Origin of the sequence: Chitinophaga agrisoli, assembly GCF_008386695.1 — a bacterium.
Classification (GTDB): domain Bacteria; phylum Bacteroidota; class Bacteroidia; order Chitinophagales; family Chitinophagaceae; genus Chitinophaga; species Chitinophaga agrisoli.
Window position 1 is genome coordinate 1,748,593 of record NZ_VUOC01000002.1, and the last position, 57,671, is coordinate 1,806,263.

Consider the following 57,671-nt stretch of genomic DNA (forward strand, 5'->3'; position numbering starts at 1 on the left):
CCTTCAACTGTAATATCCAGGCTGCCTTCATGCAGCTCTACAATATAAGAGATCAGGTAGTAGATACGCTGGTTCAGCAGTTCTGTATCGAAATGCAGTTTACCGTTATCATAAGATTTTGCGTAAGAGGAGAAGAAATAACTGGCGGCATTGGCAGAGAAAAAGCCTTTGATCTCCAGGTGGTCCTGTTCAAAAGTGAACCGCAGGCTGGGCAGTTGATTCGTGGGAGAATTCTTCATCATCCAGAAGAAGATGTTCAGCACCAGTTGGCGGACAAGGAACTCATCCACATAGGCGTCTGCATGCTCCTTATGCATCACCATTTCCACGGTATCGCCAAACAATGCGTCATAAGGCTCTTCGTGAATAAAGTTGCGGAGGAAAAAGGGCAGTATGGTAAGGTTCTTTCTGGGCTCGAAAGATTTGTTCATGATATGCTGGATGATCCTTACGTTCTGTAACTGGAACTCCAGCTCTATTACCTGGGATTTTATGGCCCCGGCCTGCCGCGTGATCTTACCGCTGTTAACCGGCTTTTCACCGCTAACGCCACTCATGCTGTTACCGCCGTACAGCTCTATCAGCTCTACACTGGAGAGGATGCTGGAGAGAATTGATTTCAATTCATGAAATATATCTTCTATCAGCCCCCTGCTTTCCAGCAGGTCAAAACGATTTACGGATGAAGCTTTCATTGTGAAACCCAGGTTTGGTGTTACCCAATTAGTTTAAATCTTAATGAATGAAGGGTGTAAATGGATCCCGTTACTTATCAGAATATGCCGACAATAATTTCCCGTTAATTCCTATGCAAGTTGTGCATCTTTTTAAAAAATGTCGTTACTGAAACCAGTACAATATACTGTTTTTTCATTTACCTGCTCCCCTTTTTACTACTCATTACAAGGCGTTTCCCCTGCTAGAAGGCATTCTTGTCGCCCTTCACGGTGTTCATTACCGTCATGAACATGATGCGCAGATCCAGGTAAACAGACCAGTTTTCCATGTACCAGATATCGTGCTCAATACGTTTTCTGAGCTGATGATCTTCGGTGATCTCTCCCCGGAAACCATTCACCTGTGCCCAGCCGGTAATACCGGGTTTCATGAAGTGGCGCACCATGTATTGCTGTATAATGCGGGAGTACTCTTCCGTATGGCGCAACATATGCGGGCGCGGCCCTACGATAGACATATCGCCCAGCAGTACGTTCAGGAACTGTGGCATCTCGTCCAGGTTGGTCTTGCGCAGGATACGGCCTATGCGGGTAAAACGATCATCGTTACGGGAAGCCTGTTTTTCGTTGGCGCTTTTATTCACTTTCATGCTGCGCATTTTAAGACAGCGGAAAGTTTGATTGTTGCGGCCAGTGCGGTGCTGGATAAAGAATACAGGGCCTTTGGACTCCAGCCGTATCAGAAGCGCCAGCAGCGGTATAAGCCAGCTTAAGAGGAAAATGGTGACCAGCGAGCTAACAATAATATCAAAAATACGTTTGCGGATGCGGTTGGCAATATCATCCAGCGGCTCTGAACGCAGGGAAATAATTGGTATATTGTTAAAATAGTCAATGTATATCTGCCGGTTTACAAACATCCGGAAATCCGGCACAAAACGGAAACGGATAAAATGCTGCTCGGCCTCATGCGCCAGGGTATACAGGTAGGGGAATTGCTCCGGCGACAGGGTAGAATAGATCTCCCGGATATTATTGCTTTTGGCATATGGTACACAATCCTCCAGGTTGCCGATCACCGGGTAGTAAGAAAGCTCATGCACTTTGCTGTACTCCTCAAAAAAGCCTTCGAACTGCAGGTTGCTTTTTACATCCAGGAAACTATCCACCAGCCTTTTAGACACATCATTATATCCCAGTATCACTACTTTCTTCTGTATCGCCTTACTGTGGATGATATAGTTGGTGATGAAATAGAACAGTAAACGGCCTATCACCACCACCACGATAAACAGCAGGAAATACAACGTAACAAACAACCGGGAGTACAGCAGCTTATACATAAACAGGTAGGTGAGCAGCAGCAGTATATACAAGAGTATACCCTGCACGCTTTTACGCGCCATACGCTCATAAGAAAGCTGCTGGCTCACAAAATAAATACCGGTGGTATACAAAGCGATCATCCAGGAAACATTGGCGCCCAGGAGAAAAGTATCTACATCCACATGTATGGGCTGCCCGGTGTCCCGCATAAGGGCCCTTACCAGGTAAAAAACGGCGTTTAACCCTATAAAGTCCAGCACAACGATCTGAATACTGCAGATCTTAAGATATCGGTCTAACATAATAAAGAAGGTTAGGTCAATTTTTTCATTAATTCTGTCCTACTGCTTCTTCGAAGCGGGACATGATCTTTCCTATCGCGAGATAGGTTTCTGCGTACGTACGCGCATTGCGGGTAATACAGGCGGTCTCCTCATGATCTACCGCCCGGCCAATGGCATTGTTAAGGGCATCCTGGTCTTCTGCATCCGCCAACACGCCCATGTTATAGCGGTCTACCAGCTCGTACAGGCTGGTGCCAGGGTTGGCGGTAATAAGCGCCATACCGCCCACAGCCAGGATGGTGGTCAGCTTGGATGGCATCACTAGGTCGCTGGCATTGGCTTTCTGTATCACCAGGTGTACATCCGCCATGTTCAGGAAACGGTTAAACTTTTCAAAAGGCTGTAAGGGAAAAAAGATCACTTGTTGTAAGCCCATAGCGGCCGCCATCTCCTCCAGCTTTGCTTTGTAAGGGCCTGATCCGCAAATGAGGAACTTCAATTCCGGGCGGTGGCTGTACGTCTTAGCCGCATGAAGGATGGCCTCCAGCCCCTGCTTTTCACCAATGGCGCCGGAGTACAGGATGATCTTATCTGATGGCGCAAAACCAAATTCCTGCTTCAGCGCTCCACGGTCCGGCAGCGGATGAAAAAGCGTCACATCTACCCAGTTAGGGAAGAAGAAAATATCTTTCCCTGCTTTTTCATGAATTTTCCTCATCATACCATCTGAAATACTGCTTACAATATCCGCCTGCCGGAAAATGTACCTTTCCAGGCGGAATAATAAACGGATAAGCTTTTGTGATTTTATCATCTGCAGATCGCGGGCGGCTTCTATCTGCATATCCTGTATATGATACAGGAATTTGGCCCCGCGGATCTTTTTATATATTACGGCCAGTATACCCAGGTGAAAAGGCGGCACTACAGTGATCACCACATCAAACTTTTTGCCCGGCAGCAATTGCAGCAGCTTAAAGAAAGCGGAAGCCGCAAAAGAGAAATCGAGCAGGATACGTTTTGCGCCGGAAGGCTGTGCCGGCACGTACTGCGGACAGCGGTATATTTTCAACTGACCGTTGCCGTTATGCTGCGCAGGCGACACCTCTTTCCTGTACCAGGATTTGCCCTTATGATAAGGTTCCTGCACTTTCCACTGGGGGTAATAAGGATAAGAGGTAATTACCGTACAGTCATACCCATTGGCGGCCAGCCACTTCATCATTTCCCCGTTATATTTGCCGATACCTGTAGGCTCCGGGGCAAAATTGCCTCCGATCAGCAATACTCTTTTTCGCATAGTTGAAACGTTAGTCATTAGTTGGCGGTTGTTTGCTCTTATTCGCTGATCACTCTTTGTCTTACGGCAACCGCCGGGTTGCCGGTATATATGCTCCATGCTTCCATTTCTTTGGTAGCAACGGAGTTTACGGTAAGTATAGCATGGGAGCGGCATGTTACGCCGGGGCATACCACGGTTTGCGCGCCTATCCACACCCCGTCTTCTACCGTTATCTTACCCAGGCGGTAAGGAAAATCACTTCGTTTATAATCGTGGTTACCGGTAAGCAGCATGGCCCCCTGCGACAGGCATACGTTATTGCCCAGGCTTACATCCTCCAGGTTGTCTATCCATACGGATTCTCCTATCCAGCAATCATCTCCTATCGTCAAGCGCCAGGGATTCTTAACCCTTACCTTGGTCTTTATGACCAGCCCCTTCCCTATTTTAGCCCCAAACACACGCAGCAGTTTGGTCTTAAGGCTGTAAGGCCAGGGGAATGCGCTGTTCAGCACATAATAGTTTGCCAGGTGCCACAGCAGTACCTTCAGCTTTGGCGCACCTGCATGGTAATCGCCGGTTGTAAATTTTGCTAGTTGCGTTTGCATGCTATTGGCGTATTAAGTCTGCTAAAAAAAGTTTTGTATAGGTATGCGCCCAATGCCGTACCCAGGGTATTCAGCAGCACATCGTCCACATCCGCCACGCCCAGGTGGTATATATACTGTATTGTTTCCAGCAGTATGCTGGTAAGGCAACCTATCCATACAACGCGGCGTATGCTGGTAATACGGCATACCCACATGAGTATAAAAGCATAGGGCACAAACAGCAGGATATTGCCCAGGAAATTACCCAGGAACAGCACCCAATGGGCCAGCATATTATGCCCTTTGGGATGCAGCAGATCATTGAGCGTACCTTTTAATGGGATTAACCGCAGGCGGTATTCTCCTTCTATGGGCCACCTGCGCCTTACGGGCGCCCATAATACGATGTAGGTTAACAACAACCCGTAAATAACTACAGCTACCGCTTTCAATCCTCTCATTCCAATACGATGTTATAATCACGCTTTAGCAGGTCTACCATTTGTTTGCGGCTATGATCCCCGTTCAGCTTTTTTTCAAATTCTTCTACGTTAATATCCACCAGCAGGCGGTACCAGAATCCCTGCATAAAATGGAACAGGAAACCCTTGTAACCGTCCAGGAATCCCATGCGCACGATATACCGGAAAAAGAAATACATAGAGGCCCGCACGCTGGGAGAAAGGGAAGAATAGATCTTCTCCTTCAGGAAACGCTTGCGTTTGGCCTGTGGATCATCACTGTTCAGCAAGCGCGCATCCTTGTCAAGGAAATGGTACTTGATATTGAGCAGATCCACCATTTCGCGGATGGCGTAATTGTTATGTTTATTCACCCACCAGTGGATCGAGTTCAGATTATGGTCCACAATATGCTCTTTGAACAACATGGTCTTACCTTCTGAAAGCACAATATGCTCATCCATCCAGCGTTGTTCAATACTGCCTTTGCCCCTGCGCCAGATGCGCAGCAGGGTATGCGGATAAAAGCCGCCATGCCGTATCCACTTATCTTTGAACAGCACTTTACGGCGGATGTAAATACCGCTAATGTCTTCCGGCACGGTGGTGAGGCGTTTATTGATCTCCTGTATCAGGGGCGGCTCCAGGTACTCATCCGCATCCATACGCATTACCCACGGCGCTTCAATAGGGCAATTATCCAGGCCCCACTGGAACTGCGCCGCGTAATTGACCCAGGCATGCTGGTACACTTTGGCCCCGTATGATTCCGCTATCTCCACCGTATTATCTGTGGAAAAGGCGTCGATGATATAGATCTCATCAGAGATACCGCGCAGGTTCTCCAGGCAGCGGCCTATATGTTTCTTCTCATTATACGTGAGGATAATAATGGCAACATGCATTTTATCCATATGGCGCTGTACCTGCAGCGCCGGTTTCCTGTTCAGTATTTCGCTGTTCATCCTTTTACCTCCTCGTATAGCTCAACGTAGTCCATTGCCAGCTTGGTCTCGTTGAAATCATGGTTAATAACAGTCCTGGCCTGCTGTGAGATCCGTTGCCGCTCTTCGCGGTCATGATAGGTAACTGTTAGCTGTTTAGCTACTTCGTCTATATCTTCTATACCGGTGATCCACCCCAGCTTGTTATCATCCACATAGCGGGACAGGCCCACATTATTGCTGATGAGCACCGGCGTGCCTACGTATAAAGATTCTATCACCACAATGGCAAAGTTTTCATTGAGGGAGGTGAGCACAAACAGGTCAGATTCCGCAAAGAAGGGGAACTTCTCTTCCGGACCTTTCCAGCCGGCCCACTCAATATGCTGTTCTATGCCCAGCTCTTTGGCCAGCAGCTCCAGCTTACGCACATAATCCGCTTCCCCGCTGCCGGCTATGCGCAGGCGATAGGGGAATTGTACACGGGCCAGCGCATACAGCAGGATCTCCAGCCCTTTTTTGGGATCTATGCGGGATAGGAAGCTGATGGTGAACACATGGTTATCCTTACGCGCATAGTCTTTACCGGGCAGGTCTACCAGGTTAAAGACCATACCGCCTTCCTCTTTCCATTTGGGATTGTAGCGGATACTCTCTTGCCACTCCATATGGGAGGATACATGCAGGAAAGTGCCCGGCAGCAGCCGTTTACCAATAAGGTTATGGATCAGCTGTTTCTTTTTGCTGTTATTAGCCGTTAACACATAATCGCAGAACATACCATGCGGCGAGAGCACCGGTTTTACCCCACGCAGCCTGCAGGCCAGTGTAGCGCCCAGCACCAGCAGGTTCCACCAGGAGTGGATGTGCACCACATCATATTGCTTTACCGTTTTCCAGGTAGCGCGGTACAATGCGGGGGATACATGCGTATGGTCTTTGGTGATGCGCTTAAAATATTTTACGGCCACGCCATCCACCATAACGGTTTTACCGGGCGTTACATCCAGCTCTGTTTTGCCGTTGGCCGTGGTGGTATATACCGTCACCTCGTGCCCCAGCTGTACCAGCCGTTCCGCCAGGCGGGCTATCACTACAATAGGCCCTCCGTAGATGTAAGCGGGTTTGTAAGACGGTACTATAAATAATATCTTCATTCGCTAATGGTTTTAGGCCCTATTGCCATTCTTCTTTTTGACTGCCGCCTTAACAGCGGCAGCATCCATCTTTTCTGAAAACGTATCTCCAGCAGCCAGCCCACCAATACAGTGAGCAGCACAAATAATAACCAGGTGAATATATTTGACGGCAGGTATGCCTTCACCGCACGCAGCAAGGGCAGGTGTACAATGTATACCCCGTAGGATACAGCAGACAGCACACTTAATGGCCGCAGAAATTCCAAATGCTGCATACGCAGCCGTTTCATCATCAGCACCCACACCAGCGCCATGGCAATAGCCGTGGCAAAATGCCGGATCTCTACCAGCGGGTGCAACCCGATAGTGGTATGATTGACCGTAATGGCCCGGAACTGGAATACGCCGTATGCCAGCAACGCAATGCTGGCGGAAAGGATACCTTGCAGAAAGCCTTTATTGCTTTTGGTAACCTGCATTTGCGCAATAGCAACACCCAGCCACCATATAGGCAGGTAAAAAAGCGTTAACCAGATCTTATTGGGATACAAGGCGAACAATGCGCAGCTTACGACGGCTATTACTGTTACCAATAACATATTACGCTCAAAGTTCTTAGCGCCGGCTATCGCATAAAAAGCATAGTACCATATTTCATAACCCAGGCTCCAGAGCGGATCGTTACCGCCAAAAGTGGCATAACCAATACCAGGTTTCTGTAGCTGCGAATCCTGCATGCCCAGGAGGTTATATACAAACGTGCGCATGTTGATATCAGGATCATGCGCGCCGGTGGCCACGTCTGCGATCCAGCTAAATAACATAACAACGATCAGGATGGGATAGATCCGGATAAAGCGTTTCCAGAGAAAGTCTGACCGGTCAAACCATTCTTTGTTATAGTAAGTATAGTGTATCACAAAACCACTGAGCAGGAAAAATAAGATCACGGCCTCCTGCCCAAATAGCAGCAGCGGCCGTATGGCGGCAGGCAGCATTTCACGGGAGTGATGCAGCACTACATAAAAGGCTGCTACACCACGGCACACGTCCAACGGCCAGATCTTATTGTCAGTTTGTTTCATTAATTTACTGCTACACTGTTGATGGAACGTACGGCGTTACCCACCATACTCGTCATTGTTAATTGTTCCTGTACAAATGCTTTTGCATTACTGCCCATCTGTTGCACCGCTGCATCGGAGATCGTATCGATCTCCTGCAGACAGCTGTCCATATGCTCAAATATCATCCCGTTATAACCATGCTGCAGATAGCTGTACTCCACACATTGTCTTAACGCTTCTGTACGTTTGAAGGTGAAGACCGGCTTTCCATAAGCCATAGCCTCCACAATAGAGAGGCCCACCCATCCGGGTTGGAAATAGATATCCGCGGCGGCAAACAATTCATCTTTCACCTGCCGGTCATATAGTCCGCCAAAATCATATACATGTTTATAAGGAGAAAAATCCGGTTTCAGTTTGCCATCACCAATGATAATAACGCCAAACCGCACAGGGTCCAGGCTGGCGATCAGCTGTTCCAACAGGTCTATACGCCTGTCTTCCTGGTTAAAACGGGCACAGAAGATAAGCACCCGCGGTTGCATGATACCGTGTTTGGCTTTTATAGCAGCTTTGTTCCCTGCCGGCAATGCCAGTATATCTTCTACGCCGGAGATAGTATTGTTCAATGCAAAACCTTTCATGCCGGGCATTACACGCTGCCAGATCTCCATTTCCTTACGGGTGTAGAACCACACGCCATCCGCCATGCCTATCATCCACCGGAGCAGAAAATTGGGTTTCTTTTCTTCTTCCATATACCTTTTTACGGAAATGCCATGGCCCCAGAGAATGACCTTCCTGCGCAGGAAAGGCTTCAGGAGCAAAATAAGCCAGGTAGAAAGATGGCTGAAGCTTAACATCAACACCAGTACCCGGTAATCTCTTTTAAAGAAGGTGAAGGGATTATAAAGGATAAACGGCCCTATATTAAGGGAGCGTACCGGTTTTACCGGTGTTTGGCCTTGTTTAAAATGCTCAGCGCCCAGCTTATCTGCTTCGTAACAGTACATATCAAACGGCGCCTGCTGGCGCAGCTGGTTAAAGAACTGTTCTCTATAATGCGGTATAAATGGTTGCAGTATCGCTATCATGTTATCAGTCATATCAATTGCCCATAAAATATTTTCTCAGTATACTATTGCCAGACATCAGGGCGGAGGTCAGAAAGCTGAGTATATACACTACCACGATCAGCGTAACTGTTGGCAGCAAACCGTTAACCGGGTGTTTGGCAATACCTAAGCCGGTTTTGATCCCCTCCAGGAAAATGCCATGCACCAGGTAAATGCCCATAGAATTATCAGAAAGGCGCTTTATAAAAGGACTATCTATTTTCACCTGGAACAGTAGCCAGGCAAACAGTACCGCTACAAATAGCAAAGACACGAACAAGTGCGGCACAAAGAATTGCAGTATGAACAAACCAGCCGCCAGCAATGGTACAATGGACTGCGCTGTTTTATCATAGCGCGCCTGTATGCTGCTATAGTGCAGGTAATACAACATGCCTATGCCGGCAGATATAAGCGAGGGCACAAAGTACAGGCGCACATGCCGTGTAAACCAGTCTGCCCGGGTAATAGCCGCATTGTTGGAGAAGATGATCATACCTGCCAGCACGATCACCGTAAGCAGTGCAAAGCTGGCTGTACGTGTATCCCGCCGGGCTGCTTTCAGGAAAGGGAAGAACAGCAGGAACAGGTAAAACAGGTTAGGCAGGTACCACAGCTGGTAAGAGCTGCCCCTGAACAGGAAGGTCTCCACCGGCGACAGCGTAAACGGCACATGCAGGAACATCGCCTTCGCATACCGGACAGCGAGGTAGATCAGCGTCCAGATAAAGAAGGGGATCATGAGCCGTTTAAAACGGGCAGTAGCCATTTCCTTAAAACTATCCAGCCGCCCGCTGAGCACCTGCCCGGCAAACAGGAAAAAGGAGATGGCAATGAACACCGGCACCGCATACTCATTCAGCGGATTAAGCCTTTTGGTCCATACGCTGGTTTCGCAGCCATGGATCCATACCACGCTGAATGCCGCAATGGGCCTTATCAGGTCAAAGCCTTTTACGTAGATCCGTTCTTTAGTGATGGGTGGCAGCGCTTCCATTTTTCAATACTATATTGCTTACATCATATCCATAGATCAGGCGGCTGCCTTCGTGAATGGAGTCGAAGGCCACCATGGTACCGTCTTTTTTCCAGCGTGGGTGCAGATCGCAATGCAGCCCGCTACGGGTAAAGGCCATCTGTTCCAGGGAAAATGCCTTTAACACGCCTTTATCCACCCCGTTCAGCACCAGCTGCGCCTGCGTGAGGTCTGGTTTGGTATCTATCATCTTATATTGGCCCAGGTCTACCCGGCGCTGTGTGCTGTACTGGAACAGGAACAGCGTACGGATACCGTTTTCATCCGGGTAGGTATCACAGATCATCCAGTCGCGGTTAGCAGGACAGAACATGGGATGCCCATCTTCATTAATGATACCTTTGGCCAGGAAACCCGGTTCTGCATTATTCTCATCTTTGAACAGCAGCCAGTTAAAAGCGGAGTTGGGTTTAGCCGCAGCGCCTTTAGGCTGTTTGTACAATAATTTCTTGATGAGCTTTTTACCCTGTGAGATCAACCCGGAGGGCAGCATTTTATACAGCAGGGAATTCCGCAACTTTTCAACGCCGCTGCCGGTCCTGCCCCAGATGGCGATATGGTTATTATCCTTCCAGTCAAAATGGCTCAGGAAACCAGTAGCCAGGCATTGCAGGTTCTTCCCGTCTGTACCGATGGTCATAAGACGGGTGGTTTCGCCGCCATCCTTTAGCTTGTAGCGGTGCAGAAAGGCGATCCTGTTCTGCGATGGGTTCAGCAGCAGATGGGTGAGGTAATGATGGTTACCCAGGTTAGGATTCATCTGGAAATTGGCTACTGCCTTAATGGATACCAGCTGGGAATATTTTTTGGTGTGGATGTTATGTTTAACAATGCCCGTGTTCTCCGGCGTATGGGAATCCGCATGGGCATCCGGCAGGCCGGTATAACCATAACCGCCTACGCGGTTAAGACGCGCATAATCCAGGCCAAAGGCCCAGCCATCATCCGTGATCACATGGGTAGGATAGTCCAGCACGGCGGTACATTCCCGGGTGCTGGCATTGTATACTTTAGAACGCCAGGCGCCATTTACCCGGTCGTTCACCACAAAAAGATCGGAGTTGCCCACCCATTGCTGGCGGGCCCCCTGGGGGTAGTTGTAGGCGTAGGTTTCGCCCAGCTTTACAAAGCTGTTGTCTCCATTCACAAAGCCTATATCACAAGGCACGTTTGGATTGGGGGGCGTCAAAATATTATCTATACGCAGGGCCAGTAGCTTATCGCCTGCGTTGTTCCACGCTACCAGGTCATGAAAGCCGAAAAAGAAATTACCGGTTCCTTTTGTTAATACCTTTTCTTGCTGTTCCATTTGTATTGTTGATAGTAGTTAGATTATAGTTGTGTGCGGGCGGGTATGGACGCCGGCGTAAAACCTATCTCCTGCCGCAGCTGCGCAGCCTTTTCAAACATGCGGCTGTCTATGCTGTTGATCACGCTATCATTGGAGAGATGGAAATGTTTAATGGCCCGCAGTTTAGACAGCAGCTCATCCTTCACTACCCGCTTTACAAAAAACTCTGCGCTGATCATGTTACCGCTCATTTTCTTAAGCTTTGTATGCAGGGATGATTTGCGGTACAGCTGTATGGGGGTACTTTCCGTATTATACAGCTGTATGGAGTGCAGCCAGTCCATCCATTTAAATTCAGATACCTTACCGCCTTCTGTAAATGGCGTTGATAGTACAAAGCGGCTCCAGGGCACGCGCAGGATATCTGCAATGATGGCCCCGTGCATAGCTTCCGCGATCACATAACGGGAAGCGGCAATTTCGCGCAGGGTATGTTCCACCCCTTTTTCCGCGGCCGGCGATATGTAATGGAATCCCAGCTGATCGCAGATAGCCTGCCAATCAAAGAACTCCAGCGATTTGAAGTAAGGGATCACGCTTATCTCGTACTGCTTTTTTACAGAACGGATATTATTGAAGTCGTTGGTGAGCCGCAGCGCATAGGCCGCATCGGCAATATATTCGTAAGTGTTGTTGAAGTTATAGGCGGATAAGGGACCGCGCAGGAAGCGGATATCCCAGGTATTATCACAGGTAAAGTTCTTATATCCCGGCCGTATACCTGTACCAAACACGATCTTGCGTTTATTGCCCAGGTCACGGAACAACGGGGAGTCATTGTATAGGATAGAGCCGATACCGATAAAGGCGTCATTATCCGGTTGCTCCACTCCAAACAGCTGTGGCCATAGCCAGCCATTCAGATCATCTCCAAAATTCCCTTTCGGATCTTTGTAATAGATATAGTTCACTTGAATTACTTTAGTTTTAAAATAGCCCGCAGGCAATAGCCTCCGTGCAACGATATGGTGTTATAATAAAATTCCTTCTCTTATGAATATACTTCCCTGGCGGCAGGTTTAAACTGCACAGCATACACGCGGGATACCCAATTGGTAAGATCTGCCGCGCGGCGATGCCAGCTATGTTCGTCAATATTTATATCCGTATGCTGCAAACGGCCATTGGCCAGGTCTGCGATCAATTTAGCCAGGCCGGCCGGCTGGGTGGTATCAAAATAATGCCCGTCATTACCAAAGATCTCCTTTGGCTCTCCTATCTTACTGGTGAAGATGGGCTTATGGAAAGGGATGTACATATAGATCTTGCTGGGACAGCGCGCCCAATCCTGCACCGTATCATTCAACGGGGAAATGAAAGCATCTGCCCTTTCGAAATAAGAGCTCAGCTCGTTTTCCGGTGTATAACCACCAAATACTACATGGTTCTCCAGCCGGTGCTCCTGTACATAGGCCTTGGCCTCTTCCAGGTGGCGGCCCCTGCCCAGTAGGAGCAGCTTTACATCCGGCCTTTCTTTGATCACCTGCTCCACGGCCTGCAGCATGGTAAAGAGACCATAGTTGCGGGTCATGGTGCCCATGTAGATCAGCACGGTGTTATTCTTATACGTTTCCTGCAATTCCTGCAGCTTTATCTTTGGCGCGTCTATCACATCGTTATTAAATGCGTAGGGCGAGTACAGGATAGGCAATTTCTTTTTCATTACCTGCGCCGCCCTTTTATGGTACTCCCGTTCCAGGTAGCGGCTGGCGCAAAGCAACCCATCCGCATACCGTGCGGAAAAATATTCCAGCAGCAGCAAGGCGTATTTCTTCAGGCCTTTGTTATCTGGTATACCGGACGCCAGCTCCGAATGTTCGATCAGGATCTTTGGTTTGGCGCTCAGCTTACTTTTAATAATGCGGTTACGGAAGCTGAAAGAGCAGAAGTATACAAAGTCCGGCGCTATCTGGTTCACCAGCGAGGTCTTGATCTGCACTTCTTCTTTCAGGCCACATTCTTTGTAATAATATACCTGTATCTGCTCATTACATTCTATGGCTATACGGTTCCTGTTCTCTTCCGTGTCCTGGGCAATGATAGACACTTCCCAACCCATTGACTGCAAGGGATTGGCCATGCCCAGCGCCCGCTTCATGGTAGCTATTGATTTAATATCGCCCAGGGTAATGAAACATATTTTCATCTGTGATCTTTTTTGCTTTAATTCAACATTAGGTGCTCTTCTTCTTCCTGCACCGGCTCTCCATCATCCCCTTCCTCATTATCCATATTATTCTTCATATACAGCCAATCGTAGTACCCGTTCATGATAATACAGCCCGTGGCCGGTATGGTAAACCGCAGGTGCTGGAACGGCGAAAACAGGAAGGTCCATAACAGCCCTATCCCCATCATTACATATACCGGGTACAAGGGCAATGCCTGCGCCTTCAGCACCAGCGTAAACGTCATCTTCATCAGGTACCAGAAGATGAGGAACACGCATATAAAGCCACCCAAACCACAGGCAATCCACCCACCCATTAATACGGAGTGGCTGGGTATATACCGGTCTACGGAATCTGCTTTTTCCAGGTTCATATCGCCGCCGTCTTCATCCCCACCCTGCAGGGCCAGGATGATACGGTAGTATTTAAGGTTCTTATCTTTAGCCCAGGAGCCATGGCCAAACCAGGGCTTATCTCCAATGGCGGTAATGGCAGCAAAGGTTTCGCCACGGCCGGTCATCAGCAGCTCAAAAGGGTTGTAGGGATTCTCCAGTCGCTCCAATTGAGAGCTGGAGTGGCCCCCGCCCAGCTGATTACTGAGTACCGATTTGACGTAAAAGACGTAGCAAAGCTCGAATACAATGGACCCAAAGAGTATAAACACAAACAGCGTACGGCGGTTGATCTGTATATCCCGGTTCAGCAGCCAGATAATACCAGCCCCCAGGAAAAACAGCATACCGCTGGAACGCGCGTCATTGGCAAAACACATTAAACAGGCGCACATCATGACGCCCATCATCAGCATGATCTTACCGCGTTTATACAGGTACACGGCCATCAGCTGCAAGGCAGACGCCAGAATAGGTACTATCTTAAACTTGAAATAAGACATGTCAGAGTCCACGATATCATCTGTAAAAAAGATGTTCTTTACCATGGTCCAGAAGATGAAGGTCATCACCGCCGATTCCGTATCCAGTGTACGGAACAGGAAAATGAAGGACAAGATGCCCATGATGGTGCCGGCCCAGCCTCGGAGGAAGTTCTGCGCCGTATTGTCCACTACAAAAATATCTGTAATGAACTGGAACACCAGCAAACCTATCATTGCAAAGATGATCTTACGGAAATAAGGATAATCCTTAAAATCCTTCATCTTAAATGTTAGCGGCGCAAACAACAGCACAATGAACTCATTCGCCTTTAACTGACCTATTACAGCCACGTTAAAAGCGCTTAATAAACCATATGCCGCTATCTGTATTTTCTTAAACATGCGCTTGTTTTTCCGTCAGCGCCGGTTGTTGTACCCGGGCTGGTTTATCTTTCACCGTATAATGGAGCACATCGTGTAAACGTTGTGTATTTACTTCCGCACTATACTCCTTCATAAAGTCTTCGCGTAAGGCCTCTCCTATCTTTGTATCTCCATTGAAGTCCAGGATCACTTTCTTAAAGTCTGCCGGATCATCTGCGATGATGAAATGTTTGCTGGCTACGCCTTCCACTCCTTTTGAGGTAGCGATGATAGGCGTGCTGAGCGCCATGGCCTCCAGGCATTTAAGCCGGGTGCCGCTGCCGTGCAGCAGCGGAATGATCACGCCGTTGGCTACGGATATATACCATTTCACATCATCCACTTTTCCCAGCGCTACAATATTGTTCCATTTATCTGCGCCGGTAAGCTGTGTGAGCGCCTCTTTCGAGCGCCTGCCTACTAACCAAATATCATACCTGTCTGCCAGTTCACTGTCCCATACTTTTTCCACAAACCATTTAAGCCCGTGAAAATTCATATACTGTCCAAAGTTGGCGGTCATCACCAATACTTTGGATTGTTTTTGCCCGGTGGATAAAGCATACTCTTTTTCATCCAGGAAATTGGGCACAAAAAAGATCTTCTCCTTAGGGATAAACTTTGCATGGTAGTGGCGGTCGTCTTCACTCACTACCAGCACGGCCGCCGCCTTTTTAAAATACATGCGCTCATGCAGTTTCTCCAGGCTTACCAGCTGAAACCGGCGGATCTTCTCTATAATGTTCTTAGCCGGCAGCTGCTGCGTGATCATGGCCTGCGCATTATGCGTGCCCAGGATCACCGGTATGCGGCGTTTGTTAAAGTAATTGATATAATGGCCTATATATCCATAATCCAGCACAGCTGCATCGATGGTATATTTACGGCACACCTCATCAAACAGCTGCAACACATGGGCAGACTGCTGGAAATAATGTTTGCCCGCCAGGCGGTCTACTATATCCAGCCGTTTTTTTGGATGGGTATAGAATACTACATTGCGGAGGTTGTAGCTTTCCAGGTCCGTCTGCTCTTCATTCTGCACCAATGCAATTACCTGGTGGCCCAGGTTGGCCAGGGCCTTTATCAGGTAATAGCTCCGTATTTTTTCCCCGCCGTTGGCCGGCAGTGGCGAAATGTCTGTATAGAATAGAATGTTCATATCCTGTATGCTGGTCAATTGGCCTTTGCTACTGAAAATCTGATCGGTAATTTGGATAACAGCTTCATGATAATGCCCGCTAGCTTTTCCTGCTCGTATGCGGACAGTCCCAGGAAGCGTACGCATAAACAAACCGCCGCCGTGCTCACACAACCTGTAAACAGCAGGCGTACAAAACCCGCCGGCATCACCAGCTGTGGCAGCAGCGCTACGCTAAAAGCCAGCGCCACCGGAAACACGGAGGTAAGCACGCCTTTACGCAGGTATTCCGGGATGGAAAGGCCTGTTAAACGGTGTGCCGCCAGCACGCGGTAGCTGCAGGTAAGGGCCTCGATAATTACAGCGCTTACCAGCACTGCATGCGGCGCCAGCCCTGCCTTCAGCAAAAAATACGATACGGGCAGGTTTAACATCAGCAATGCGCTTACCACCATCTGGTACACCTTAATGCGACCTACGGACTGGATGGCTACCTGCAATCCTACCGTTAGCTGGTTCACCAATGACACCACAATGATCAGGCGGCAGAAGATGATGGTATGGTCCGGCACGTTCTTTAACCAGAACTTCAGTATCACGGGCATTTCAATGATCACCGGTATGGAAAAGAACGATAGCAGAAAGAAGGAGAACTTGCTGGCAATCATGGCCAGCTTTAACATCCTGGGCCTGTCGCCGCTACCCTCACTTTTAATGATCTGCGGGTTTAGCGATTGCAGCATGGTCACCGAAAAATAGGTGAGCTGCGCGTTTACCTGGTTGGCAATACCATAGGCGGCATTGATCACTGTTCCAAAAAATACATTTAATATCATGGCCAGCCCCTGGTTACGCGCTACCACACTGCCTGCGCCAAACATATTCCAACCTGCATAGGAAAACATTTCCTTTAGCATGTCCTTATTGAAATATTTGCGCACCTGCACCTTGCTCTCCTTATATTTGATGGAGCAGAACGTTCTTTTTATGATCAGCGATATCACCGTTATAGCCGCAATCAGCGCTCCATATACAATGAGCTTATCATAGCCGGTGTATTGCAGGTAAATAGCAACACCCAGTTTGGCCACCCCTTCCCATATACCAATGCCCGCAATGAGGAACATATTCTCCCTGGCATTCAACGTGGCATCATAGGGTACGGAGATAATGGTAAAGAAGGTACTGATCACCGTAAAATGGAAAATGATCCTGGCGGTGCCTAACCTGTCTGGCGGAATGTTCAGCACCCGCTCAAAAAAGTACAGGCCGCCCCCTTCAAAGATCACTACCAGCGCAAGGCCCATCATGGTGTGGAGCAATACGCTGGAGTTGAATACCTGCCTTAATTTCCCCTCATCGCCCACGCCTATGTAATAGGACAGGTAACGCTGTGTGGAAATGGTCATGGCCACGTTCAGGAAAGAGAGCATCACAATTACGCCGCTTACCAGGGTAAAGATCCCGTAATCTGCTGCGCCAAGCGCGTTCAGTACAAGGCGGGTGGAGTACAATGCAATGAACATCGTGATCAACATCCGCCCGTAAAGCGCGCCTGTATTTAAAACTACCCGGTTAGCTGCTTGCATAAAATCTGTAGGTCCTTACTACTATCCTATCAAATGTTCTAATTGTGCTACGTCTTTCTTACGGAATAATTCCACATCACCCGCTACCATTTCCTTTACCAGGGCAGGCAGATCATACTGCGGTTCCCAGCCCAGTTTGGTTTTGGATTTGGTAGGGTCGCCTATCAGCAGCTCCACTTCTGTTGGGCGGAAATAACGGGGATCTACCGCCACTACTTCCTTGCCTATGGGCAGCTGGAACTCTTCGTTATTGCAAGCGGTCACCACGGCGGTTTCTGCCGCGCCTTCGCCAATGAATTTCAGTTCTATGCCCAGTTCTGCAAAGGACATGCGCACAAAATCACGTACAGGCGTAGTGACGCCGGTAGCGATCACATAATCCTCCGGGGTATCCTGCTGCAGGATGCGCCACATCGCTTCTACATAATCTTTAGCATGGCCCCAGTCACGACGGGCGTCCAGGTTACCCAGGAACAGTTTGTCCTGCAGGCCCAGCGCAATAGCTGCTACGCCGCGGGTGATCTTACGGGTTACGAATGTTTCGCCACGCAGCGGGCTTTCGTGGTTAAAGAGGATACCATTGCAGGCATACATGCCGTAAGCCTCGCGGTAGTTCACCGTGATCCAGTAGGCATACAGCTTGGCCACTGCATACGGGCTACGGGGATAGAAAGGCGTGGTTTCTTTCTGCGGTACTTCCTGTACCAGACCGTATAACTCAGAGGTGCTGGCCTGGTATATGCGGGTTTTATGTTCCAGCTTTAAGATGCGTAAGGCTTCCAGTAAACGTAAAGTGCCTATACCATCTGCATTGGCGGTATACTCCGGCGTATCAAAGCTCACTTTTACATGGCTCATGGCCGCCAGGTTATAAATTTCGTCCGGTTGGGTTTCCTGGATAATGCGGATCAGGTTGGTGCTATCGGTCATATCGCCGTAGTGCAGCTTGAAACGCACATTCTCGCTGTGGGGGTCCTGGTAGAGGTGGTCAATACGCTCTGTGTTGATCAGGGAAGCGCGGCGTTTAACGCCATGCACCATGTATCCTTTTTCCAACAACAGCTCTGCCAGGTACGCACCGTCCTGTCCTGTAATACCTGTAATTAAGGCAACTTTCATATATGGTCTTATTTTTTCGTTTTATGCTTAGATCAATACAGTATTTATGTCGGCGGTTAAGCCTATGCCGTAGTAGTTAAATCCTTTTTTCTGCAGCGTTACATCATCATAGATGTTACGGCCGTCGAATACTACCGCGTTTTTCAGGGAGCTTTGTATACGGCTCCAGTCCGGCAGGCGGAACTCATTCCATTCTGTTACCAGCACAATAGCGTCCGCATCTGTGGCCGCATGGTACAGGTCTGTACACCAGGTAACGCTTTCTCCCAGCTCTTTACGCGCTTCGGGCATGGCTACCGGGTCAAATACCCTTACCTGCGCGCCGGCCTGTAACAGGGCTTCTATCAGCACCAGGGAGGGGGCTTCGCGCATATCATCCGTATTGGGCTTAAAGGAAAGGCCCCAGATGGCGAAGGTCCTGCCTTGCAGGTTATGATCGAAATGACGGTCTATTTTGCTGAACATCACTTTTTTCTGATCCTCATTCACGGCTTCTACCGCTTCGAGTATACGCATGTTATGCCCGTATTCATGGCCGGTGCGTACCAGGGCTTTTACATCCTTGGGGAAGCAGGAGCCGCCATAACCAATGCCGGGATAGATAAAGCGGTCGCCTATACGGGGATCGCTGCCAATGCCCCTGCGCACTTTATTTACATCTGCGCCGGTAAGCTCGCAGAGGTTAGCGATATCGTTCATGAAAGAGATCTTGGTAGCCAGCATAGCGTTGGCCGCATATTTGGTCATTTCTGCGGAGGCTATGTCCATGAATACGATGGGCCGGCCATTGAGCACATAGGGATGGTACAACTGCGCCAGCACCTGCTGCGCCCTTTCTGTATTTACGCCTACTACAATACGGTCCGGTTTCATGAAGTCCTGTACGGCGGCGCCCTCTTTGAGGAACTCCGGGTTAGAGGCTACATCATAATCTATCAGCACGTCCCTTTCCTGTAATGCTTGTTTAATGGTGCGGTTCACCTTTACCGCGGTGCCTACCGGTACGGTGCTCTTGGTCACCACTACCAGGTAATTGCTCATGGAAGCGCCTATCTGCTGCGCTACCTGTAATACATATTTCAGATCGGCACTGCCGTCTTCGCCCGGAGGTGTGCCTACTGCAATAAAGGCCAGCTCTGCGCCGGGGATCACCGCAGCCAGGTCTGTGCTGAAGGACAGGCGGCCGTTCTGGTAATTACGGTGCACGATCTCTTCCAGGCCTGGTTCATAAATGGGCAGTATGCCGTTTTTAAGATCATTGATCTTGGCTTCATTCACATCCACACATACCACATTGGTACCTACTTCCGCCAGGCAGGCGCCTGTTACTAATCCTACATATCCTGTTCCTACTACGATCACTTTCATACTAAAACAATTTTTCGCTTGTTATACTACATTGAAATATGACTGCCGTTTTTTAAGATAGTCTGCATATGCAGCTACAATGCCTTCTTTGAGGCCGGTGCTATGCTGCCAGCCCAGGCCATGCAGTTTGGATACATCCATCAGCTTACGGGGCGTCCCATCGGGCATGGAGGTATCAAACTCAAGGCTGCCTTCAAAACATACCACTTCCTTTACCGTTTCTGCCAGCTCGCGGATGGTAAGGTCTTCGCCGGTACCAATGTTCACCAGCTCTTTACCGTCATAGTGTAACATCAGGTATACACAGGCATCAGCCAGATCGTCTGCAAACAGGAACTCGCGTTTAGGCGTACCGGTGCCCCAGATGGTCACTGCCGGTTTGCCGGCTTCTTTGGCCTCATGGAACTTACGGATCAGCGCGGGCAGCACATGCGAGTTTTCCGGGTGATAGTTATCGCCTACGCCATACAGGTTGGTAGGCATTACGCTGATGAAGTTGCAGCCGTACTGATCGCGATAAGCTTCGCACAGCTTAATACCGGCTATCTTGGCGATGGCATACGGCTCGTTGGTATATTCCAGCGGTCCGGTAAGCAGGCTGCTTTCCTTTAAAGGCTGCGGCGCCAGTTTAGGATAGATGCAGGAGCTGCCCAGGAACATGAGTTTTGTAACATTGTTCTGCCAGGAGGCATGTATGATATTAGACTCCATGATGAGGTTATCATACAGGAACTCCGCGCGGTAGGTATTGTTGGCATGTATGCCGCCTACTTTAGCTGCGGCCAGGAACACATAGTCCGGCTGCTCTTCCGCAAAAAATGCATTTACATCGGCCTGCACCCGCAGGTCCAGCTCCGCGGAGGTACGCGTAATGATATTGGTATAACCTAAGGTTTCCAGTCTGCGTTTAATAGCGCCGCCCACCATACCACGGTGCCCGGCGATGTATATCTTATCAGTGAGTTTCATCTTTGTTGACGCTTATGTGTAAGTAATTCGGTTATGTTTTTATAATAGTTCCGGTCTGTTTTCCTTTACCCACTGATGCAGCTGCTTGATCTCCTGGCCTTTGCCTTTTTTCATGATCAGCAGCGCCTCCGGCGTATTCACCACTACCATATCCTCCACGCCTACCAGGGCCACCAGCTTTTCTTTGCCAATGACCATGTTGTTACCTGAGCCATCGCCTATGAATACGGCCTGGTGGTTCTGGTACTGGTAGTGATGTACCAGGGCTTCTGTCAGGGCTTCATAGCTGCCTACATCGCTCCACTCCATAGTGCTGGGCACTACTTTTACACGCTGGCTTTTTTCTGCCACCGCGTAATCTATACTGGTAGATGGTATGTTTTCCATGGCCTCCAGGCTCAGACGGCCGGTACGCTTCCACTCATCCGCCGCCAGGGCAGCAGTTTCATAGATCTCCGGCGCATATTGTTTAAGCTCCTGTAACAGGATGCTGGCCTTACAGCAGAAGATGCCGCTATTCCAGAGGAAATCCCCGCTTTCTACCATGATGGAAGCATTGTTGGCATCTGGTTTTTCTACAAAACGGATCACATCATGACCGCTGTATTGTATATAGCCAAAACCTGTTTCCGGGTAAAGCGGCTGCAGGCCGATGGTAACCAGGCTATTGCCTGCTGCCAGCGACTGTGCGGTCTCAATAGTATGTGCGTAGATATCCGGCGTGCCTATCAGATGGTCTGCCGGTGTAATGAGCAGGATGGTTTCCGGTTCAGACACAAATGCCGCCAGGGCAATAGCCGCGGCGGTATTACGCCCTACCGGTTCTGCCAGCAGGCGCAGGTTGGTTGCGCTGGACTTGAGTAACTGCTCTTCTACGGTAGCGGCATGTTGTTCGTTTACGATGGCCAGCACACTGTCACAGGCGATGCTGTTACGCAGATAGGCCAGCTGCAGCAGGCTGTTGCCCTCAAAAAGAGGCAGTAATTGTTTGGGCGTTTGCCGGTTTGACAAGGGCCACAGACGGGTTCCTGATCCACCGCAGAGGATAATATGTTGCATGTTGATAGTTCTGTTAGGGAATATCATGGATGGATAACCAGTAATAACATTGGCTATTATTAATTATCCATCCTGTTTTTATGACGATCAATAAACGAGCGTTGAAGCCGGGTTGCCGATCACGATCACCTCTGTTGCAGGTATGGTAGCTACCAGCGTATATCCCAGGCTGGAAAGCTGCGCCTTTACCTTGTTCTTACCTACTTCGATGATCCTGCCGCGCTGATGCATTAACGGACCGGATGTAACCTCTATCAGGTCATTCTGGTGCAGCGGAAACTGCTCTACCGTTACATGTTTATACTCCCGCAGGAAACGCTGGATCAGCTCTATTTCCTGATCAGGTATTACGGCAGGTTTGCCCAGCCAGTAAACGAAGTTGATAATCCCTTCCGTTTCACGCACCACCCATTTCCTGCTTTCAGGCACGCGCACAAACACATATGATTTGAACAGCGGCTCGCTCACTACTTTGCGGCGGTCGCTCCATTGACGCTCAACCGGGTTAAGCGGGCAATAACATTCTATATTTTTGCGGGTGAGCAGGTCCGCCACTTTCTTTTCCCATCTTGCTTTGGTATATACAGCATACCACGTAGACATTTCCTGTTGCATGGGCATGACATTTAAAAAGTTAATACTTTGGTTAACATTGCACAGTTTTGATAACGGGGAATCTGTAAAGACAATGGAAGGTTATCCGTTGAACGTATCATCATACAATCGGTTTTTTCAAATAAAGATAATCGCATGTTTTACGGGACGGCTTCGCCACCTCAGTCACATAAGTGACAGTTCGAAGCAGGACTGTACGGGACAATGCCGCTGCGGTCCTTTTATTTATATATTAAAAATCCCTTTTAAAAAGTGTTTACGCCTGGCGCCTTTTGATTCCTCGATATAACCGTATCCGTAGCCATAGCCGTTGGCGCCGCCATAGCCGGATACGCCGCGTGGCTGTATACCGTTGAACACGATGTTCAGGTTACCGAGCTCTTTACTTTGATACAGCTCATTCAGGCCTTTCAGATACAGTTTGGGCGTAACCTGGTGACGCACCACATACAGCGTAGCATCTGTATAACCCGCCAGCAAACGTGCATCTGTTACCAGTCCTACCGGCGCGGTATCAATGATCACATAGTCAAACCTGGATTTTAAGTTGGCGATCAGGTGTTCCAGTTGGCCATTTAAAATAAGTTCTGTTGGATTGGGAGGTATGGCGCCAGCGGGCAGCACGTAGAGGTATTCATTACCTGGTACCGGCTGCAATATGCTGGCTATCTCTGCTTGTCCGACCAGGTAGTTACTGATACCCGGTTCTCTCGACACTTTCAGCATTTTGCTGATCTGCGGTTTGCGCAGATCAAACTCAAGCAGCGCCACTTTTTTCTTTACCAGGGAGAGGCTGATAGCCAGGTTAACTGACACAAAGCTTTTACCCTCTCCTGAGATAGATGATGTAACGAGTAGTGATTTGCGATGCCCGTTGCCATTAATGGTTCCGTTTGCATTAACGCCTATATAAGAAAGCGTGGTGCGCAGGGTGCGGAACTGCTCCGCTACAAAACTGCGACGGCCCTCTGCTATCACTATCGGTTCTTTGCTGTCATCCTGCAATATCTCTGCCAGAATCGGCGCAGCTGTTGCTTTTTCTATTTCAGCACGTGTGGTCACCTCGCGCTTCATCATATCGCGCAGCGTGATAAACCCACCCACCGCAATGATGCCGCCTAATACTGCCAGGCCCAGCACCATGGGTTTCTTTGGGCTTACCGGCGTAGTCACCGCTTCTGCAGGATCCACGATGCGGCTATCTGATACAGCAGCAGCAGACGCTACCGCGGTCTCTTCCCGTTTCTGCAACAGGAAAGTGTAGATATTATTTTTTATTTCCTGTTGACGGCTAACTTCCACAAAAGCTTTTTCTTTATCCGGCACATTCCTGATCAAACCGGCATAACGCCCGTTCTCCGCCTCTATCCTGCCTTTGGTGGCCTGCAGGTTCGCGCGCAGGCTACTGATGTTAGACAGGATGCTGGGCTTTAACTGCGCCTCCTGGCGGTAAAAGCTTTCTAATAAAGGACTGTTCTCACCGGTGGTTTTCTTCAAACGCTCCAGCTGTAATTCCACTTCTGACAGCTTGCTGATCAGTTCCAGCAGCACAGGATCGGCAAGACCTAGTGTAGCCGGTACCGTGCCCTGGCCCGGTTTAAGGTTGGCTACATAATGCTGTATGGAATCTAATACAGAAAGCTGCATATTTGCTTCCGCCAGCTTGCCGTCGTTGGCAGATACACTTTCCAGGAACAGCCTGCTTTGTTCTGAGATATCTACGATACCTTCTTTCTTCTTGAAGCCTGCTACTGCGGCCTCTACCTGGCTCAGCTCTTCGTTCACTACTCTGAGGCGGTCATCTACAAAAGCCATGGTATTAGCGGAAGTGCGGTTCTTATCTTCGATAGAAGCACTATTATAAGTGCGGATCAATTCATTCAGTATATCCTCTGCCCTGCCCGGCACAGGATCGCTGTAGCCCAGGGAGATGATGGTGCCGGCTTTGGTCGTAGGCTCTACGGTGAGGCTGCCTTGCAGCATACCTGCCAGGATCTTTTCGCCCGCAATGCGCAGCATGTACTGGCGGCCATTCACATCTGCCAGCTTACCAGCCTTTGGCGTTATGATGATCTTACCCCAGGGGCTGGCTACGGTATCATTGAGCGCATAAGGTTTATTAGCTATAAACACGCGGTCATGTACGGAGTCATATACCATGGGCATCACGCGGAAGTAGTCATACTTGATCGAGTCTGGCTCCAGGAATTTAAAGCGTACCGGGCTGCTTTTATAAGCCACAATATCGCGGATCTTACCTTTTACGGTCACTTCCGCAAAGAGGTTCAGATTACGGATCACTTCCCGTGCGAGTGTGCGGGATTTAATGATCTCTATCTCATTCTCAATTACCTTTTTGGAACCGGAAAGGTTCAGGGATTCCAGTATGTCTGCTTCATCCATACCCGTTTTTTCATCCTTCACTAATAAAGTAGCAGAAGCATAATATACCGGGGTTGCATAGCGCAGGTATACAAAGGCAATTGTGAGCGCAATGATCACTGCTAACAAGAATAACGGCCAGTACGGCAGATACCTTTGTCTGATCAGCGCGAGCAGGTCAATCTGCTCCTCCGCTGGTTGCGGACGTTTGTTATTTGAGTTCAACTGTTGCATTATCCAGGCCTCTTCAATTGGTTTATTCAATAAATTTTCTTTCACGCTATATTGCTATAGCGTTCGTCTGATATGGTTTTCATAAATATGGTCTGGCAGGGGTTGCCCAATGGTGTGCGCCTGTTATCTCAGCACTAACCTGTCAAGTATAATTACTAACAGGGACAAGCCGCTGAAAATGATAGGCAGCACTACACGGCTTTTTTCGCCGGTGAACTGTTTTGCCTTATTAGGCTCCACATATACGATATCATTGGATTGCAGGTAATAATAAGGAGAGGCCAGAATGTTCTTATCATTCAGGTTGAGCCTTTTGATCAACCTTTGTCCTTCCTGGTCGCGTATCAGCAATACATTCTCTTTTTTGCCGTACACGGTTATATCGCCTGCCATCCCGATGGCTTCCAGTATAGAAATTTTCTCGTTTGTTACATTCACTACGGTGGGCCTTGTTACCTCACCTAATAAAGTTACCCGGTAGTTAAGGAAGCGTACACTCACTACAGGATCCACTAACAATTTACGATCCACCAGCTGGCCACGGATATAGTCCGTGAGCCCTTTTTTGGTGAGCCCTTCTGCTTTGATGGGCCCTAATACGGGGTATTGTAACATACCCTGCTGATCTACAAGAAAACCGCCTAATGCAGCTGAACTTCCTGATGTACCGCCACCGCCGCCGCCGGGAACCACTGTGTTAGATGCATTATATATAACTGCATCTTCCGGATTAAGGCTGCTGACATTTATCTGCAGCACGTCGTTCTTTTGTATCAGTGGTTCGAAATTCCCGCTTACTGCGAAGGTGGTATCGCGTATATTCTCCAGATAGAGCGTATTTTTTGGTGCGGCACACGAAGTAATCAACAAACTAAAAATTATAGACCCTATTAGCAATTTTAAACAGGATTCCTTTCTAAAGCGCATTTTTACACGTTTAATGTTTAAGCATACACGTTTATAATTGCAAGGGGTTCAGGCATTGTTTCGCAGTACAATATTAGCGCAACCTGCCCCCGGACACAACTACTTACTGAAGTATAAATCCTACTTTAAGCATAAGTGCGTTTACTCATTAAAGTAGTGGCATTTCACTGCACTATGATTCATTAAATAAATATGAAATCTATCAGCGTAGTAGTGGAAAGTAACATAGCAAACCACCCAAAAAGATTGTTGGACCAGATCTTTGAAATGAGCTCTGACTTGGAAGCCACGTTCAGTTTCTGGTAGATCTTTTTCAGATGCTGGTTCACGGTAAATACCGTTACATAGAGCTTATCGGCCATTTCCTTGTAGGAGAAACCTTCCTTCAATAAGGCCAGCAGCTCGTATTCCCGCTTGGTGAGCTTATGCTTGATATTTTCAAGCGGGTCCTTGTTAATGTAGGTGATAAGCAGATGCGCTGCTTTAGGAGATAAGGTACCGCCCTGGTTAATAGTGTCCAGGATGGAATGATAGATTTCCATAAGGCGGCTGGTCTTAATAATATAACCGCTGGCGCCTTTTTTAATAGACTCTATCACGTATTGTTTGCCGTCATGGCCGGATAATACAATGATCTTTGCTTCTGGGTAGGTCTGCTTCAGCTCCTGCATCCCTTGTATACCCGATTCTCCCGGTAAGGAGATATCCAGTAAGATCACCTTTACATCCGGGTTCTTAAAGGGAAGGGCTTTGAACTCTTCCATTGATTTGCACGCGAAGACAACTTTACACTCCTGGAAGTCCTCTAAGAACTCCTTATAGTTGTTGAGCTGAAAATGGTTGTCCTCTATGATTCCTATGTTGATCATCGTTATAAGGGTAACAATTGATATGGCTCAATTGATATGGTTTTTTCAATAATATGAATCAAATATAGTGCTAGAAATTATAAGAAAAAACGACAATCTCACAACTCATTCATTCTGTATTAACTATGTGTTAAATCTTATAAACCTGCAACAGGCCTACACTTATTAAGAATAATTACATCTATTGATTGGCAGTTGGCGTACAGTTGGCGTTCAATACAAGATACCATGATTTTGCTCTTTTTAATAGTACTTAATTAAGTAGTTTATCGTTTACGGAATAGTAATCTGCGAAGTGCCTGATTCCGCCTTGAATGTTGTTTAATTCAACACATATATTAGTTTTTTGCGTGAATGTTTTTTTTCATTTACTGATAACATTGTATTTATCAATACCATTGTTCCCTATGCCGCAAAAAACGCCGCGAACGCAGCCCTGTTACTTATTTAAGCGCACTCTCCACTGGCCTTATGTTTGTATGGTTTGATTACTTGTTCTATTTTCGGGCACTGATTTTAACCATACCTGAAAAAGATGAAACCTCAACGGTCAATTATCATGCCACATGAACTGATCCTAACTGCGATCGCTATCCCCGTAGTGCTCGTCAACCGGGCACAACAAACAGTGACTTACGCGAATGAAGGAGCGCATACACTCCTGAATAAATTATTTAACACGAAAAGGGGTGTTTCTTATCCGAATATTAAAATAATTTTACATGATCATATCCTTTCAGAAGATGAAAGCCATGTTACAACATTTGAAACCAGGCTGCCACTCCACGGGAAGAAAGCTGATCTATGGCTGGAGGTTACTGTTACTACAATGATATGGGACAGCGACCGGCACAGCGTAGTTACGCTCACTGACATTAGTGAGCGCAAAACAAAAGAATTAGACATGATCCAGTCGCTCGAAAAAGAAAAGTCCCTCCATGAAATGAAGTCGCACTTTATCTCCATGGCCTCTCATGAGTTCAAGACGCCGCTCACGGCGATCTCGTCCACGATAGACCTGCTGGAGACCAAACTGCAGATGGATAACCTCCTGGATCAGTTTTACCGGCACAACATTTCCAAGATCTCTTCAGAGATCTTTAAGCTCAACACCATGCTGGATGAGATACTCACCCTCAGCACTATTGTCTCTAATAATATCGAGGTTAAACAACAGCCGGTGGATGTGCAGCAGGTGATAACAGATATTAAATATCAATATTTCTCCGAGCGTAAAGACGAGCGCGAACTGGATGTAAAGATCTCCGGCATGCCCCGCACCGTGTATGCGGATAAGAACCAACTCTCCAAGATCTTCACCAACCTGGTGGGCAATGCTTTTAAATACTCTGCCGGTAACCCGCAACTGAAACTGCAATACCTGAAGCATAAGCTGGTGATAAAGGTGGCGGACAATGGCATGGGCATTCCCGCAGCGGATATGCCCTACCTGTTCAACTCCTTTTACCGGGGCAGCAATGTAGCCGCTATAGAAGGCACAGGGCTGGGACTTTCCATTGTAAAGGATTTCGTGGAGCGGAACAACGGGACTATCTTTGTAGAGAGCCAGGAACATAAGGGTACCGTTTTTACTATTGAGTTTAAGTATACCCCGGAAACAGCCGCCTTCGCATGACCAAAACAATCTTGCTGATAGAAGATAAACCAACCTTGCAGGACACGCTGAAAAGCCTGCTGGAATTGTATCAGTACAATGTGATCCTTGCCGCCAATGGCGCAGAGGGCGTGCAGCAGGCCCGGCTAAACCAGCCGGACCTGGTGATCAGCGATATTTACATGCCGGTGCTGAATGGCTATGAGATGCTGGAGCAGTTTAAACAGGATACTGTACTGCGCCATATACCAGTGATCATGTTAACCGCCAAAACAGAGATAGAAGAGATAGATATGGCCCTGGAGAAAGGGGCCGATGGGTATGTGACCAAACCATTTGTTTTTAAGAACCTGCACACGATCATAAAGAAATTCCTCCCCTGACCCATTTCATCATCCCGTAGCATTTTCGCTACGTATATCCGCGCTTTTTTACCACATATGTATGTATCACACGGCCGTGGGATACGCATTGTTCATGTAAAGTTAATATACCAGCTGGTCCCGGAACAGGGGAAGAGGATGGCGTGAATGAACCTCTGTAAACCTATTTCAGGACGAAGTCTACTTATAGATAACCGGTATATAACCCGTATCTGACCCGTATATAACCCGTATATAAGCCGTCTCTTTATAGATACGGGTTATCTACGGCTTATATACCAGTTATTATTCTTTTAACTACCCTTCAACGAGAAAATATGAGTATTTTGGAACCCGCTCATTTTAAGGAACCATGAAGAAGCACTACCACCTGTTACTATGCCTGCTGGCTTTGCTGCCTGCTTTGGGAGCCATATGCCAGACAAATTATCCCAGCCCCGCAGAGGGCGATTACCTTACCCGGAATTTTGGATTTGAGAGCGGCGAAAAGCTGGATACCCTCCGGCAGCACTATTATACCCTGGGCACGCCGCAAAAGGACAAAAACGGCCAGGTGACCAATGCGGTGCTGATCCTGCACGGCACCCTATCTGCCGGTAACGGCTTCCTTAGCCGGTCTTTTGCCGGGCAACTCTTTGGTCCCGGCCAACTGCTGGACGCCAGCAAGTACTTTATTATCCTGACGGACGGCATAGGGCACGGCAAAAGCAGCCGCCCCAGTGACGGCCTGCGCATGCAGTTCCCGAAATACACCTATAACGATATGGTAAAGGCGCAGCACCTGCTGCTTACAGAGAAGCTGGGGGTAAACCATCTGCGGCTGATCCTGGGCACCTCCATGGGCGCCATGCATGCCTGGGTATGGGGTTATACCTACCCTGATTTTGTAGATGCGCTGATGCCGCTGGCCTGTACCCCGGTGGAGATTGCCGGCCGTAACCGCATGATGCGCAAGATGGCAATAGACCTGATAGAAATGGACCCCGCCTGGGATGGCGGTAATTATACCAATGAGCCGGTAATGGGCCTGGCGGGCGCCAGCTCTTCCTTCTTTTTTATGAACAGCAGCCCGCACCACCTGCAGGAATCTGCCCCTACCCGTGAAAAAGCGGATGCGATGGCGGCCAATGTACGCAATGGCAACGTACGATCCCTGGACGCTAATAATGTGATCTACGCGCTGGATGCTTCCCGCTTTTACAATCCTTCCCCCTACCTGGGTAAGATCAAGGCTACCGTGTTTGCCGTGAACTCTGCCGACGATGAGATCAATCCACCGGAACTGGGCATTATGGAACGGGAGATCAAAAAGGTGGCAAAGGGACGGTATATACTGTTACCGACTACGCCGCAGACGCACGGACATGGTACTAATTCGCTACCGGCAGTATGGCATGCATATCTTGCTGAGCTGCTGAAGCAAAGTGAAAAATAGTAGCTGATGTTAACGGGAAGATAACATACGCCAACTGCCTCTGCCGCCGCCGCTACAGCAGACTGAGGAATTGTGTGGAATTTATGGCTGTGGCTGCCGTCCACACTGTAGCGCTTTCTCAACGCACCAGTGTGACAGTGCCTTTTAGCTGCTGTGCATGGTTATCCCTATCGAGATATGTACAAATGTAGATATAGGTTTGCTGGTCCTGGGGCTGATCTTTATAAACGCCATCCCATCCTGTTTTAGGATCAAAGCCTTCATAAATCACAGCCCCCCAGCGGTTATATATACGGATATGGTATTCGTGGATATCATCGTACACCTTTGGGCGGAACACATCGTTATTACCATCGCCATTAGGGCTAAACGCATTGGGCATCACCACCAGGCAATTGGGCGATGAACTGACCATACTAACCGTACCGGTAACGGTGCAGTGCCCCTGATCCTTTACCTCATAACTATAGTCGCCGGCCGCTAAGCGGCTAAAAACACTGTCCGTTTGCCACTCCCCCTCATTAATACGGTACTGGAAAGGCGGCGTGCCTCCCTGCACATGAGCGGTAAGCTGGCCATTGGATGCCTCTCCGCAACTGGGCGGCTCCACGGTCATGCCTGCCACGGGCATCCGGGAAGGGTCTACCGGCACTACTGCACTACCGGCGAGGGCGCATTGGTTATCATCCCTTATTTCGTAACTGTATAAAGAGTCTGGCAGGTTATTGAAAACGCTGTCCGTTTGCCAGGCGCCGGCATTGATACGGTATGCATAGGGCCGGGCCCCACCCTGTGCGTGCAGTTGCAACTGGCCGCTATGATCGCCCGGACAGGCCGCAGGCTTAACATCTTCGCGGGCGGAGAGCGGCGGAGGCGGCTGTACATCCAACTCAAAAGTATCCCCGCATACCTGTTGGTCCTGCACCAGCAATTGGTAACTGCCGGGAGAGATGTTCCGGATCACCGGGTCAGCAGCCGGGTGGCCGTTAAAGAGATACCGGTACGGCGGCATACCACCAGCCGCAGTAACGGTGATCTGGCTCTTATTATCATTATAACAGGAGGATGTTGCCACCTTTACCCTGGTTTGCAGGTCAGATTCTGCTATCACTACCTCTTTCGTGATCTGTAGCCCGTTGGCCGCTACAGCGGTGACCTGGTAGGTACCGGCAGGCACGTTCTCAATGCTGGCGGTATGATAATTACCGGGCGTCCAGGTATAGCTGAATGGGAATTTGCCGCCTTTTATGGTGATGGATGCGCTGCCGGTAGGCGCATTATTACAGGAGGGATGGCTGGTCACCTCCGCATCCGCCGTTTGACGGATAGTGGCGGATACATTATCTATCAGCAGCGCCACCCCCACATCACTTTTTTTACAGATCTGCGTAGGATAGGCCCAGAGCGAAATATATTTAAAGCTTTTATGCGGTGTAAAGTTCACGTCATATTGTTTCCAGGCTTTATGTGTGAACTCGCCGGACATCCATAACAGCTCTGCCGTGTCGCCCGGGGCATTGCCGCCGAAAACAGCCAGGTTGCCGTAACAGTTGTTAAAGGAGTAAGTTTCCACATAGGCCAGGTCAAAGGACATATTATAATGCAGGCCGGCGTACAGGCTGTCCGGCAGCTTTTGACCAATGCCTTCCATGATCTCCGCCCCGCTGTGCATGCCCACAAAGCGCTGGCCGTTAACAGGATGTGTATTAACGCCAAACATACCAGGTTGCACATCGGGCGTGCCGGCAGCCTTGTACCAGCCCGGCGGTACTTTGTTCTTACCGGGCGTGGCGCCTTCGAGCGATGGATTCTGTAAGTGAAGGTGCTGCGCCATGGCCGGCTTAGCAAAGCCGGCCAATAGCAACAGCCAATAGCCGCTGATAAAACATAGGCTAAATGATACCCGATTTTTCATAAAGAATGGTTTCCAACAAGGTGGTTTCATAGGATAGTCAATAAATTTATTTGCCGTGCAACAGCAAATGCTCAGACAATATGGTTACAGGGTGGCTCCCGCCACCTGCTTAATGTTGTGTTTCTCCGCGTTGGAAGCGGATTTTCGAAGCGCCAAAACTACAAATAAAGGCTACAGGCTGTTTTCCCTCATTCCAGTAAAATAAGGCGGTATATATGTTAAGGATTTGTGAAATAGTGCATGATCGCGGGCAAACGGTATTTTGCGTAACTTTATATTGTTATAGGGGGACCAGGCGTTATAACTATATCCTAAAGGCCGCCCGTATTGGGAGAAAAAATGTAAGTTTACCTGTAAAACGCGACACCCGCATGAAGAACAAGCTGCCTCCTGTTACAGCTACCTATTTTATTACCCTCATAAAGGATTATCTGAAAGGTACCCGGACGAAGCAGGAAATCTTAACAGAAACATCCTGGTTATTACAACCCCAGGCAGGCAGTTCTGAGCTTACACATATACTGGTCTCCGCTGCACGCGATATTAACGAACAGTTTCATGATGAAGTGGTATCACAGCTTTCCTATGCGGCAGATACCGCCCCTACACGGCCAGGGCTTATACATCAGCTGGAGGCCTGCATTAACGGCCATATATCACCGGAAGTATTACAGGATTGGGCTACCTGGCATTTGACGGCAGAATCGGAAGATGTGCAGTTTGCAGATGCTGCAGTGGAGTATTTCTGTTTTCACTGGCTGCCGGCGCAGCAGGCGGTTTCGGCTAAACAACTGCGGCGGGCGGTGGAGATATTACGGTTAAATACCGGCAATGTGCTCAAGGACCGGATTGCGTTGACCCTACTAACGGAAAAGGAGCGGCAGCATTTTTTGTTCTTTTTACGCGATTATATCGATCATCATAAAGCCCCGGATGAGCTGGACCTGTACCTGGTGCAGAAACTGGGCATGGATCATCAGAGTTTCCCCTATATGCAGGAATTACAGGCGGTGGCCATGGGCCGGGAGCAGCTGGAAACGCTGCTGGAGAAGGCCTGTTTGGTAGCGGGTAATTGACTGCTTTCCTATTTAATAATATCCGCAATATTTACTTTCCTGGGCTCCCCCATAATGATCTCTGAAGTGGTCGTATATACCTTATCCCCGTTCCCGTACTCCAGGTACATTTCCAGGGGCAGCACTACCGGCGCATAAGAGCCTTCTATCTGCATTTTTTCTATCTGGATCTTGTATTTATCCGGTATTACGCCATAGGCGTGGAAAAGCGTGTGCGGTTCCTGCGGCACCCAAACATGGGCGGTTACCAGGGCATGGCTGGTACCCTGGGCGTTTACGCGAGGATCATCTTTCAGGTTCTGGGCTACATATTCCTCACAGGCTACTCCGGCGATCACTTTTTTATTGCCGGTGCGCAGCAGCTGGCTTACATAGCCGGTCTCTCCGGGAAATACCGGCTCCATATGCTCCAGGTCCAGCCGCTGTTTTTCGCCGCTGGCCACGCGGTTAATGGCGGTAATACTAAGCTGCGACTCATGCAGAAAGTCTGCGTAGAAATAATATTTCGCAGCCGTGCTTTTGCTGGTCATTTGTATGCTGAACTGCGGCAGGCTGCTGCTGTAATAGATCACGATATCCTGTCCGCCGTCTTTTACCACTTCGTTATTACCGGTGATAGCGGTGCTTTCCTGGTATACGGCCACATCAAACACAAAGGAAGAGTCGATCCGGAGGCTATCATCCCCGCCAATGACAAGGGATGGGTTCACTTTGGGCGCCGGCGCCGCCAGGGGATCGCCTTCCGCCGCCGCTTCGCTTTCTGCGGGGGCGGGCGCCTGTTCGCTTTTACCCTTGATCTTATCCGTCATTTTTTTAAGCCACTGGGCCTGCAGGGAGGGAATAAACACGGTGCACCACACCAATATTAATAGCGGTTTTTTCATAGGAAGGACGTAGTATTTCAGGAGCAATATACAAATTATAAAAATTATATATAAAGTCCTTATGTCCAGTGGGAGTGCAGGCCGTTGGTGACCAGGCGTGAATAAGGCCTGGCAGCCTGCCGTTCATGCACGCTTTTTATCTCCAGCGGCCCCGCTCCCACTGCCAGCCATTACGTACAGCGCGCCAATGGCCGGGATGATAAGCACGGCCACGGCGGGGAGTTACCCAGTAACCGGGACGGTAGGTATAACCGCCATGTTGCCAGATATAATCACCATCCACCCAAACCGCACCCGGACGGGGCGCAACAGGGCGTACCACTACAGGGGCCGGCGGCCTGGTAGCCACTATGCCTACCCGCGGCGCGCAGGACATTAACATACCCGTTAACGTTACAGCCAGTATAGTCAATTTTGTTGATCGTTCCATGGTCTTGCGTTTTTAGTAAGACCCGGTCAATGTGGGATGGTTTAATGAAGGAAGTGTGAAAGAATGTTAACGGATCAGCTTACCATGAGGCTGCAACCGCGCAGCGCGGAGTTATCCAGGCGGCCCAATACCTCAAAGCTGCCATCGTCATACAACTTGCCAATATCTTCCGTGGCGATGAACGCGCACGAATATACGTTGGCCAGGTCTATAATGTTCATGACGCCCGCAGACCTGCCGGTGAACAGTTCAAAGGGATCATTCTCATCGCGCAGCAGCACTTTCATCCACGGCGGCGTGGTAAAAATGCCTTTGCCATAGGAGTAAGCCTGGGATAACAGCTCCGTCATGCCGTATTCTGCGTGTACGGTATTTACTCCCAGCTTCTGCTGCAGGAAGGCATGTACCTGCTCACGCGTCCATTCTTCGCGGCGGCCTTTCATGCCGCCCGTTTCCATAACAATGGTATGTTGGAGGGAGAGGGTGTATTTCTCTGCAAAGTCCAGCAGGCCAAAAGTAACCCCTATCAGCAGCACTTTTTGCCCGCGGGCTTCCAACTCCTGCAGCTGGGTATACAGCTTCTCATGCTCATAAAGGTAAAACCCGCTGCCGGCATGGCCGCTGCGGCGGATCATCTCCTGCACCATCACCACCAGGGAGGAATGCTGTCTTTCCAGGTAGGAGGGCAACAGCCCTACCACCACATAGTCCGATACCGGGCCATAAAACTGCTCAAAGGCGGTGATAAAACTGCGCTCATACAGGGAGGCGTCCTTTACCAGGTGACGGCTGTTCACCGTTTGGGTAGTACCGCTGCTTTCAAATACCAGCTCCGGCTCAAAGGTTCCGCTTACCACCTGGTGGGTCTTAAAGAACTGTATGGGCAGAAAAGGGATGCCGGTAATGGCGTTTACGCTGCCGGGCTGTATACGCAAGGCATCTGTATAGGCCCGGTACAGGGCATTATGCTGGTACTGGTACCGGAACAGGTCCAGCGCTGCCGGTTCAAAATCCGGCGCCTGCAAGTTAAAAATACGTTCCGGGGATAGGCCGTTCATCTAATAGTTTTAAAAACCGCACAAAGTTACGCCGCCGGGGTAACAAAAGGCGCCCTAAACCCGTTATTAATGTAAAATAATTAACGTACGTTTGTTATATGAAGAAACTACTCTCATTATCGGCGGTAGCCTGCCTTTTAATGGTCGCCTGTTCAAAAGACAGCATTGGCACCAAACCAGTGTTGACCTTCAAGTCCTATTCCCAACCAGTAGTTGATTTAACGAATAGCGAGAGCGGATTACAGGCATTTTTTCAGATCCAGGATGGCGATGGCGACATTGAGAACGGTTTTTGGGTGCAGACCTTCTTTGACAGCGTTACGGATAGCCTCAATTTTGAGCGTAAACAAATGCCAAATATAGATGCGCATGTGGGTGGCAAGGTAGATGCGGAAGTGATCCTTACACTGGATAACATCAGCTTATCACCGCCCAATAATACAGTACCTGACAGCATCCATTTCCGGATCTATGTAGAGGATAATGCCGGTAACAAAAGTGATACGATCACTACGCCCAAGGTGGCGCTCTTAAAGCAATGATCTTATTCCGCATAAAACGGGAGGCTGTATCACCTGGTGGTACAGCCTTTTATTTTTGATACATCCTCTTTTATTTTTTAGCTTTACCCACTTTTTATTAAAGCCGGCATCCGGCAGCAAAACAGTCCGCAGCAAGGGCATGTGCAACGAGAGGGGGGACTGATACCCTGCCCGCCCAACCTGCCGGCGGCAAACCAAACGAGCATGGATAAAATAGCGCTACTACAGAGCATGATCGCCGAAGCCGCACTGGGCGGAGGCGAAGTCCGGATTGCATCCCAACATAAAAAAGGCAAGCTTACCGCCAGGGAGCGCCTGCAGCTGCTGCTGGACGAAGGCTCTTTTGAGGAGCTGGACATGCTGGTGGCCAACCGCAACCGCGGCCTTACGGCAGACCAGGAGCAGTTCCTGGGCGATGGCGTGGTAACCGGCTACGGTACCATCCATGGCCGCCTGGTATATGTATTTTCCCAGGATTTTACCGTATACGGCGGCAGCCTTTCCGAGCCCCACGCCCGCAAGATCTGCAAGGTCATGGACCTGGCCATGGAGAACGGAGCGCCTATAATTGGCCTTAACGACAGCGGAGGCGCACGTATACAGGAAGGCGTAGTAAGCCTGGGCGGTTATGCGGATATCTTTTACCGCAACACCCGCGCATCTGGCGTAATACCGCAGATCTCCGCCGTAATGGGCCCCTGTGCCGGCGGCGCGGTATACTCCCCTGCTATTACAGATTTTATATTGATGGTTGAGCAAACCTCTTATATGTTTGTAACAGGCCCCAACGTGGTAAAGACCGTTACCCATGAAGAGGTGACCGCCGAAGAACTGGGCGGCGCGCAAACACATGCCACTAAAAGCGGCGTTACGCATTTTGCCTGCGCCAATGAAGTGGAGTGTATCCAATACATTAAACGCCTGCTGAAATACGTGCCGCAGAACTGTGAGGAAGACGCGCCGGTATACCCTTATGAGCCCGGCCAGGAAGCCAGGGAAGCGCTGAATAATATTATACCGCTGCATCCTAACCAGCCTTATGATATGAAGGAAGTGATCGCGCAGATCACGGATGCAGACAGCTTCTTTGAAGTGCACAGCGGTTTTGCGGAGAACATCATTGTAGGCTTTGCCCTGATTGCTGGCCGCAGCATTGGTATTGTAGCCAACCAACCGGCCCACCTGGCCGGCGTGCTGGATATACACGCCTCCGTAAAGGCCGCACGCTTTACCCGCTTCTGCGACGCATTTAATATTCCGCTGCTGGTACTGGTAGATGTACCGGGCTTTTTGCCGGGCACAGACCAGGAATGGAATGCCATCATCACCAACGGCGCTAAACTGTTATTTGCCCTTAGCGAAGCTACCGTGCCTAAAATTACCGTCACCACCCGCAAAGCCTATGGCGGCGCTTATTGTGTGATGAATTCCAAACATATTGGCGCAGACCTGAACTTTGCATTTCCGCAGGCGGAGATTGCCGTTATGGGGCCTAAAGGCGCAGTAGAGATCATCTATAAAAAAGAGATAGACGCTGCTCCAAATCCGGAAGCGCGTATGAATGAACTGGTAGCAGATTATACAGAAAGATTTGCCAATCCTTACCTGGCAGCGGAAAAGGGATATATTGATGAAGTCATCATCCCGGATCAGACCCGCATTAAATTAATAAAAGGCTTTAAAATGCTTGAAAATAAGGTAGTGACCATGCCCAGGAAAAAGCATGGAAATATACCACTTTGATAATGTGTGGATGTGCAGCATTTGTACATCCACACATCTGCACATTAGCGAATTATGTTGAAGTCCCTGTTTAATTTCCTGCTATTCAGCTCCATTTACATAGCGTTGTGCGCGGTGATAATGGTGTGGCAAACCAATGTTATACTGGGTTTGCATTATGATTACCTTACCTATAACGCGTTTGTTTTCTTTTCTACCATCTGCAGCTATAATTTCCATTGGTACCTGACGCCATTAACGGCATCCGGGTCTGAGCGCCTGCATTGGGGCGACCGGCACCGGACCATGCAGATCGTATTCTACGTAATTGGCGCTGTAGGCGCGCTGTACTTTTTCTGGCAGCTGCGTATGCACTGGCTGCCATTGACCGGGGGCGCTGTGCTCACCTTCCTGTACTCCGCGCCTAAACTGCCGCAACGGGCCTTTGTATGGCTGCGTAAGATAGCCGTTGGCAAAACACTGTTCCTTACCTCTGTGTGGACATATGTCACCACGCTGCTGCCATTCTTTATAAGCCCGGCGCCGTTTACCTGGTATGTAGTGTTCTTTACCCTGCACCGCTTATTCCTCATCTTTGCGATCTGTATATTGTTTGACTACCGGGATGTGGAATCTGACCGGGAAGAGGGCATCCGGACCATTACTACCCTGCTGCCTGACAAACACCTGTTCAAGGTATATTATATCGTGCTGGGGCTCTCTGCGCTGACCGCTCTGCTGTTGTGGCCCATTACCACGCCCGCTGTGGTAGGCACGCTGCTGGCGCCTGTACTGATCACTGCATTGCTTACACGCAAGGCCATCAGGGACAAGTCTGATTACATGTATTATTTTGTACTGGACGGGCTGATGATGTTCTCCGCCGTATTACATTTACTGCTGGGATGCTGGTGATATTGATCAGACGCCTTTGTGCTTTCCGCTATTTCCTTACTTTTGTCCGATAATATAGATTGAGAATCATGTCCAAAAAGCAAAAATCCATACTGACGAAGGAATCTATGTCATTCCTCAAAACTTACCTGAACAACCCCTCTCCTACCGGGTTTGAGAAGGAAGGACAGAAGCTGTGGCTGCAATACCTGCAACCCTATATTGATGAACATATTGTAGACGCCTATGGCTCCGTTGTAGGCATCATCAACCCGGACGCGCCTTTTAAGGTGGTGATAGAAGCGCATGCTGATGAGATCTCCTGGTTTGTGAACTACATTTCGCCGGAAGGTTTAATATACGTGATCCGCAATGGCGGCTCTGATCAGCAGATAGCCCCCTCTAAACGGGTGAACATCCATACAGAAAAAGGCATTGTAAAAGCTGTGTTTGGCTGGCCGGCTATCCATACCCGTAACCGTAACCCGGAGGGTAAGGAACCGCAACCCAAGGTAGACAACATCTTCCTGGATTGCGGCGCCCGCTCCAAGAAAGAGGTGGAAGACCTGGGCATCCATGTAGGCTGCGTGATCACCTTTGAAGACGGCTACGAAGAGCTGAACTATAATTACATCATCTGCCGCGCCATCGATAACCGTATAGGCGGCTTTATGATAGCGGAAGTGGCCCGCCTGCTGAAAGAAAATAAGCAGAAGCTGCCTTTTGGCCTGTACATCGTAAATGCCGTACAGGAAGAAGTAGGGCTGCGCGGCGCTGAGATGGTGGCTAAACGCATAAAAGCCAATGCCGCCATTATCACAGACGTAACGCATGACTCTACCACGCCCATGATCAACAAGAACGTGGAAGGCGAGATCCGTTGCGGTAATGGCCCCAGCATCACCTATGGCCCTGCGGTGCATAACATACTCCGTGACCTGATCATTAAAACAGCCGAAAAGAATGATATCCCCTTCCAGCGCCATGCGGTAAGCCGCAGCACCGGTACGGATACGGACGCGTTTGCCTATTCCAATGACGGCACGCCATCGGCTCTTATCAGCCTGCCGCTGCGTTATATGCATACCACCGTGGAAATGGTGAAGAAAGAGGATATTGAGAACACGATCATGCTGATATACCAGACTTTGCTGGCTATTACGCCTAAAACGAATTTTAGATATCTGTAGAGGAAGAGAGGCAGATAGCCCGGCCACCCGGAATGCTATCCACCTGAGGCTCAAAGCATAGGGTCAGGGACCCGGTAAGGGCTTTATGCTTTGTACTTTGAGCTTTTAGCTTTTTTTCCGTAGGTTTGCTTCCTATTAAATATTATAATTATGCAAGATGTGCTGATCCGTCATGACTGGACCATTGAAGAAATAAAAGCTATCTATAATACACCGCTGCTGGAGCTGGTATTCCGCGCAGCTACCGTACACCGCCAATACCAGGATACCGCAGAAGTACAGGTTTGTACGCTGCTTTCCATCAAAACCGGCGGTTGCCCGGAAGATTGTGCCTACTGCCCCCAGGCAGCCCGGTACGACACCGGCGTTAACGTACATGGCCTGTTGCAGAAAGAGCAGGTGCTGCACTATGCTAAAAAAGCCAAAGACGCCGGCTCTACCCGCTTCTGTATGGGCGCCGCCTGGCGCGAAGTACGCGATAACCGCGACTTTGACCGCGTGCTGGACATGGTAAAAGGCGTGAACGAGATGGGCATGGAAGTATGCTGTACCCTGGGCATGCTGACGGAAGAACAGGCTAAAAAACTGGCAGACGCCGGTTTATACGCCTACAACCACAACCTGGATACTTCTAAGGAACACTATAGCGAGATCATCACCACCCGTACCTACGACGACCGCCTGGAAACGCTGGATAACGTGCGTAAAGCAGGCGTAAGCGTATGCTGCGGCGGTATCATCGGCCTGGGCGAAAGCCATGAGGACCGTATCCAGATGCTGCATACCCTCAGCAACCTGCCCACCCACCCGGAATCAGTGCCCATTAACGCCCTGACCCGCGTAAAAGGCACCCCGCTGGAACATATGCCTAAAGTAGAATTCTGGGATATGGTGCGTATGATCGCTACCACCCGCATACTGATCCCTGGTGCTATGGTGCGCCTGAGCGCCGGCCGTGCGGAAATGAGCGTATCTGAGCAGGCCCTGTGCTTTATGGCAGGCGCTAACTCTATCTTTACCGGAGAGAAGCTGCTGACCACGAAGAACCCTTCTTTTGAAGAGGATCATATGATGTTTGAGCTGCTGGGTTTGAAAGCCAGAGAGGCGTTCAAAGACGAGAAAGAGACGGCTACGGCTTGTTAATAGGCTGACAGACAGAAGATATTAAAAAAGGCAAACGCCTAATGCTGTGAGAACAGTGTTAGGCGTTTGCTGTTAAACAATCAACTTACGCATTCAGAAAATACTCTACCCCCAGCTTATACCCCTTCATACCCAGCCCACAAATACTGCCTACGCACTTAGGCGCTATCATGGAAGTATGCCGGAATTCCTCTCTTGCATATACATTACTGATATGTACTTCTATCACCGGCGTAGTAATGGCCGCTATGGCATCGCGTATAGCTACGGATGTATGCGTATACCCCCCTGCGTTCAGTAAGATACCATCCGCAGAAAAGCCTTGCTGATGCAGGTAGTTAATGATCTCCCCTTCTACATTGCTTTGGAAATAGCTGAACTGTACACCAGGATACTTTGTTTGCAGTTCCGCAAAATATACTTCGAACGACTCACTGCCGTAAATGCCCGGCTCCCGCTTGCCCAGGAGGTTTAAATTAGGTCCGTTGATGATAACAATATGCATGTACCAAGATAATTGTAATTATTTATTTCCCCAGCGGTAGGTTTCCTGCTGAATACCTGCCAGGTCCAATACCCGGTCTGTTACGGTGGCGGCCACTGCTTCGATGGTGGTAGGCACGCTGTAAAAAGATGGCGTAGCGGGGCAAATGATGCCGCCGGCTTCTGTTACAGATACCATATTACGCAGATGCATAAGGTTATAGGGCGTTTCCCGCACCACGCAGATCAGTTTGCGGCGCTCCTTCAGCACCACATCTGCCGCACGGGTAATAAGATCATTGGAAATACCGGTAGCAATACGGCCCAATGTGCCCATGGAACAGGGACAGATGATCATGGTATCGAACTGTCCGGAGCCGCTGGCAAAAGGCGCATGAAAATCCTGCTGGGTATAAAAGCGGAAAGGCAGCTGCTCATAGCTGGTATCTACCAGCTCTGTCTGCCATACGGTCTTTGCATTCTCCGTCATCACTACGGCTACGGTGTCTATCTGGCCGGCGGCCGCCTGTAGCTTGCCAAGTAGCTGCCGGGCGTAGATGGAACCGCTGGCCCCTGTAACAGCTACAACTATACGATGCTTCATTAATTTTGTATATATAATGCAAACTTAGGAAATTTGGGGTATTATGACAGGCAAACAATCTTTACGCAAGCGGTTCTATCCTCTCCTTATGAAGCTGACCCGCCTTTTGGGGGCCAACAGTAAGGTCCTGCAAAACAAACAGCACAAAACGCCGCGGGTAGCTTTTGCCTCCCTCTCACTGGTGAGCAACCAGGGTGATATAGTGCCTATGAGCCGGTTTAGCGGCCGCAAGCTGCTGTTGGTGAATACCGCCTCCGACTGCGGGTATACGGCCCAGTTTGAGGCCTTGCAGCAGTTACAGGACCAGTTCCCTGAGCTGGTGGTGATCGGTTTCCCGGCCAACGACTTCAAGGAACAGGAAAAGGGGTCGGATGCGGATATTGCGCAATTCTGCAAAGTGAATTTCGGGGTAACGTTTATGCTGGCGGCCAAAAGCAGCGTAGTGAAGGGCGCGCAGCAGAACCATATTTTCCAGTGGCTGTCGGATGAGCAAAGCAATGGCTGGAACAACCAACAACCGGAATGGAATTTCAGCAAATACCTGGTGAATGAAGCGGGGGTGCTGGCGTATTATTTTGGCCCTTCTGTTTCGCCCATGAGCAAGGATGTGTTGAAGGCAGTGAAATGATGGGCGGATAGCACAAAAAACGCGCTGCACCATTACAGTACAACGCGCCAATTTCTTTCTAAATAGGAATAAAATAGCTTACGCAAATATAGTTTTCGCGTAAAATCCAGTCAGCACGTTCAATCTGTCATCACAGTCAGCCTATCAGCTAGCCATCTTAACGATCTCGTCCATTGAGATGCCGTTATGGCTTTCATCGTATACACATTTTCCATCACGGATCAGCAGCACCTGCGGCGATTCATGCTCTACGGCAAAGGTATCTGCGATACGGTTAGAGATGTTACGGTAACTGATAAGATCTAAATAGTAGAAGGGCAGGTCCTTGGGGGCGGCTTGGCGCTCCAGGCGGGACTTTACCATTGAGCTGATCGCACAGCGGGTGCTGTGCTTAAAAATTACCACCGGCTGCTGGGCCGAGGTCGCTTTAATGTCATCCAGCTGTGATTCTTCTTTCAGCGGTATCCAATTCATTAACAATCCTTGCTTTTTTCTGTAGGAGCCGATTTCGAGATCTTCATCGGACATCCTAATTTCGAGTGCGTAGCACAAGAGGTAAATAAAACAGCAAAGATACAAAGAAGGCCGGCAACGCCCAACAGTTTAGTGTGAGATCTCATTATCTGAAATTTAGTTAATAAACGAAAATTCATAGGGAATGTATATAAACGCTTTTTTAATCGTGCTTTGTAACGTTACTTTGCAAATATATTAATTATATTAAAAAAAACAACAAGATGTGTGAGCAATGGATTTATATAGGGATTGTCAGCAAACGAACCAAATAAACCATGCTTTCTAACTCCTACTGACTATTAACACTATGAAAGTTCATTTTATTGCAATCGGCGGCAGTGTTATGCATCAATTGGCGATTGCATTGCACCATAAAGGCTACCAGGTAACCGGAAGCGATGATGAAATTTTTGAACCTGCCCTAGGTAACCTCGCAAAGGTAGGGATTTTACCTGGTTCTATGGGCTGGGATGCCACCCGTATTACGCCAGATCTGGACGCAGTGATCCTGGGTATGCATGCCCGTGGCGATAACCCGGAACTGCAGCGGGCGCAGGAGCTGGGCCTGAAGATCTACTCCTTCCCGGAATATATTTACCAGGAAAGCCTGGAGAAGACCCGTGTAGTAGTAGGGGGCAGCCATGGCAAAACCACCATTACCGCCATGATCATGCATGTGCTGAAAACCCGCCAGCTGGATTTTGACTACCTGGTAGGCGCCCGTCTGGAAGGATTTGCCCAGTCTGTAAATATCACCAATGCGCCCCTGATCGTTTGTGAAGGGGATGAATACCCGGCCTCCGTAATAGAAAAACGGCCAAAATTTCATTTCCTGCACCCGCATATCGCCGTGATCAGCGGTATTGCCTGGGACCATATCAACGTATTTCCCACTTTTGACATATATCTGGAGCAGTTTGCCATCTTTATCCGGCAAATGGCGCCGGGGCAAACGCTGATCTATAACAGCTCCGACGAAACGCTGAATAGCCTGGTGAACAAGGAAGGCCGTCATCTGAAGCTGATGCCCTATACCCTGCCCATCCACATGATCCGCAACGGCATTACCCGTGTGTTCTTTGACGAAGGATATGCCGATCTGCAGGTATTTGGGGAGCATAACCTGCTGAACATGCACGCCGCCAGGCTGGTATGCAACCAGCTGGGCATAGGCGATGAGGACTTCCTGTCTGCCATAGCTACTTTCACCGGCGCCGCCAAAAGGCTGGAGCTGGTGGGCCGTAATGAGCGTTGCGCTATTTACCGCGATTTTGCCCATGCCCCGTCCAAAGTAAGGGCCACCATCCATGCATTACAGCAGCAGTACCCGGAGCGGAAACTGATTGCTGTACTGGAGCTGCATACCTATAGCAGCCTCAATGCAGGATTTATGTCGCAGTATGAAGGCGCTATGGACGCCGCCAATACAGGCGTGGTATTTTACAGCCGTCACGCGCTGGAAATAAAGCGGATGCCCGATCTGCGGCCGGAACAGGTAGCGGAAGGCTTTGGCCGCCTGGACCTGCATGTGTTTAACCAGCGCGAACAGCTCGAAGCTTTTCTTGATGCCCAGGACTACAGCAATACCAACTTATTGATGATGAGCTCTGGCGACTATGACGGAATGGATGTAAATTCGCTGAAAAAATATTTAAACCTATAAGCAGTAGCACCCACTGCGGCTTATCTATACTATCAAAATATACAAATGCCCACTTTACAACTCAAAAGGCCCCTGGCCGTTATTGATCTGGAAACTACCGGCACTAACGTGGCCACCGATCGTATCATTGAAATAGCCATTGTGAAGGTATTCCCGGACAAAACCACCCAGCATAAGGTGAAACGCGTGAACCCGGAAATGCCCATCCCTGCTGCTACTACGGCCATACATGGTATTAAAGACGAGGATGTAAAGGATTGTCAGACGTTTAAACAGATGGCCAATGAGCTGCGCCAGTTCCTGGAAAACTGCGACATTGCGGGTTATAACTCCAACCGTTTTGATATCCCCATGCTGGTAGAGGAATTCCTGCGTTCCGGCCTGGAGTTTGAAGTATCCCACCGCAGATTTATTGACGTACAGAAGATCTTCCACTTGATGGAAAAGCGCACCCTGAGCGCCGCCTACAAATTCTACTGCGATAAGCAGCTGGAAAATGCCCATAGCGCGGAGGCCGATGCCTTAGCCACTTTTGAGATCCTGGAAGCCCAGCTGAACCGTTACGAGACACTGCAGTCCGATGTAGACGGCCTGGCCGACTTTACCAAGGAGGATGAATACATTGATTTTGCCCGCCGTATGGTGATGCAGAACGGCCTGGAAGTCTTCAACTTCGGCAAATACAAAGGCCGCGCAGTGCGGGACGTGCTGAAAGTGGAACCCCAATACTATGACTGGATGATGAAGGCAGATTTTCCGCTAAATACCAAGCAGAAACTGACAGAAATTTATCATAGTATGATGTTAAAAAAAATGTAATATTTTTCAGGAAGGCCCTATCTTGCGCCCTGATTACACTATTTTCGCAGTCCAAAACGATGTTCGCTGATTGGAAAAGCTTGTCATAATACCTACGTACAATGAAAAGGATAATATCCAAAAGATCATTGACGCTGTATTTTCCTTGCAGCAGGGTTTTCATGTACTTATCATAGACGATGGCTCGCCGGACGGTACCGGCAATATAGTAAAGTCATTGCAGCAGCAACATGCCGGTGAGCTGTTCCTGGAAGAAAGGAGCGGCAAACAGGGCCTGGGAACTGCCTATATCCATGGCTTTAAATGGGCCATTGCCAGGGGCTACGAATACATTTTTGAAATGGACGCCGATTTCTCCCACAATCCCAAGGACCTGATACGCCTGTATGAGGCCTGTGCAGTGGGCGGGGCGGATGTTTCCGTAGGCTCCCGTTATACAAAAGGCGGCAATACGGAAAACTGGCCCTGGGACCGCGCCGTGCTTTCCTATGGCGCATCCGTATACGTGCGTTTTGTAACCTGGATCCCCGTAAAGGACGCCACCGCGGGCTTTGTATGTTACCGGCGCTCCGTGCTGGAAGCCATTAAGCTCGATGCTATCCAGTTTGTGGGATATGCGTTCCAGATAGAGATGAAATTCACCGCCTGGAAACTGGGCTTCAAGATAAAGGAAGTGCCTATCACCTTCCGCGACCGTAAGGAAGGCTATTCCAAGATGAGTAAAGGTATTGTGAAAGAAGGCATCCTTGGCGTGCTGAAGATACAGGCGCAAAGCCTTACCCGCCGCTACGAAAGAAGGATCAGCCGTCAGTAATTGATGACGCATCACCCTCCATGAAAAAAGCATTCTTCCAGTTGCATTTGTCCGTTTTCCTGGCCGGTTTTACCGGTATCCTGGGAAAACTTATCACCCTTAATGAAGGACTGCTTACCTGGTATCGCCTGCTGATCTCCGCTATTAGTTTATACATCCTGTTCCGCTGGCGGGGCCTTTTGAAAAAAGTACCCTTCCGCGATGTGCTGATCATTGGCTCCAATGGCCTGATCATTGGCCTGCACTGGATCTTTTTCTATGGCAGTATTAAATACGCCAATGTATCCATTGGGGTGGTATGTTTTTCACTTACCAGCCTGTTTACCGCCATCTTTGATCCGCTGATCAACCGCCGCCGGTTCGATACGGTGGAGATGCTTTTAAGCCTGCTTACCCTGGCTGGTATCCTCCTGATCTTCCATTTTGATACGCAATACCGTACCGGCATTATACTGGGCATTATTTCCGCCATGTTTGCCGCCCTGTTCACCGTATTCAATAAACGGCTTATCCGCAGGTTTGATACCTATACCATGGGGTTCTATGAGCTGCTGATGGGTACTTTGTGCGTTTCGATCATACTGCCTTTTTACCTGCATGCTTTCCCGGTGGCTACTATTGTACCCTCCTTCACGGACCTCACTTACCTGCTGATACTGTCCTGGGCCTGTACCCTCTGGCTCTATGCCCTGAGCCTGAACGCGTTAAAGAAGATCTCCGCCTTTACGGTCAACCTCTGCTTTAACCTGGAGCCGGTATACAGCATCCTGCTGGCCTTTGTGCTATTCCATGAGAACAAATACCTGGGCCCCGCTTTCTATGTTGGGCTGTTTTGTATCATGTTATCCGTGGCCCTGCAGATGTGGCGGGTAGCCCGCAAACCGCATACTGCAGATACGGCGCACTAGCGGCATACGCTCATCAATCTGTGCCCCGCTCCCTGTAAACTTTTTACTATTTTAGACAGTATGAGAACAACCATTATCTATGTAGCACTCTGCTGCCTTTCCCTTGCTGCCTATGCACAAAAAAAGCCGCTGGACCACAGCGTGTACGATAGCTGGGAGAGTATTGGCGCAAAAGCCATCAGCAATAACGGGCAATGGGTCGCCTATACCATTACCCCACAGGAAGGCGACAGCCGCCTGGTGATCTATGACAACAAAAAACACCGCAGCCTCGAAATACCCAGGGGCAACCGGCCCGTGATCACGGAAGACAGCCGCTTTGTGGTATTTGCCATTACCCCTTATTTCAGCGAAACCCGGCAGGCCAGGATCAAAAAGAAAAAGTCTGCAGAAATGCCCAAAGACTCCATGGGCATTGTAAACCTGGAACAATGGCAATCCTGGAAAACGCCGATGGTAAAATCCTTCAAAACGCCGGAAAAAGGCAGCGGCATATTAGCCTACCTGCTGGAACGACCACAGTCTGACAAGGATAGCACCGGCGGTACGCCACTGGTGATACGCCAGCTGGCCAGCGGCCGGGAAGATACCCTGCAGCATGTACAGGAATACGTTTTCAGCAAACCGGGTAATAAGCTGCTGGTGGAAACCAGCGTAGCCAAAAAAGATCCGCTTTCAAGGGCCGGCGTACTCCTGTGGGATGTGACCGCGCAGCATGCGGATACCATCAGCCGTGGCGATGGCGAGCGTACACTCTTCAGCTTTGATGAAAAAGGCCAGCAGTTAGCCTGGATAAGCACCCCGGACAGCGCCAAAGCCTTACAGCGGATCTTCCGTCTATACTATTATACACCCGGGCAGGATAGTGGCATTATAGCCGCCACCCGCGGTACCGGCGGCATTCCGGATAAATGGGGCATAGCGGATAGCAGCAAGATCTATTTCAGCAATAATGGGCAACGCCTGTTCTTTGGCACGGCGCCCATCCGGCCGCCAAAAGACACCACTATTGTAGATTTTGAAGTAGCCAAAGTAGACATCTGGAATTACCAGGATGATTTTCTGCAACCCATGCAGCTAAAGAACATGAACCGGGAGCTTAAACGCAGCTACCTGGCCGTGTACCTGCCGGCTACTAAAAAAGTGCTGCAGCTGGGTGATAAAGACCTGGAAACTATCACCACCGCAGATGAAAACGATAGCGATTATGCCCTGGGCGCCACCAATAAAGGCGAGCGTATTGCCATGCAATGGACCGGCCGTACCCTGAACACCGCCTGGCTGGTGAATGTGACAGATGGTACCCGCAAGATGATAAAGGAAAAGCTGGACGGGCAGTTTTACATCTCCCCCAAAGGGCGTTACCTGTATTGGTATGATATGAAAGGCCGGCACTGGTTCAGCTATGAAACCGCCACCGGCGCAATACATAATATGACGGCTAACATTCCTGCCGCCATGTTTGATGAGGAAGACGACCATCCGGACGACCCGGAGGCCTATGGCAAAGCCGGCTGGCTGGAAGATGATAAATACCTGTATGTATATGACCGTTTCGACATCTGGCAGGTGGACCCCAGCGGTAAAGAAGCGCCGGTAAACATCACCCATGGACAGGGCAGGCGGGATAAGACCCGTTTCCGCGATGTACAGCTGGATGAGGACGAACATTTCTTTAAGAAAGACCAGCCCCTGTTGCTAAGCGCCTATAATGAAACCAGCAAGTACAACGGGTTCTATCAGCTTAACCCAAAATCCCACGCCCTGCAGCAGCTGGCCATGGGCCCGTATGCCTACCAGCTGCCACGGAAAGCCAAACAGGCGGATACTTACATCTTCAACAAAAGCAGCTATGTGTTATCGCCGGATGTATATGTGGGCACACTGACAGGCAAAACGCCTTCTTTTGATAAGGCGGTGCAGATCAGCCATATTAACCCGCAACAGCAGCAATATAACTGGGGTACGGCCTCCCTGTTTAAATGGACCGCCTATAATGGTAAACCCGCGGAAGGTATCCTGTATAAACCGGAAGACTTTGACAGCACCAAACATTACCCGGTGCTGATTTATTTCTATGAGAAGCTAACGGATGGCATGTATAACTATCAGCCCCCCGCCCCTACCCCTTCGCGGCTGAACATCCCGTTCTTTGTGAGCCGGGGCTACCTGGTGTTTGCGCCGGATATCAGCTACGAGGCCGGTCATCCCGGTAAAAGCGCCTATGACTATATTGTGAGCGGCGCCCGTGCCCTGGCGCAGCATAACTGGGTAGACAGTACCAATATAGGCCTGCAGGGCCAGAGCTGGGGCGGTTACCAGGTGGCGTATGTGATCACGCAAACAAACTTATTCAAGGCCGCATGGGCCGGCGCACCGGTAGCCAATATGACCAGCGCCTATGGCGGTATACGCTGGGAAAGCGGTATGAACCGCCAGTTCCAGTATGAGCATACGCAAAGCCGCATAGGGGCCACGCTGTGGGAGAAACCGGAGCTATATATCGAGAACTCCCCGCTGTTCCACCTGCCCAAAGTAACTACGCCGGTGGCCATTATGAGCAATGACGCGGATGGCGCCGTGCCCTGGTACCAGGGTATTGAGCTGTTCACCGGTCTGCGCCGCCTGGGCAAACCGGTATGGCTGCTGAATTACAATAATGAAGCGCATAACCTGGTGCTGCGCCAGAACCGCAAGGATATATCCCGCCGGGAGCAGCAGTTCTTTGACCATTTCCTGAAAGGCGCCCCTGCCCCGCAATGGCTGCAAACAGGGGTACCTGCTACGGAAAAAGGCGTAAACTGGGGTTGGTAGGCGCCGTGGTTGCGCATTAACCGGTAGTAATAGTACCTAATAATCATATGATTATAAAAACCCATACTATTATTACCGGTTAATGACCAAATACTGACAACCTATTAGGAAATATTTAACTATATTTACATAGCCAACTAATTTTCCTATGAACTTCCATATCTATCGTCCTGCAGACAGCTTACATCCTTATGTAAAGCATTATTACTACTGGCACGATGATACAACAGGGGTGATCACATTACCACAAAGCCTGTTATCATTAGGTGATCAGTACATGGTTTTCCTCCAGGAAGGAGAAGTAACCTGCCAGCCTTGCCATCATACCGCCTTTACATTACCTAAAACAACTGTGATAGGGCATTTTACATGCTCCAGCCAGCTGAAGGTGAAGGGGCCGGTAAAGGTGATAATCGTACAGTTGAATGCCTATGGCAGCCACCGCATGCTGGGCATTGACATGCACGCTATCAGCAATTACTACCGCGACCTGAGCAAGCTGCCCGGTCATAACTGGCAGCAATTAGCCAACCAACTGGCCAGCGCAGACGCCGGACAGGTATCTGCCCTGCTGGATGAGGCCCTGCAAAGCGCCATGCAGCAACAGGCTTATGCCCGCCACGAGGTAGAAAACGTAGCCGATTATTTGGAGCAGCAGAACGGGCATGTAAACATGTCGCAGCTGGCTGCCCGCTTCCAGTTATCCAAACCTACCCTGGAAAGGATGTTTATGGAAGTGGTAGGATTACCGCCCAGGCTGTATGCACAGATGCTGCGCTTCAAGAAATCTATGCGCCTGATGCAGCAGATGAGCATGCCGCAATGGCAACCCGCGATGGACAATGCACAGTATTATAACGATGCCGTGCTGCGCCAGGATTATGTATACTTTAATGGTCAAACGCCCTCTTTCTTCTCGCCCGCAGGCGCTGCCATAGCGCAGATGCCGGCACAGACGGGAATAGCGGTAGCGTGATCCATAAAAAATAAAAAAGTGTGAAAGGTAAAACCCGAATGGTTACCACGCGGTAGCTATTCCCGTTTTACCTTTTTCTTTTTAGTTTTTCTTATTACTTTGACAAAACACCGGAACAATGAAAATCATGCAGACCTATAATCCATATCAATAACCATGATCACTACTGAAAAAACCGCTGCCTGGTGGCGCGAGCACCTGCAACTGCAGCCGCATATTGAAGGCGGCGCCTTCCGGGAAACCTACCGTTCCTCCTGGGTCTTACATAAATCCACCTTACCGCCCGGTATGAAGGGTAACCGGAATGCTGCTACCTGTATTTATTTCCTGCTGGAAAAAGGCGGTTTCTCTGCTTTACACCGCATTGCTGCAGATGAGATCTGGCATTTCTACGACGGCGTAACCTTAAGCATCTACGAAATTGATCCACAGGGCGGGCTCACTGTTCATAAACTGGGACGTAATGTGCATCAGGGAGAGCAGCTGCAGCTGGTGATCCCGGCCGGCAGCTGGTTTGGCGCCCGGGTTGATGAGGAGGATGGGTTTTCGCTTGTTGGCTGTACTGTGGCGCCGGGTTTTGATTTTGAGGATTTTGAGCTGGCGCAGCGCCGGCAATTGCAGGCCAGATATCCGCAGCATAAGGAGCTAATCCAGTCTTTGACAACGGATTAAGGGCGCATATTATGCATTGCCTGTGCCGGACTGGCGATAGTGGCCGTTGAATGCATTACATACAATACCAGGTCTGGATGCAGGTTTATCCGGACTGATCATATCAATTTTAACCGCTGTAACGGCGTATGCCGCGTCCGTAGCAGCAAAACGTAATTTTCCTTAGCTTACATCTATGAAAAGATTCCTCACCCTATTGGCCTTTGCTTTACTGATCCTGGTCGTATTCTGGCTGGGTAAACAGTTTGGCAGCAGAACGGTTAACCAGCAGGTGCTTAGCAACAGCCTTATCGTGCGTGAAATTGCCGAATTGTCCAGCCTGGAAGTACAGGGCAATGCCAGTATTAAAAGTAGCAATCTGGCGGGCGATGGCAGCTGGTACGACAACCTGAAAAAGGTGTTCCAGGAAAATACTGTCTGGGTGTCTATCCCTTATCTGGCCAAATATGGCGTGGATGTGAATGAAAAGAACTTTAAGGTGTCCGTAACGGACAAAAAAATAACGGTGACCCTGCCGGCCCCTAAACTGCTTAGTTATGAGCTGAAGGTGGATAAGATGGAAACCTCCAACCGCAAGGGCTGGTTCCTGTTCCAGGACGATGAGACCTATACCGATGTTCAGAAAAAACTCTACCAGACCTCCCGTACCCAGCTGGAAACAAACAATCTTTACCTCCAGCAGTCTAAGGATAAGATCAAAAAGATCATCACCCAATATTACGATCCCTTTCTAAAGGACCATACGCTGGAAGTGGTATTTGAAGGCGGCGGGAACCAGTTGAATTGATGTGCTAATGTGCTGATATGCTAATGTGTTAATGTGGAAATTTGCACGCTGTGACGTTATTTTATGTACGGCCTACTTTTATTAGCACATTGGCATATCAGCACATCTGCACATTAACTAGGCTGCGTTCGTTGCGATATACTTCACCAGGCAACGTTTGGCGATGGGCAGCAATGTTTCATCCAACGGCACTACCAGGCGGGTATGCACATGGTACACGGCCGGGTTGGGCATTTTTCTGCGCTGACGGATCAGGATCGTTTTAATGTGCTCGCAGGAGTGCACCAGGTCTTTTTGATAGGCCTCAATGTACTGCGTGTGAATGCCCCGGTATTTCTCGTCGTGCCGCTCAAAAATGGTAAGCCGGTACTCGTATACCAGCGTATCCCGGCGGCGGCCGTCTGACAGGAACAGGTAGCCTTCCTGCGTATCCAGGGGGATAAGGCCTACGGGCGCAATATCCATGCTGTCCTCTACCTGCTCATAGATCTCCGTGCCTTCTTTGATCGTGTGGTTCAGCTTTTTCATGGCATAGTGGATAATGTGCTCCAGCTCCTGCATGAGCTCGTCGTCTGCGATCATTTGCTCGTAGAGCAATTGCAGCCTTTCCATGTTGATGGCGGTGAGGCGTTTGGGAAAATGCTGCTGGATAAATTGTTTGTTTTCCCGGAAAGCCACCAGGTTGTTGTAGTGGAAGATCACATCCGCCAGTTGCGGGTAAAGCTTATGCTCATTGAAGTACAGGTTGATCTCCTGCAGGTAGGCGAGTAAAGTGTACTTTTTCTGCTCAAAATCAATGTAGCCGTCTGCGAACCATGTTTCACTCAATACACCCATAACAATAAAATTTAATGGATTATATCTTAAATTTACAAAAAAAAGAGCAGAAAAACTGCCTCATATTTGGAATTCATACCATCTTAATGAATAATTAAAAAACACTGAAACCCTTACCTGTGCAGCATTAGAGGTACTTCCACAGTACCTCCGGGGCTTGTTTTAAGAAATAGTTGACAAGGTGGCGTGTTTTATCAAAGTAATTTCTTTATCTTCAGTATTATTTTTCATTTTTTTAATCTTTTAGTCATGAACATTTACGTAGCCAACCTGCATTATAGGTTGAACGATGAGGACCTTCACCAGATATTCAGCGAATTTGGGGAAGTGACCTCCGCTAAAATCATTAAGGACCACGAAACTGGCCGTTCCCGCGGTTTTGGATTTGTGGAGATGCCTAACCAGGAAGAAGGAAGTAAGGCTATGAATAGTTTGAATGGCACTGAGATTGAAGGCAAACAATTAATGGTAAACGAAGCTAGACCTAAACAACCGAATAATAACTTCAGAAGTGGTGGCGGAAACCGTGGTGGCGGTGGATATGGCGGCGGCGGACGCGATCGTCGCTATTAATTTTACTGGTTATTTATTCTATTGCGCCAGGTTTTTCAAGGCCAAAGAAACTAATTAAAGAGCCGTCCTGTAATGTTACAGGGCGGCTCTTTGTTTTGTGCCTCCGGGTACCTGTCTTTACCCGGGCCACCGGCAATGATATATTTGAAGTACCATTGTTCAGAAAGAATGGCGCCGCCTGCATTTTTGAAACCCCACCCTTTTGCTGTTGACGATACCGTTGTATTGGCAGGTAACAACAGGTTAGATTCACAAAAGAGCGCATTACCCGTAAAAGCGGCGCCATGTAGTTTAAGATATGTTTGCAGAAGGCAGCTAACCGGTTACGTTGCCGCCCCGGCATCCCTCCCTCCGCGTATGCTTTAGGCACAGGCACGGAGGGTGGACACCGTAATATTCAGAGGATATGGAACACATAATAAAGAGCTATGCCCGGCTTACAGATACCTGCAGGCTGGCCGTTCTCCGCTAACTGTAATGAGAGGAAACTTTTGGGCGCGAAGGCTGTAAAAAGACCTCTTGTGATGATCAGTAACAAATGGATACGGTAACACATAGTTTTTCATAACACCATAGGGCCTGTTGCAAGGTCTGAAGGGTTATTTATTTAACAATATTACGCCGGTTTATCATGCAAACCGCCACTTATAATAGTGGTTATCAATGCTTAGCACTTATATGCTGCTACTCATAATAGTGACCGTTACAGGTTATTCATACAGATCCGCGATACCAGCTCTGACTTGGAAGAAACATTCAGTTTCTGATAGATCTTCTTCAGGTGGTGATTGATCGTGAATACGGATAAATGCAGACGGTCTGCCATTACTTTATAGGAATACCCCTCTTTCAGGAGCGACAGCAATTCATACTCTCTTTCTGTTAATTTATACCTTACCGGCTGTAATGGGTCCTGGTTGATGTGGCTGATAAGCTGGCAGGCCGCTCTTGGCGACAATGCGCAGCCGTAGGTGGCGGCATCCAGTATGCCCTGATAAATATCGGCCAGCCGCCCTGTTTTTACCAGGTAGCCGTGGGCTCCTTCTTTTACGCAGCGTACTACATATTGTTTTTCATCGTGGGCGGTAAGCATGATGATCTTTGCTTCGGGAAACGCTTCGCGCAGCTGGTAAATGCCCTCAATGCCAGACATACCCGGCAGCATTACATCCAGCAGCACGACCTGTGCTTCCATGTCCTGGGGAGACAAAGCAGCAAATTCCTCCATAGATTTACAGGCAAATACTACCCGGCAATCCGGCAGGTCCTCCAGGTATTCCTTGTAGCTGTTAAGCTGGAAATAGTTGTCCTCGATGATTCCAACGTTAATCATATGATAGATGAGTAGGATATGTATTGCGGCTAAATTTCATAGGTTGACTCTCTTTCCTTTCAAATATATCATCCCGTGATATATGCGCTCTTGTACTACGTAAATTACTGTCATTTACCCGCTAAATGGTTAACGCGATGTTAATGGGCGCAGAACATTTGTGTTAGGCGTACGCTGCCCAATAGTAGGGGTGAAAAAGTGGATGGGTGGTGGCGCGGAGACAAAAAAAGGGTGTATCAACCTGTGATACACCCTCCTGCCTGCAAAGCCGGCATTATTTATTAATATTCTTTTTCCGGATCAAAGCTTTCCAGCTCCTGGGCTACAGCGCTCAGGAAGGTGGAGCCCAGCGCGCCATCTACAATACGGTGATCGTAGGAGAGCGACAAGTACATCATATGGCGGATAGCGATGGAATCGCCATGTTCTGTTTCTATAACAACCGGGCGTTTTTTAATGGCGCCTACCGCCAGGATCGCTACCTGGGGCTGGTTGATGATAGGCGTGCCCATTAAGCTGCCAAAAGTGCCTACGTTGGTGAGCGTAAAGGTACCGTTCTGGGTATCATCCGGTTTCAGGCGGTTCTGGCGGGCCGCATTGGCCAGGTGGTTCACCTGCCGGGTAAGGCCTACCAGGTTAAGCATATCTGCATTCCGGATCACCGGTACGATCAGGTTGCCGGAGGGCAGGGCCGTTGCCATACCTATATTGATATCTTTTTTCAGGATGATCTTGTCGCCTTCCAGGGAGCAGTTTACCAGCGGGAAGCGTTTGATACATTTTACCAGGGCCTCTATGAACAGGGGGGTAAAAGTGAGCTTCTCCCCTTCCCTGCGCTCAAAATCCTTCTTAACGGTATCGCGCCATTTTACCATGTGGGTCACATCTGCTTCCGCAAAGCTGGTCACATGGGGGCTGGTATGTTTGCTGCGTACCATATGGTCTGCGATCAGCTTACGCATACGGTCCATCTCAATGATCTCGACATTACCGCCAGTGCTGCCATTATAATTAGGCGCAGTGGTGGTAGCGGGCAATTGCGGCTCTACCGGGATGGTATGGGTGGCAGTGGGCGCAGTAGTGGCGGCAGGCACTTCCTGTACCGGCGTAACCGGTGTCACCGGCTGTTTGCCTTGTTTACGCGCATCCACATATTGCAGTATATCTTTTTTGGTTACCCGGCCTTCGTTGCCGCTGCCTGGTATCTTTTCCAGCTCCGCAAAGCTTACGCCTTCCTGCTGGGCAATGGTCAGTACCAGGGGGGAATAAAAGCGGGGGCTACCCGTAGTGAATTTCGGCTCTATGGGCTGTGCGGTGGCGGCGGGTGCTGCCGTACTGGTATAGTGTACCTCTACCGCATCTTCCGTAACGTGGTGTGCTGCAGGGGCGGCCTCCCGGGCGGGAGATACGGACGGTATGTCCGCCGTACCGGCTGTGCTGATACGGGCGATGACCGCCCCTACTGGTACAACTTCGTTCTCTGCAAAAAGTAATTCGGTAATTTCCCCGTCGGCAATGGAGGGCACCTCACTATCCACTTTGTCCGTAGCAATTTCAAGCACGGTCTCATCCGCTTTCACGTGATCACCGGGCTTTTTATGCCAGCGTAATATCGTGGCTTCCATAATGCTTTCCCCCATTTTGGGCATTACCAGTTCTACAATGGCCATAAGATCTATTTTAGTGTTTAGCTGGCAACAAATGTAAGGTTAATGTGTGAATATGCGCATGGCTGCATCCTCATAGCAGTTTTCTCAGTTCATTCATGGCATAGATGGCTGTCATCTGGATATTTCGTTCGCGGTCATACATCAGCCGGAATTTTACGACCGTCATTTTCTCCGCGCTGCCAGCGCCTACCCATACGGTGCCCACAGGTTTCTCCGGGCTGCCGCCATCAGGCCCCATAATACCGGATACTGCGATCACATAATCGGTACCC

54 protein-coding genes (2 of these 54 only partly in view) are annotated in these 57,671 nt (G+C 49.2%); 19 read left to right on the forward strand and 35 right to left on the reverse strand.

Annotation, left to right across the window (positions count from 1 at the left end; all coding sequences use genetic code 11):
• The 24 genes from F0L74_RS14320 to F0L74_RS14435 all read right to left on the reverse strand — a co-directional run.
• Positions 1 to 695: the 5' portion of a hypothetical protein gene (locus F0L74_RS14320; protein WP_149838526.1), read on the reverse strand. 58 nt of this gene lie to the left of the window's left edge; the window shows 695 of its 753 coding nt (coding positions 1–695); it begins with the start codon at positions 693 to 695; the stop codon falls past the left edge of the window.
• A 224-nt stretch (positions 696 to 919) separates the two neighbouring features.
• Entirely contained in the window at positions 920 to 2,305 is a 1,386-nt protein-coding gene (locus F0L74_RS14325) for an undecaprenyl-phosphate glucose phosphotransferase (protein ID WP_149838527.1), read from the reverse strand.
• A gap of 28 nt (positions 2,306 to 2,333) precedes the next feature.
• Entirely contained in the window at positions 2,334 to 3,587 is a 1,254-nt protein-coding gene (locus F0L74_RS14330) for a WcaI family glycosyltransferase (RefSeq protein ID WP_149838528.1), read from the reverse strand.
• 38 nt (positions 3,588 to 3,625) lie between these two features.
• Complete coding sequence (locus F0L74_RS14335; RefSeq protein ID WP_149838529.1) at positions 3,626 to 4,177, reverse strand: WcaF family extracellular polysaccharide biosynthesis acetyltransferase; 552 nt, start codon at positions 4,175 to 4,177, stop codon at positions 3,626 to 3,628.
• Positions 4,162 to 4,620, reverse strand: coding sequence for a VanZ family protein (locus F0L74_RS14340; protein WP_149838530.1), 459 nt, complete (start codon positions 4,618 to 4,620; stop codon positions 4,162 to 4,164). Before F0L74_RS14340 ends, F0L74_RS14335 begins: the two co-directional genes overlap by 16 nt.
• Positions 4,617 to 5,585: a glycosyltransferase family 2 protein gene (locus tag F0L74_RS14345; protein ID WP_213086966.1), complete on the reverse strand. Its 969-nt coding sequence runs from the start codon at positions 5,583 to 5,585 to the stop codon at positions 4,617 to 4,619. Before F0L74_RS14345 ends, F0L74_RS14340 begins: the two co-directional genes overlap by 4 nt.
• Positions 5,582 to 6,721 carry an XrtY-associated glycosyltransferase XYAG1 gene (locus F0L74_RS14350; RefSeq protein WP_149838531.1) on the reverse strand — a complete coding sequence of 380 codons (1,140 nt, stop codon included), beginning with the start codon at positions 6,719 to 6,721 and terminating at the stop codon, positions 5,582 to 5,584. Before F0L74_RS14350 ends, F0L74_RS14345 begins: the two co-directional genes overlap by 4 nt.
• Positions 6,718 to 7,788 (reverse strand): acyltransferase family protein, encoded by a 1,071-nt coding sequence (locus tag F0L74_RS14355; RefSeq protein WP_149838532.1) that lies wholly within the window; start codon positions 7,786 to 7,788, stop codon positions 6,718 to 6,720. Before F0L74_RS14355 ends, F0L74_RS14350 begins: the two co-directional genes overlap by 4 nt.
• Positions 7,788 to 8,864, reverse strand: a complete 1,077-nt coding sequence (locus tag F0L74_RS14360) for a glycosyltransferase (protein ID WP_149838533.1) — start codon at positions 8,862 to 8,864, stop codon at positions 7,788 to 7,790. Before F0L74_RS14360 ends, F0L74_RS14355 begins: the two co-directional genes overlap by 1 nt.
• A 13-nt stretch (positions 8,865 to 8,877) precedes the next feature.
• Complete coding sequence (locus F0L74_RS14365) at positions 8,878 to 9,882, reverse strand: acyltransferase family protein (RefSeq protein WP_149838534.1); 1,005 nt, start codon at positions 9,880 to 9,882, stop codon at positions 8,878 to 8,880.
• A complete protein-coding gene (locus F0L74_RS14370) occupies positions 9,857 to 11,230 on the reverse strand; it encodes a hypothetical protein (RefSeq protein ID WP_149838535.1) in 1,374 nt (457 codons plus the stop codon). Before F0L74_RS14370 ends, F0L74_RS14365 begins: the two co-directional genes overlap by 26 nt.
• Before the next feature lie 23 nt (positions 11,231 to 11,253).
• Positions 11,254 to 12,183, reverse strand: coding sequence for a polysaccharide pyruvyl transferase family protein (locus F0L74_RS14375; RefSeq protein ID WP_149838536.1), 930 nt, complete (start codon positions 12,181 to 12,183; stop codon positions 11,254 to 11,256).
• 80 nt (positions 12,184 to 12,263) lie between these two features.
• Positions 12,264 to 13,418 (reverse strand): glycosyltransferase, encoded by a 1,155-nt coding sequence (locus F0L74_RS14380; RefSeq protein ID WP_149838537.1) that lies wholly within the window; start codon positions 13,416 to 13,418, stop codon positions 12,264 to 12,266.
• A 17-nt stretch (positions 13,419 to 13,435) separates the two neighbouring features.
• Positions 13,436 to 14,722, reverse strand: a complete 1,287-nt coding sequence (locus tag F0L74_RS14385; protein WP_149838538.1) for a hypothetical protein — start codon at positions 14,720 to 14,722, stop codon at positions 13,436 to 13,438.
• On the reverse strand, positions 14,715 to 15,905 hold the full coding sequence (locus F0L74_RS14390; RefSeq protein ID WP_188316003.1) for a glycosyltransferase family 4 protein: 1,191 nt from the start codon (positions 15,903 to 15,905) through the stop codon (positions 14,715 to 14,717). Before F0L74_RS14390 ends, F0L74_RS14385 begins: the two co-directional genes overlap by 8 nt.
• Positions 15,906 to 15,919: 14 nt before the next feature.
• Positions 15,920 to 17,473: a lipopolysaccharide biosynthesis protein gene (locus F0L74_RS14395; RefSeq protein WP_213086967.1), complete on the reverse strand. Its 1,554-nt coding sequence runs from the start codon at positions 17,471 to 17,473 to the stop codon at positions 15,920 to 15,922.
• A gap of 21 nt (positions 17,474 to 17,494) precedes the next feature.
• A complete protein-coding gene (gene gmd / locus F0L74_RS14400) occupies positions 17,495 to 18,592 on the reverse strand; it encodes a GDP-mannose 4,6-dehydratase (protein ID WP_149838540.1) in 1,098 nt (365 codons plus the stop codon).
• A 27-nt stretch (positions 18,593 to 18,619) separates the two neighbouring features.
• Entirely contained in the window at positions 18,620 to 19,960 is a 1,341-nt protein-coding gene (locus F0L74_RS14405) for a UDP-glucose dehydrogenase family protein (protein ID WP_149838541.1), read from the reverse strand.
• 21 nt (positions 19,961 to 19,981) lie between these two features.
• On the reverse strand, positions 19,982 to 20,929 hold the full coding sequence (fcl, locus tag F0L74_RS14410; protein ID WP_149838542.1) for a GDP-L-fucose synthase: 948 nt from the start codon (positions 20,927 to 20,929) through the stop codon (positions 19,982 to 19,984).
• 39 nt (positions 20,930 to 20,968) lie between these two features.
• A complete protein-coding gene (locus F0L74_RS14415; protein ID WP_188316004.1) occupies positions 20,969 to 21,988 on the reverse strand; it encodes a mannose-1-phosphate guanylyltransferase in 1,020 nt (339 codons plus the stop codon).
• 87 nt (positions 21,989 to 22,075) lie between these two features.
• Positions 22,076 to 22,603, reverse strand: a complete 528-nt coding sequence (locus F0L74_RS14420; RefSeq protein WP_149838544.1) for a UpxY family transcription antiterminator — start codon at positions 22,601 to 22,603, stop codon at positions 22,076 to 22,078.
• Positions 22,604 to 22,828: 225 nt separating this feature from the next.
• Entirely contained in the window at positions 22,829 to 25,264 is a 2,436-nt protein-coding gene (locus F0L74_RS14425; protein WP_149838545.1) for a GumC family protein, read from the reverse strand.
• A 78-nt stretch (positions 25,265 to 25,342) separates the two neighbouring features.
• Positions 25,343 to 26,089, reverse strand: coding sequence for a polysaccharide biosynthesis/export family protein (locus tag F0L74_RS14430; RefSeq protein WP_246197709.1), 747 nt, complete (start codon positions 26,087 to 26,089; stop codon positions 25,343 to 25,345).
• Between the two features lie 239 nt (positions 26,090 to 26,328).
• Complete coding sequence (locus F0L74_RS14435) at positions 26,329 to 27,015, reverse strand: response regulator (RefSeq protein ID WP_149838547.1); 687 nt, start codon at positions 27,013 to 27,015, stop codon at positions 26,329 to 26,331.
• A 559-nt stretch (positions 27,016 to 27,574) separates the two neighbouring features.
• Between F0L74_RS14435 and F0L74_RS14440 the strand changes: the two genes are divergently transcribed.
• From F0L74_RS14440 to F0L74_RS14450, 3 genes are all read left to right on the forward strand, one after another.
• Positions 27,575 to 28,651 (forward strand): sensor histidine kinase, encoded by a 1,077-nt coding sequence (locus F0L74_RS14440; RefSeq protein WP_188316005.1) that lies wholly within the window; start codon positions 27,575 to 27,577, stop codon positions 28,649 to 28,651.
• Entirely contained in the window at positions 28,648 to 29,013 is a 366-nt protein-coding gene (locus F0L74_RS14445) for a response regulator (RefSeq protein ID WP_149838549.1), read from the forward strand. The genes F0L74_RS14440 and F0L74_RS14445 overlap by 4 nt, the downstream gene beginning before the upstream one ends.
• Positions 29,014 to 29,365: 352 nt before the next feature.
• Positions 29,366 to 30,448, forward strand: a complete 1,083-nt coding sequence (locus F0L74_RS14450) for an alpha/beta fold hydrolase (protein ID WP_149838550.1) — start codon at positions 29,366 to 29,368, stop codon at positions 30,446 to 30,448.
• A gap of 118 nt (positions 30,449 to 30,566) precedes the next feature.
• Here F0L74_RS14450 and F0L74_RS14455 read toward each other — a convergent pair whose 3' ends face one another.
• Entirely contained in the window at positions 30,567 to 32,363 is a 1,797-nt protein-coding gene (locus F0L74_RS14455) for a T9SS type B sorting domain-containing protein (protein WP_188316006.1), read from the reverse strand.
• Positions 32,364 to 32,734: 371 nt separating this feature from the next.
• On the opposite strand from F0L74_RS14455, the gene F0L74_RS14460 reads away from it, so the two are divergent.
• A complete protein-coding gene (locus F0L74_RS14460; protein WP_149838552.1) occupies positions 32,735 to 33,439 on the forward strand; it encodes a hypothetical protein in 705 nt (234 codons plus the stop codon).
• An 8-nt stretch (positions 33,440 to 33,447) separates the two neighbouring features.
• On the opposite strand, the gene F0L74_RS14465 is transcribed toward F0L74_RS14460, so the two are convergent.
• From F0L74_RS14465 to F0L74_RS14475, 3 genes are all read right to left on the reverse strand, one after another.
• Positions 33,448 to 34,323 carry a hypothetical protein gene (locus F0L74_RS14465; protein ID WP_149838553.1) on the reverse strand — a complete coding sequence of 292 codons (876 nt, stop codon included), beginning with the start codon at positions 34,321 to 34,323 and terminating at the stop codon, positions 33,448 to 33,450.
• A 136-nt stretch (positions 34,324 to 34,459) separates the two neighbouring features.
• Positions 34,460 to 34,753 carry a YXWGXW repeat-containing protein gene (locus F0L74_RS14470; RefSeq protein ID WP_149838554.1) on the reverse strand — a complete coding sequence of 98 codons (294 nt, stop codon included), beginning with the start codon at positions 34,751 to 34,753 and terminating at the stop codon, positions 34,460 to 34,462.
• Between the two features lie 74 nt (positions 34,754 to 34,827).
• On the reverse strand, positions 34,828 to 35,811 hold the full coding sequence (locus F0L74_RS14475; protein ID WP_149838555.1) for a long-chain-fatty-acid--protein ligase: 984 nt from the start codon (positions 35,809 to 35,811) through the stop codon (positions 34,828 to 34,830).
• A 98-nt stretch (positions 35,812 to 35,909) separates the two neighbouring features.
• Between F0L74_RS14475 and F0L74_RS14480 the strand changes: the two genes are divergently transcribed.
• The 5 genes from F0L74_RS14480 to bioB all read left to right on the forward strand — a co-directional run bounded on the left by F0L74_RS14480 (position 35,910) and on the right by bioB (position 41,302).
• Positions 35,910 to 36,353, forward strand: a complete 444-nt coding sequence (locus tag F0L74_RS14480; protein WP_149838556.1) for a hypothetical protein — start codon at positions 35,910 to 35,912, stop codon at positions 36,351 to 36,353.
• 204 nt (positions 36,354 to 36,557) lie between these two features.
• Positions 36,558 to 38,096 carry an acyl-CoA carboxylase subunit beta gene (locus tag F0L74_RS14485; protein ID WP_149838557.1) on the forward strand — a complete coding sequence of 513 codons (1,539 nt, stop codon included), beginning with the start codon at positions 36,558 to 36,560 and terminating at the stop codon, positions 38,094 to 38,096.
• A 54-nt stretch (positions 38,097 to 38,150) separates the two neighbouring features.
• Complete coding sequence (locus F0L74_RS14490) at positions 38,151 to 38,990, forward strand: UbiA prenyltransferase family protein (protein ID WP_149838558.1); 840 nt, start codon at positions 38,151 to 38,153, stop codon at positions 38,988 to 38,990.
• 68 nt (positions 38,991 to 39,058) lie between these two features.
• Positions 39,059 to 40,159 carry a M42 family metallopeptidase gene (locus F0L74_RS14495; RefSeq protein WP_149838559.1) on the forward strand — a complete coding sequence of 367 codons (1,101 nt, stop codon included), beginning with the start codon at positions 39,059 to 39,061 and terminating at the stop codon, positions 40,157 to 40,159.
• Positions 40,160 to 40,309: 150 nt separating this feature from the next.
• Positions 40,310 to 41,302, forward strand: coding sequence for a biotin synthase BioB (bioB, locus tag F0L74_RS14500; RefSeq protein WP_149838560.1), 993 nt, complete (start codon positions 40,310 to 40,312; stop codon positions 41,300 to 41,302).
• 85 nt (positions 41,303 to 41,387) lie between these two features.
• Here the strand turns inward: bioB and aroQ are convergent, their stop codons facing one another.
• Both aroQ and F0L74_RS14510 read right to left on the reverse strand, forming a co-directional pair.
• Positions 41,388 to 41,807: a type II 3-dehydroquinate dehydratase gene (aroQ, locus tag F0L74_RS14505; RefSeq protein WP_149838561.1), complete on the reverse strand. Its 420-nt coding sequence runs from the start codon at positions 41,805 to 41,807 to the stop codon at positions 41,388 to 41,390.
• A gap of 18 nt (positions 41,808 to 41,825) precedes the next feature.
• Positions 41,826 to 42,389 carry a UbiX family flavin prenyltransferase gene (locus F0L74_RS14510; protein WP_149838562.1) on the reverse strand — a complete coding sequence of 188 codons (564 nt, stop codon included), beginning with the start codon at positions 42,387 to 42,389 and terminating at the stop codon, positions 41,826 to 41,828.
• An 88-nt stretch (positions 42,390 to 42,477) separates the two neighbouring features.
• Here F0L74_RS14510 and F0L74_RS14515 point away from each other — a divergent pair, with 88 nt between their 5' ends.
• On the forward strand, positions 42,478 to 43,017 hold the full coding sequence (locus F0L74_RS14515) for a glutathione peroxidase (RefSeq protein WP_246197710.1): 540 nt from the start codon (positions 42,478 to 42,480) through the stop codon (positions 43,015 to 43,017).
• A 144-nt stretch (positions 43,018 to 43,161) separates the two neighbouring features.
• Here the strand turns inward: F0L74_RS14515 and ytxJ are convergent, their stop codons facing one another.
• The gene (gene ytxJ / locus F0L74_RS14520) at positions 43,162 to 43,491 is read right to left on the reverse strand and encodes a bacillithiol system redox-active protein YtxJ (protein ID WP_149838564.1); all 330 of its coding nucleotides are present in this window, start codon (positions 43,489 to 43,491) and stop codon (positions 43,162 to 43,164) included.
• A gap of 349 nt (positions 43,492 to 43,840) precedes the next feature.
• Here ytxJ and F0L74_RS14525 point away from each other — a divergent pair, with 349 nt between their 5' ends.
• The 8 genes from F0L74_RS14525 to F0L74_RS14560 all read left to right on the forward strand — a co-directional run bounded on the left by F0L74_RS14525 (position 43,841) and on the right by F0L74_RS14560 (position 52,986).
• Positions 43,841 to 45,196: a UDP-N-acetylmuramate--L-alanine ligase gene (locus F0L74_RS14525; RefSeq protein ID WP_149838565.1), complete on the forward strand. Its 1,356-nt coding sequence runs from the start codon at positions 43,841 to 43,843 to the stop codon at positions 45,194 to 45,196.
• Between the two features lie 45 nt (positions 45,197 to 45,241).
• Positions 45,242 to 46,015: a 3'-5' exonuclease gene (locus F0L74_RS14530; protein ID WP_149838566.1), complete on the forward strand. Its 774-nt coding sequence runs from the start codon at positions 45,242 to 45,244 to the stop codon at positions 46,013 to 46,015.
• 70 nt (positions 46,016 to 46,085) lie between these two features.
• A complete protein-coding gene (locus tag F0L74_RS14535; protein WP_149838567.1) occupies positions 46,086 to 46,829 on the forward strand; it encodes a polyprenol monophosphomannose synthase in 744 nt (247 codons plus the stop codon).
• A 20-nt stretch (positions 46,830 to 46,849) separates the two neighbouring features.
• Positions 46,850 to 47,737, forward strand: coding sequence for a DMT family transporter (locus F0L74_RS14540; protein WP_149838568.1), 888 nt, complete (start codon positions 46,850 to 46,852; stop codon positions 47,735 to 47,737).
• A gap of 60 nt (positions 47,738 to 47,797) precedes the next feature.
• Positions 47,798 to 50,551, forward strand: a complete 2,754-nt coding sequence (locus tag F0L74_RS14545) for an alpha/beta hydrolase family protein (protein ID WP_149838569.1) — start codon at positions 47,798 to 47,800, stop codon at positions 50,549 to 50,551.
• A 148-nt stretch (positions 50,552 to 50,699) separates the two neighbouring features.
• Positions 50,700 to 51,527 carry a DUF6597 domain-containing transcriptional factor gene (locus F0L74_RS14550; protein WP_149838570.1) on the forward strand — a complete coding sequence of 276 codons (828 nt, stop codon included), beginning with the start codon at positions 50,700 to 50,702 and terminating at the stop codon, positions 51,525 to 51,527.
• A gap of 156 nt (positions 51,528 to 51,683) precedes the next feature.
• Positions 51,684 to 52,199: a cupin domain-containing protein gene (locus F0L74_RS14555; protein WP_149838571.1), complete on the forward strand. Its 516-nt coding sequence runs from the start codon at positions 51,684 to 51,686 to the stop codon at positions 52,197 to 52,199.
• 175 nt (positions 52,200 to 52,374) lie between these two features.
• The gene (locus F0L74_RS14560) at positions 52,375 to 52,986 is read left to right on the forward strand and encodes a DUF4230 domain-containing protein (RefSeq protein WP_149838572.1); all 612 of its coding nucleotides are present in this window, start codon (positions 52,375 to 52,377) and stop codon (positions 52,984 to 52,986) included.
• A 117-nt stretch (positions 52,987 to 53,103) separates the two neighbouring features.
• Here the strand turns inward: F0L74_RS14560 and F0L74_RS14565 are convergent, their stop codons facing one another.
• A complete protein-coding gene (locus F0L74_RS14565) occupies positions 53,104 to 53,823 on the reverse strand; it encodes a hypothetical protein (RefSeq protein ID WP_149838573.1) in 720 nt (239 codons plus the stop codon).
• A 249-nt stretch (positions 53,824 to 54,072) separates the two neighbouring features.
• Between F0L74_RS14565 and rbp the strand changes: the two genes are divergently transcribed.
• Positions 54,073 to 54,396, forward strand: a complete 324-nt coding sequence (gene rbp, locus F0L74_RS14570) for an RNA-binding regulator (RefSeq protein ID WP_149838574.1) — start codon at positions 54,073 to 54,075, stop codon at positions 54,394 to 54,396.
• A gap of 703 nt (positions 54,397 to 55,099) precedes the next feature.
• Here rbp and F0L74_RS14575 read toward each other — a convergent pair.
• The 3 genes from F0L74_RS14575 to F0L74_RS14585 all read right to left on the reverse strand — a co-directional run.
• Positions 55,100 to 55,729 carry a response regulator gene (locus F0L74_RS14575; protein WP_149838575.1) on the reverse strand — a complete coding sequence of 210 codons (630 nt, stop codon included), beginning with the start codon at positions 55,727 to 55,729 and terminating at the stop codon, positions 55,100 to 55,102.
• Positions 55,730 to 56,010: 281 nt separating this feature from the next.
• A complete protein-coding gene (locus tag F0L74_RS14580) occupies positions 56,011 to 57,399 on the reverse strand; it encodes a dihydrolipoamide acetyltransferase family protein (protein WP_149838576.1) in 1,389 nt (462 codons plus the stop codon).
• Between the two features lie 70 nt (positions 57,400 to 57,469).
• Positions 57,470 to 57,671: the final stretch of a CinA family nicotinamide mononucleotide deamidase-related protein gene (locus tag F0L74_RS14585; protein WP_246197712.1), read on the reverse strand. The gene runs 1,040 nt beyond the window's last position; 202 of the gene's 1,242 nt are visible here — the last part of the coding sequence; its start codon lies off the right edge, out of view; the stop codon is at positions 57,470 to 57,472.

What these genes read in the sequence shown, in the direction of transcription:
- F0L74_RS14490 (WP_149838558.1), top strand. Translation starts at nt 38,151, where the DNA reads ATGTTGAAGTCCCTGTTTAATTTCCTGCTATTCAGCTCCATTTACATA.
- F0L74_RS14385 (WP_149838538.1), bottom strand. Translation starts at nt 14,722, where the DNA reads ATGTTTAAGAAAATACAGATAGCGGCATATGGTTTATTAAGCGCTTTT.
- F0L74_RS14370 (WP_149838535.1), bottom strand. Translation starts at nt 11,230, where the DNA reads ATGGAACAGCAAGAAAAGGTATTAACAAAAGGAACCGGTAATTTCTTT.
- F0L74_RS14550 (WP_149838570.1), top strand. Translation starts at nt 50,700, where the DNA reads ATGAACTTCCATATCTATCGTCCTGCAGACAGCTTACATCCTTATGTA.
- F0L74_RS14345 (WP_213086966.1), bottom strand. Translation starts at nt 5,585, where the DNA reads ATGAACAGCGAAATACTGAACAGGAAACCGGCGCTGCAGGTACAGCGC.
- aroQ (WP_149838561.1), bottom strand. Translation starts at nt 41,807, where the DNA reads ATGCATATTGTTATCATCAACGGACCTAATTTAAACCTCCTGGGCAAG.
- F0L74_RS14340 (WP_149838530.1), bottom strand. Translation starts at nt 4,620, where the DNA reads ATGAGAGGATTGAAAGCGGTAGCTGTAGTTATTTACGGGTTGTTGTTA.
- rbp (WP_149838574.1), top strand. Translation starts at nt 54,073, where the DNA reads ATGAACATTTACGTAGCCAACCTGCATTATAGGTTGAACGATGAGGAC.
- F0L74_RS14470 (WP_149838554.1), bottom strand. Translation starts at nt 34,753, where the DNA reads ATGGAACGATCAACAAAATTGACTATACTGGCTGTAACGTTAACGGGT.
- F0L74_RS14350 (WP_149838531.1), bottom strand. Translation starts at nt 6,721, where the DNA reads ATGAAGATATTATTTATAGTACCGTCTTACAAACCCGCTTACATCTAC.
- F0L74_RS14435 (WP_149838547.1), bottom strand. Translation starts at nt 27,015, where the DNA reads ATGATCAACATAGGAATCATAGAGGACAACCATTTTCAGCTCAACAAC.
- F0L74_RS14380 (WP_149838537.1), bottom strand. Translation starts at nt 13,418, where the DNA reads ATGAAAATATGTTTCATTACCCTGGGCGATATTAAATCAATAGCTACC.
- F0L74_RS14495 (WP_149838559.1), top strand. Translation starts at nt 39,059, where the DNA reads ATGTCCAAAAAGCAAAAATCCATACTGACGAAGGAATCTATGTCATTC.
- F0L74_RS14440 (WP_188316005.1), top strand. Translation starts at nt 27,575, where the DNA reads ATGCCACATGAACTGATCCTAACTGCGATCGCTATCCCCGTAGTGCTC.
- F0L74_RS14460 (WP_149838552.1), top strand. Translation starts at nt 32,735, where the DNA reads ATGAAGAACAAGCTGCCTCCTGTTACAGCTACCTATTTTATTACCCTC.
- F0L74_RS14545 (WP_149838569.1), top strand. Translation starts at nt 47,798, where the DNA reads ATGAGAACAACCATTATCTATGTAGCACTCTGCTGCCTTTCCCTTGCT.
- F0L74_RS14540 (WP_149838568.1), top strand. Translation starts at nt 46,850, where the DNA reads ATGAAAAAAGCATTCTTCCAGTTGCATTTGTCCGTTTTCCTGGCCGGT.
- ytxJ (WP_149838564.1), bottom strand. Translation starts at nt 43,491, where the DNA reads ATGAATTGGATACCGCTGAAAGAAGAATCACAGCTGGATGACATTAAA.
- F0L74_RS14560 (WP_149838572.1), top strand. Translation starts at nt 52,375, where the DNA reads ATGAAAAGATTCCTCACCCTATTGGCCTTTGCTTTACTGATCCTGGTC.
- F0L74_RS14450 (WP_149838550.1), top strand. Translation starts at nt 29,366, where the DNA reads ATGAAGAAGCACTACCACCTGTTACTATGCCTGCTGGCTTTGCTGCCT.
- F0L74_RS14565 (WP_149838573.1), bottom strand. Translation starts at nt 53,823, where the DNA reads ATGGGTGTATTGAGTGAAACATGGTTCGCAGACGGCTACATTGATTTT.
- F0L74_RS14530 (WP_149838566.1), top strand. Translation starts at nt 45,242, where the DNA reads ATGCCCACTTTACAACTCAAAAGGCCCCTGGCCGTTATTGATCTGGAA.
- F0L74_RS14415 (WP_188316004.1), bottom strand. Translation starts at nt 21,988, where the DNA reads ATGCAACATATTATCCTCTGCGGTGGATCAGGAACCCGTCTGTGGCCC.
- F0L74_RS14360 (WP_149838533.1), bottom strand. Translation starts at nt 8,864, where the DNA reads ATGATAGCGATACTGCAACCATTTATACCGCATTATAGAGAACAGTTC.
- F0L74_RS14330 (WP_149838528.1), bottom strand. Translation starts at nt 3,587, where the DNA reads ATGCGAAAAAGAGTATTGCTGATCGGAGGCAATTTTGCCCCGGAGCCT.
- F0L74_RS14335 (WP_149838529.1), bottom strand. Translation starts at nt 4,177, where the DNA reads ATGCAAACGCAACTAGCAAAATTTACAACCGGCGATTACCATGCAGGT.
- F0L74_RS14510 (WP_149838562.1), bottom strand. Translation starts at nt 42,389, where the DNA reads ATGAAGCATCGTATAGTTGTAGCTGTTACAGGGGCCAGCGGTTCCATC.
- F0L74_RS14555 (WP_149838571.1), top strand. Translation starts at nt 51,684, where the DNA reads ATGATCACTACTGAAAAAACCGCTGCCTGGTGGCGCGAGCACCTGCAA.
- F0L74_RS14445 (WP_149838549.1), top strand. Translation starts at nt 28,648, where the DNA reads ATGACCAAAACAATCTTGCTGATAGAAGATAAACCAACCTTGCAGGAC.
- F0L74_RS14575 (WP_149838575.1), bottom strand. Translation starts at nt 55,729, where the DNA reads ATGATTAACGTTGGAATCATCGAGGACAACTATTTCCAGCTTAACAGC.
- F0L74_RS14325 (WP_149838527.1), bottom strand. Translation starts at nt 2,305, where the DNA reads ATGTTAGACCGATATCTTAAGATCTGCAGTATTCAGATCGTTGTGCTG.
- F0L74_RS14525 (WP_149838565.1), top strand. Translation starts at nt 43,841, where the DNA reads ATGAAAGTTCATTTTATTGCAATCGGCGGCAGTGTTATGCATCAATTG.
- F0L74_RS14485 (WP_149838557.1), top strand. Translation starts at nt 36,558, where the DNA reads ATGGATAAAATAGCGCTACTACAGAGCATGATCGCCGAAGCCGCACTG.
- F0L74_RS14405 (WP_149838541.1), bottom strand. Translation starts at nt 19,960, where the DNA reads ATGAAAGTGATCGTAGTAGGAACAGGATATGTAGGATTAGTAACAGGC.
- F0L74_RS14580 (WP_149838576.1), bottom strand. Translation starts at nt 57,399, where the DNA reads ATGGCCATTGTAGAACTGGTAATGCCCAAAATGGGGGAAAGCATTATG.
- F0L74_RS14355 (WP_149838532.1), bottom strand. Translation starts at nt 7,788, where the DNA reads ATGAAACAAACTGACAATAAGATCTGGCCGTTGGACGTGTGCCGTGGT.
- F0L74_RS14465 (WP_149838553.1), bottom strand. Translation starts at nt 34,323, where the DNA reads ATGAAAAAACCGCTATTAATATTGGTGTGGTGCACCGTGTTTATTCCC.
- F0L74_RS14395 (WP_213086967.1), bottom strand. Translation starts at nt 17,473, where the DNA reads ATGCAAGCAGCTAACCGGGTAGTTTTAAATACAGGCGCGCTTTACGGG.
- gmd (WP_149838540.1), bottom strand. Translation starts at nt 18,592, where the DNA reads ATGAAAGTTGCCTTAATTACAGGTATTACAGGACAGGACGGTGCGTAC.
- F0L74_RS14515 (WP_246197710.1), top strand. Translation starts at nt 42,478, where the DNA reads ATGAAGCTGACCCGCCTTTTGGGGGCCAACAGTAAGGTCCTGCAAAAC.
- bioB (WP_149838560.1), top strand. Translation starts at nt 40,310, where the DNA reads ATGCAAGATGTGCTGATCCGTCATGACTGGACCATTGAAGAAATAAAA.
- F0L74_RS14390 (WP_188316003.1), bottom strand. Translation starts at nt 15,905, where the DNA reads ATGAACATTCTATTCTATACAGACATTTCGCCACTGCCGGCCAACGGC.
- F0L74_RS14420 (WP_149838544.1), bottom strand. Translation starts at nt 22,603, where the DNA reads ATGCAACAGGAAATGTCTACGTGGTATGCTGTATATACCAAAGCAAGA.
- F0L74_RS14365 (WP_149838534.1), bottom strand. Translation starts at nt 9,882, where the DNA reads ATGGAAGCGCTGCCACCCATCACTAAAGAACGGATCTACGTAAAAGGC.
- F0L74_RS14475 (WP_149838555.1), bottom strand. Translation starts at nt 35,811, where the DNA reads ATGAACGGCCTATCCCCGGAACGTATTTTTAACTTGCAGGCGCCGGAT.
- F0L74_RS14455 (WP_188316006.1), bottom strand. Translation starts at nt 32,363, where the DNA reads ATGAAAAATCGGGTATCATTTAGCCTATGTTTTATCAGCGGCTATTGG.
- F0L74_RS14480 (WP_149838556.1), top strand. Translation starts at nt 35,910, where the DNA reads ATGAAGAAACTACTCTCATTATCGGCGGTAGCCTGCCTTTTAATGGTC.
- fcl (WP_149838542.1), bottom strand. Translation starts at nt 20,929, where the DNA reads ATGAAACTCACTGATAAGATATACATCGCCGGGCACCGTGGTATGGTG.